Annotated in this window: 44 protein-coding genes, 1 tRNA gene, 2 other RNA genes and 2 pseudogenes (2 of these 49 cut by a window edge); 20 read left to right on the plus strand and 29 right to left on the minus strand. The window is 67.6% G+C overall.

The features are described 5' to 3' along the window. The 4 genes from FHT08_RS11645 to FHT08_RS11660 all read left to right on the plus strand — a co-directional run. Nucleotides 1–808: the 3' portion of an alpha-ketoacid dehydrogenase subunit beta gene (locus FHT08_RS11645; protein WP_047126216.1), read on the plus strand. The gene continues 263 nt to the left of window position 1, outside the view; 808 of the gene's 1,071 nt are visible here — the last part of the coding sequence; the start codon falls outside the window, past its left edge; the stop codon is at nt 806–808. A 1-nt stretch (nt 809) separates the two neighbouring features. After that, the gene (locus FHT08_RS11650) at nt 810–1,193 is read left to right on the plus strand and encodes an SH3 domain-containing protein (protein ID WP_047124579.1); all 384 of its coding nucleotides are present in this window, start codon (nt 810–812) and stop codon (nt 1,191–1,193) included. Continuing rightward, complete coding sequence (locus FHT08_RS11655) at nt 1,190–2,638, plus strand: dihydrolipoamide acetyltransferase family protein (protein ID WP_104538735.1); 1,449 nt, start codon at nt 1,190–1,192, stop codon at nt 2,636–2,638. The genes FHT08_RS11650 and FHT08_RS11655 overlap by 4 nt, the downstream gene beginning before the upstream one ends. Before the next feature lie 1,098 nt (nt 2,639–3,736). Beyond that, nucleotides 3,737–5,026: a DEAD/DEAH box helicase gene (locus tag FHT08_RS11660; protein ID WP_166775152.1), complete on the plus strand. Its 1,290-nt coding sequence runs from the start codon at nt 3,737–3,739 to the stop codon at nt 5,024–5,026. 97 nt (nt 5,027–5,123) lie between these two features. Here FHT08_RS11660 and FHT08_RS11665 read toward each other — a convergent pair whose 3' ends face one another. The 3 genes from FHT08_RS11665 to FHT08_RS11675 form a co-directional block, all read right to left on the minus strand. Then, nucleotides 5,124–5,456, minus strand: a complete 333-nt coding sequence (locus tag FHT08_RS11665; protein ID WP_166775153.1) for a DUF6172 family protein — start codon at nt 5,454–5,456, stop codon at nt 5,124–5,126. Nucleotides 5,457–5,821: 365 nt separating this feature from the next. Continuing rightward, entirely contained in the window at nt 5,822–7,231 is a 1,410-nt protein-coding gene (locus FHT08_RS11670) for an FAD/NAD(P)-binding protein (RefSeq protein ID WP_104538738.1), read from the minus strand. Nucleotides 7,232–7,474: 243 nt separating this feature from the next. Further along, nucleotides 7,475–7,551: non-coding RNA, sX9 sRNA (locus tag FHT08_RS11675), on the minus strand. 213 nt (nt 7,552–7,764) lie between these two features. On the opposite strand from FHT08_RS11675, the gene FHT08_RS11680 reads away from it, so the two are divergent. Then, on the plus strand, nt 7,765–8,541 hold the full coding sequence (locus FHT08_RS11680) for an SDR family NAD(P)-dependent oxidoreductase (RefSeq protein ID WP_166775154.1): 777 nt from the start codon (nt 7,765–7,767) through the stop codon (nt 8,539–8,541). 375 nt (nt 8,542–8,916) lie between these two features. Here FHT08_RS11680 and FHT08_RS11685 read toward each other — a convergent pair whose 3' ends face one another. From FHT08_RS11685 to glgA, 8 genes are all read right to left on the minus strand, one after another. Further along, nucleotides 8,917–9,549: an NAD(P)H-binding protein gene (locus FHT08_RS11685; RefSeq protein WP_166775155.1), complete on the minus strand. Its 633-nt coding sequence runs from the start codon at nt 9,547–9,549 to the stop codon at nt 8,917–8,919. Nucleotides 9,550–9,565: 16 nt separating this feature from the next. After that, entirely contained in the window at nt 9,566–11,728 is a 2,163-nt protein-coding gene (gene glgX / locus FHT08_RS11690; protein WP_166775156.1) for a glycogen debranching protein GlgX, read from the minus strand. A 124-nt stretch (nt 11,729–11,852) separates the two neighbouring features. Next, on the minus strand, nt 11,853–12,026 hold the full coding sequence (locus tag FHT08_RS11695; RefSeq protein WP_104538742.1) for a DUF2934 domain-containing protein: 174 nt from the start codon (nt 12,024–12,026) through the stop codon (nt 11,853–11,855). Between the two features lie 13 nt (nt 12,027–12,039). Then, nucleotides 12,040–14,643, minus strand: a complete 2,604-nt coding sequence (treY, locus tag FHT08_RS11700) for a malto-oligosyltrehalose synthase (RefSeq protein ID WP_166775157.1) — start codon at nt 14,641–14,643, stop codon at nt 12,040–12,042. Further along, complete coding sequence (malQ, locus tag FHT08_RS11705) at nt 14,640–16,589, minus strand: 4-alpha-glucanotransferase (RefSeq protein ID WP_166775158.1); 1,950 nt, start codon at nt 16,587–16,589, stop codon at nt 14,640–14,642. Before malQ ends, treY begins: the two co-directional genes overlap by 4 nt. Further along, the gene (treZ, locus tag FHT08_RS11710) at nt 16,586–18,355 is read right to left on the minus strand and encodes a malto-oligosyltrehalose trehalohydrolase (protein WP_166775159.1); all 1,770 of its coding nucleotides are present in this window, start codon (nt 18,353–18,355) and stop codon (nt 16,586–16,588) included. Before treZ ends, malQ begins: the two co-directional genes overlap by 4 nt. A 2-nt stretch (nt 18,356–18,357) precedes the next feature. Next, complete coding sequence (locus tag FHT08_RS11715; protein WP_166775160.1) at nt 18,358–20,589, minus strand: 1,4-alpha-glucan branching enzyme; 2,232 nt, start codon at nt 20,587–20,589, stop codon at nt 18,358–18,360. Continuing rightward, nucleotides 20,586–22,169: a glycogen synthase GlgA gene (glgA, locus tag FHT08_RS11720; protein WP_104606944.1), complete on the minus strand. Its 1,584-nt coding sequence runs from the start codon at nt 22,167–22,169 to the stop codon at nt 20,586–20,588. Before glgA ends, FHT08_RS11715 begins: the two co-directional genes overlap by 4 nt. A gap of 485 nt (nt 22,170–22,654) precedes the next feature. Between glgA and FHT08_RS11725 the strand changes: the two genes are divergently transcribed. After that, on the plus strand, nt 22,655–24,283 hold the full coding sequence (locus tag FHT08_RS11725; protein WP_104538747.1) for a GGDEF domain-containing protein: 1,629 nt from the start codon (nt 22,655–22,657) through the stop codon (nt 24,281–24,283). A gap of 160 nt (nt 24,284–24,443) precedes the next feature. On the opposite strand, the gene FHT08_RS11730 is transcribed toward FHT08_RS11725, so the two are convergent. Next, nucleotides 24,444–25,385: a DUF808 domain-containing protein gene (locus tag FHT08_RS11730; protein WP_104538748.1), complete on the minus strand. Its 942-nt coding sequence runs from the start codon at nt 25,383–25,385 to the stop codon at nt 24,444–24,446. A gap of 240 nt (nt 25,386–25,625) precedes the next feature. On the opposite strand from FHT08_RS11730, the gene FHT08_RS11735 reads away from it, so the two are divergent. Then, complete coding sequence (locus tag FHT08_RS11735) at nt 25,626–27,350, plus strand: AarF/UbiB family protein (protein ID WP_104538749.1); 1,725 nt, start codon at nt 25,626–25,628, stop codon at nt 27,348–27,350. Nucleotides 27,351–27,724: 374 nt separating this feature from the next. Further along, nucleotides 27,725–29,833: a phosphoglycerol transferase I gene (locus tag FHT08_RS11740; RefSeq protein WP_102596527.1), complete on the plus strand. Its 2,109-nt coding sequence runs from the start codon at nt 27,725–27,727 to the stop codon at nt 29,831–29,833. A gap of 683 nt (nt 29,834–30,516) precedes the next feature. Here the strand turns inward: FHT08_RS11740 and FHT08_RS11745 are convergent. Next, nucleotides 30,517–33,024 (minus strand): DUF3772 domain-containing protein, encoded by a 2,508-nt coding sequence (locus FHT08_RS11745; RefSeq protein ID WP_208408971.1) that lies wholly within the window; start codon nt 33,022–33,024, stop codon nt 30,517–30,519. Between the two features lie 268 nt (nt 33,025–33,292). Here FHT08_RS11745 and FHT08_RS11750 point away from each other — a divergent pair, with 268 nt between their 5' ends. Then, complete coding sequence (locus FHT08_RS11750) at nt 33,293–33,634, plus strand: HPF/RaiA family ribosome-associated protein (RefSeq protein ID WP_104538753.1); 342 nt, start codon at nt 33,293–33,295, stop codon at nt 33,632–33,634. Between the two features lie 164 nt (nt 33,635–33,798). Here the strand turns inward: FHT08_RS11750 and FHT08_RS11755 are convergent. After that, a tRNA-Arg gene (locus tag FHT08_RS11755) sits at nt 33,799–33,875 on the minus strand. Nucleotides 33,876–34,108: 233 nt separating this feature from the next. On the opposite strand from FHT08_RS11755, the gene ubiA reads away from it, so the two are divergent. Continuing rightward, nucleotides 34,109–35,014, plus strand: a complete 906-nt coding sequence (ubiA, locus tag FHT08_RS11760) for a 4-hydroxybenzoate octaprenyltransferase (protein WP_166775161.1) — start codon at nt 34,109–34,111, stop codon at nt 35,012–35,014. Between the two features lie 115 nt (nt 35,015–35,129). Here ubiA and FHT08_RS11765 read toward each other — a convergent pair whose 3' ends face one another. Continuing rightward, complete coding sequence (locus tag FHT08_RS11765; protein WP_208408972.1) at nt 35,130–35,855, minus strand: ComF family protein; 726 nt, start codon at nt 35,853–35,855, stop codon at nt 35,130–35,132. A 49-nt stretch (nt 35,856–35,904) separates the two neighbouring features. Here FHT08_RS11765 and bioB point away from each other — a divergent pair, with 49 nt between their 5' ends. The 5 genes from bioB to bioC all read left to right on the plus strand — a co-directional run bounded on the left by bioB (nt 35,905) and on the right by bioC (nt 41,156). Further along, the gene (bioB, locus tag FHT08_RS11770) at nt 35,905–36,939 is read left to right on the plus strand and encodes a biotin synthase BioB (RefSeq protein ID WP_104538756.1); all 1,035 of its coding nucleotides are present in this window, start codon (nt 35,905–35,907) and stop codon (nt 36,937–36,939) included. A gap of 97 nt (nt 36,940–37,036) precedes the next feature. Then, entirely contained in the window at nt 37,037–38,242 is a 1,206-nt protein-coding gene (gene bioF / locus FHT08_RS11775) for an 8-amino-7-oxononanoate synthase (RefSeq protein ID WP_166775163.1), read from the plus strand. Between the two features lie 237 nt (nt 38,243–38,479). After that, nucleotides 38,480–39,241, plus strand: a complete 762-nt coding sequence (bioH, locus tag FHT08_RS11780; RefSeq protein WP_166775164.1) for a pimeloyl-ACP methyl ester esterase BioH — start codon at nt 38,480–38,482, stop codon at nt 39,239–39,241. A gap of 43 nt (nt 39,242–39,284) precedes the next feature. Then, nucleotides 39,285–40,067, plus strand: coding sequence for an SDR family oxidoreductase (locus tag FHT08_RS11785; protein ID WP_104606940.1), 783 nt, complete (start codon nt 39,285–39,287; stop codon nt 40,065–40,067). Nucleotides 40,068–40,271: 204 nt separating this feature from the next. Then, nucleotides 40,272–41,156 carry a malonyl-ACP O-methyltransferase BioC gene (gene bioC, locus FHT08_RS11790; RefSeq protein ID WP_104606934.1) on the plus strand — a complete coding sequence of 295 codons (885 nt, stop codon included), beginning with the start codon at nt 40,272–40,274 and terminating at the stop codon, nt 41,154–41,156. A gap of 169 nt (nt 41,157–41,325) precedes the next feature. Here the strand turns inward: bioC and FHT08_RS11795 are convergent. Next, nucleotides 41,326–41,401, minus strand: a non-coding RNA gene (locus FHT08_RS11795) — sX9 sRNA. 101 nt (nt 41,402–41,502) lie between these two features. On the opposite strand from FHT08_RS11795, the gene lpxO reads away from it, so the two are divergent. Then, a complete protein-coding gene (gene lpxO / locus FHT08_RS11800) occupies nt 41,503–42,408 on the plus strand; it encodes a lipid A hydroxylase LpxO (RefSeq protein ID WP_104598001.1) in 906 nt (301 codons plus the stop codon). 102 nt (nt 42,409–42,510) lie between these two features. Here the strand turns inward: lpxO and FHT08_RS11805 are convergent, their stop codons facing one another. The 3 genes from FHT08_RS11805 to FHT08_RS11815 form a co-directional block, all read right to left on the minus strand. Then, entirely contained in the window at nt 42,511–42,930 is a 420-nt protein-coding gene (locus tag FHT08_RS11805; protein WP_166775165.1) for a nuclear transport factor 2 family protein, read from the minus strand. Nucleotides 42,931–43,010: 80 nt separating this feature from the next. Then, a complete protein-coding gene (locus tag FHT08_RS11810) occupies nt 43,011–43,628 on the minus strand; it encodes a YdcF family protein (protein WP_047126243.1) in 618 nt (205 codons plus the stop codon). After that, nucleotides 43,613–44,572 (minus strand): pyridoxal-phosphate dependent enzyme, encoded by a 960-nt coding sequence (locus FHT08_RS11815; protein ID WP_166775166.1) that lies wholly within the window; start codon nt 44,570–44,572, stop codon nt 43,613–43,615. Before FHT08_RS11815 ends, FHT08_RS11810 begins: the two co-directional genes overlap by 16 nt. Before the next feature lie 157 nt (nt 44,573–44,729). Between FHT08_RS11815 and FHT08_RS11820 the strand changes: the two genes are divergently transcribed. The 3 genes and pseudogenes from FHT08_RS11820 to FHT08_RS20020 all read left to right on the plus strand — a co-directional run. After that, on the plus strand, nt 44,730–45,212 hold the full coding sequence (locus tag FHT08_RS11820; RefSeq protein WP_166775167.1) for a hypothetical protein: 483 nt from the start codon (nt 44,730–44,732) through the stop codon (nt 45,210–45,212). A 581-nt stretch (nt 45,213–45,793) separates the two neighbouring features. After that, nucleotides 45,794–47,698 carry a tRNA uridine-5-carboxymethylaminomethyl(34) synthesis enzyme MnmG gene (gene mnmG / locus FHT08_RS11825; protein ID WP_047126246.1) on the plus strand — a complete coding sequence of 635 codons (1,905 nt, stop codon included), beginning with the start codon at nt 45,794–45,796 and terminating at the stop codon, nt 47,696–47,698. 183 nt (nt 47,699–47,881) lie between these two features. Further along, nucleotides 47,882–47,992: pseudogene (locus FHT08_RS20020) on the plus strand (DUF2490 domain-containing protein); the annotation flags it as partial. Here the strand turns inward: FHT08_RS20020 and FHT08_RS20025 are convergent. After that, a pseudogene (locus FHT08_RS20025) lies at nt 47,991–48,089 on the minus strand (alpha/beta hydrolase); the annotation flags it as partial. The pseudogenes FHT08_RS20020 and FHT08_RS20025 sit on opposite strands and share 2 nt — an antisense overlap. A gap of 4 nt (nt 48,090–48,093) precedes the next feature. Beyond that, the gene (locus FHT08_RS11830; RefSeq protein WP_047126247.1) at nt 48,094–48,954 is read right to left on the minus strand and encodes a PA4780 family RIO1-like protein kinase; all 861 of its coding nucleotides are present in this window, start codon (nt 48,952–48,954) and stop codon (nt 48,094–48,096) included. A 147-nt stretch (nt 48,955–49,101) separates the two neighbouring features. Between FHT08_RS11830 and FHT08_RS11835 the strand changes: the two genes are divergently transcribed. Further along, complete coding sequence (locus tag FHT08_RS11835; protein WP_047126248.1) at nt 49,102–49,962, plus strand: IclR family transcriptional regulator C-terminal domain-containing protein; 861 nt, start codon at nt 49,102–49,104, stop codon at nt 49,960–49,962. 16 nt (nt 49,963–49,978) lie between these two features. Here the strand turns inward: FHT08_RS11835 and FHT08_RS11840 are convergent, their stop codons facing one another. From FHT08_RS11840 to FHT08_RS11875, 8 genes are all read right to left on the minus strand, one after another. After that, on the minus strand, nt 49,979–50,905 hold the full coding sequence (locus FHT08_RS11840; RefSeq protein WP_047126249.1) for an alpha/beta fold hydrolase: 927 nt from the start codon (nt 50,903–50,905) through the stop codon (nt 49,979–49,981). A gap of 266 nt (nt 50,906–51,171) precedes the next feature. Then, complete coding sequence (pcaC, locus tag FHT08_RS11845; RefSeq protein ID WP_047126250.1) at nt 51,172–51,576, minus strand: 4-carboxymuconolactone decarboxylase; 405 nt, start codon at nt 51,574–51,576, stop codon at nt 51,172–51,174. 261 nt (nt 51,577–51,837) lie between these two features. Beyond that, on the minus strand, nt 51,838–52,626 hold the full coding sequence (pcaD, locus tag FHT08_RS11850) for a 3-oxoadipate enol-lactonase (protein ID WP_166775168.1): 789 nt from the start codon (nt 52,624–52,626) through the stop codon (nt 51,838–51,840). Nucleotides 52,627–52,636: 10 nt separating this feature from the next. Further along, complete coding sequence (locus tag FHT08_RS11855; RefSeq protein ID WP_343204151.1) at nt 52,637–54,019, minus strand: 3-carboxy-cis,cis-muconate cycloisomerase; 1,383 nt, start codon at nt 54,017–54,019, stop codon at nt 52,637–52,639. A 293-nt stretch (nt 54,020–54,312) separates the two neighbouring features. Further along, the gene (gene pcaG, locus FHT08_RS11860; protein WP_104538764.1) at nt 54,313–54,876 is read right to left on the minus strand and encodes a protocatechuate 3,4-dioxygenase subunit alpha; all 564 of its coding nucleotides are present in this window, start codon (nt 54,874–54,876) and stop codon (nt 54,313–54,315) included. 4 nt (nt 54,877–54,880) lie between these two features. Next, nucleotides 54,881–55,609 carry a protocatechuate 3,4-dioxygenase subunit beta gene (gene pcaH / locus FHT08_RS11865; protein WP_104538765.1) on the minus strand — a complete coding sequence of 243 codons (729 nt, stop codon included), beginning with the start codon at nt 55,607–55,609 and terminating at the stop codon, nt 54,881–54,883. Between the two features lie 80 nt (nt 55,610–55,689). Next, a complete protein-coding gene (gene pcaF / locus FHT08_RS11870; RefSeq protein WP_166775169.1) occupies nt 55,690–56,898 on the minus strand; it encodes a 3-oxoadipyl-CoA thiolase in 1,209 nt (402 codons plus the stop codon). Then, nucleotides 56,895–57,671, minus strand: the 3' portion of a protein-coding gene (locus FHT08_RS11875) for a CoA-transferase subunit beta (protein ID WP_166775170.1). It continues 12 nt past the right edge of the window; 777 of the gene's 789 nt are visible here — the last part of the coding sequence; its start codon lies off the right edge, out of view; its stop codon occupies nt 56,895–56,897. The genes pcaF and FHT08_RS11875 overlap by 4 nt, the downstream gene beginning before the upstream one ends.

The following is a 57,671-nucleotide window of genomic DNA, read 5'->3' on the forward strand; positions in this document are numbered from 1 at the left end:
GGACGAAACCACCATCGCCGGCCTGAGCGTCGGCCTGGCCGCGCAGGGCATGAAGCCGGTGGCCGAAGCGCAGTTCGACGGCTTCGTCTACCCGATGGTCGATCACCTGATCTGCCACGCCGCCCGCCTGCGCAACCGCACGCGCGGGCGCCTGCACTGCCCGATGGTGCTGCGCGTGCCGTGGGGCGGCGGCATCCGCGCGCCGGAACATCACAGCGAAGCCAACGAGGCCATCTTCACCAACGTGCCCGGCCTGCGCGTGGTGTTGCCGTCCTCGCCGCAGCGCGCCTATGGCCTGTTGCTGGCCGCGATCCGCGACCCGGACCCGGTGATCTACATGGAGCCCAAGCGCATCTACCGCCAGTACAAGGAAGTGGTCGCCAACGACGGCGAGGCGCTGCCGCTGGACGTGTGCTTCGTGCTGCGCGACGGCACCGACGTCACCCTGGTGACCTGGGGCGCGCAGGTCAAGGAAGCGCTGGAAGCGGCCGACAAGCTCGCCGGCGAAGGCATCAGCGCCGAGGTCATCGACGTGGCCACGCTGCGCCCGCTGGACTTCGACACCATTGCCGAATCGGTGGCCAAGACCGGCCGCTGCGTGATCGTGCAGGAAGCCCCGCGTACTGCCGGCTTCGGCGCGGAGATCGCCGCGCAGCTGGCGGAAAAATCGATGTACGACCTGCTTGCGCCGGTCGAACGCGTCACCGGTTACGACACGCATATCCCGCTGTTCCGGCTGGAAATGAAGTACCTGCCGAGCGTGGAGCGCATCGTCACCGCCGCCCGTCGCGCGGTGGCCGCCGGCTGACATGCGCGCCCGTCTGCTCTGCGATTATCGCGCCGCGTACGCCAACCCGATCCGCTTCCACGCCGGCCAGCAAGTGACCGTCGGCGTGCGCGATGAGGAATGGCCGGCCTTTGCCTGGGTCAACACCGGCGACGGCCATGCCGGCTGGGCCCCGGTGGCCTGGCTGCGCCCCCTGGGCGACGGCCAGGCCGAAGCCCTGCGCGACTACGACGCACGCGAACTCGATGCCCACCAGGGCGAGGACGTGTTGCTGCATTACGAACATGGCGGTTGGTGGTGGTCCGAGCGTGCCGATGGCATGCAGGGCTGGCTGCCGGCCGCCGACCTCGAACTCCTCGACGACACCACGCCGCCGCTGCCTGCGGCGCAAGAGAACCTGCCATGAGCGAAGCCAAGAATTTCCACCTGCCCGACCTGGGCGAAGGCCTGCCCGACGCCACCATCGTCGAATGGTTCGTCAAGGAGGGCGACACTGTACGCCTGGACGATCCGCTGGTCTCGATGGAGACCGCCAAGGCGGTGGTCGAGGTGCCCTCGCCGTTTTCCGGCACCGTGGTCAAGCTCGCCGGCGCCGCTGGCGATGTGATCGTGACCGGCGCGATGCTGGCGCAGTTCGCGCTGGACGCGTCGCAGCCGCAGCGCGCCGATGGTCAGGACACCGGGCACTCGCACGGCCCTGCATCCACGCACACGCCCAGCACCGGTGACAGCGCCGCCGGCCCGACCACGCGCGTGGTCGCGTCCGACAACGGTGGCGAGATTGCCGACGCCGATGCCAGTGGCGAGAGCGAGCGTGACGACGCCGGCACGGTGGTCGGCGCGATGCAGAGTTCCAATGCCGTACAGAGCGAACAGGCGATTGCCGTGGGCGGCGTGCGCGCGATGCCGGCAGTGCGCTCGCTGGCCCGCAAGCTGCGCGTGGACCTGGGCCAGATCCGGGCGAGCGGCCCGGATGGCACGGTGACGATGGCCGATGTGAAGCAGGCCGCCGCGGCCGGCAGCGCGCCGTTGTCTGCAACGCGCGCTGGCGCGCCGGTCACGCCGACCAACGGCAGCAACGCGCCGGCAGCCGCGCCGCATGCCGCTGCCGGCACGCACTCGGCAACCAGCGGAGCCGGCAACGCGCAACCACGTGCAGCGCTGTCTGCCAGCGGCAAACCGATGCGTACCCAGTCGCCAGGCGTGGTCGCAAAAGGGCAGCCGGAGCAGCTCAAGGGCGTACGCCGCAACATGGCGCGCGTCATGGCCGATGCGCACAGCAAGGTGGTGCCGACCACGCTCAACGACGATGCCGACATCCACGCCTGGCAGCCCGGCAACGATGTCACCGTGCGGCTGGTACGCGGCATCGTGCGTGCGTGCCAGGCGGTGCCCGCACTCAACGCCTGGTTCGATGGCGAGGCACTCAGCCGCACCCTGCACACCCAGGTGGATATCGGTATCGCGGTCGATACCGAAGAAGGCCTGTTCGTGCCCGCGCTGCGTAATGCCGACATGCTCGACGCGCACGGCATTCGCGAAAGCGTCAACCGGCTGCGCCAGCAGGTGGAAAACCGCAGCATCGCCGCGTCGGAGCTCAGCGGCTACACCATCTCGCTGTCCAACTTCGGCATGTTCGCCGGCCGCTACGCCACCCCGGTGGTGGTGCCGCCGTGCGTGGCCATTGTCGCCGCCGGCCGCGCGCGCTACCAGCTCACCCCGGTGATGGGCGGGGTGGAAACCCACAAGGTGATGCCGCTGTCGCTGACCTTCGACCACCGCGCCGCCACTGGTGGCGAGGCCGCGCGTTTCCTGCGCGCACTGCTGGACGATCTGGCGCTGGCCAACTGACGCACGGGCAGCAAACAGCCGCGTCTACCACCAGGTGGGCGCGGCCGGCCGTGTGGCGGCCATTCGCACGCGCCTGGGCCCGCGGTTGCGTCCCGCGATGGTGAGCGGGCAAGGACCCGTCGAGATGGTCAGTGTGCGTGGTTACAAGCAGCGCGTGAAAGGCGGCATTTGGACTAGGCGCACCCGATCGGTTGCCAACGCCAGGTGATCGACAAGCAGGTTTTCGCCAAGCCACCGACCAACATCCTGGTGCGGTGCCCTCGCCGGTTGCGGGACCCTTGGCGGCATGGATGCCGCCAAGGAGCCTCCACGGACGGATTTACGGCGTGTCCCGCAAGCGGTGAGGGCACTGCACACTCGACGGACAAGGCTTTTGACTTAAGCATCTGATCGCGCCTAAACGACGCCACCGTTTTCAGTCTCGCTTGCTTTAAGTGTCGTGCTCCAAAGACCTGGACAGCGCGGATAGATTAGGTTGCAAAGCGGATGATCTGCGGCCTGGCTGCAGGGCCCTTTGCCCGCCCACCATCGCAGGACACGCCGCGAGTACGTCCTTGTAGGCTCTTACGCGGCATCCATGCCGCGTAAGGTCCCGCGACGGTGGGCGGGCAAGGACCTGTCGAGATGATCGGTGTGCGTGGTTACAAGCAGCGCATGACATGCGTTGTTTGTATAGCAAGCCCAATCAGTTGCCCAAGACGAGCCGAGCAAGAAGCAGGCTTTCATTGAGCAACCTAGAAACTTCCTGGTGCGGTGTCCTCGACGGTTGCGGGACCCTTGGCGGCATGGATGCCGCCAAGCAGTCTCCACGGACGGATTCACGGCGTGTCCCGCAAGCGGTGAGGGCACCGCGCACTCCACGGACCAGTCTTCTTGATTCAAACATCTGATCGCGCCTAAGAATCCACGGGTCGAAGTCTTGGTTGCGGTATGCGTTGTGCCGGGATGGACTTGGACGATATGGAAGGATGAGCTGCCACGCGGCAGCGCTGCGCTCTGGTTGCAGCGCCCTTGCCCGCCCACCGACGCATTGTTCAACGGCAACCTCGCATGACGTACTACCGACCATTGCAGCGCAAATGCCTGGATAATCGGCCCATGTCATTTGCCCATCTCTCGCTGTCGCCTCAGCTGCAGCCATTCTTCGACACTGCGCTGGCACGCGCCGGTTACCGTACGCCCACACCGATCCAGCAGCAGGCGATTGCGCCGATGCTGCAGGGGCGCGATCTGATCGCGATGGCGCAGACCGGCTCGGGCAAGACGCTGGCCTATGCGCTGCCGCTGCTGCAGCAACGTTGCCTGGCCCCGGATACCGCACCGCGTGTGCTCGGTGCGCTGGTGCTGGTGCCCACGCGCGAACTCGCCGCGCAGGTCGAAGACACCCTGCGCCAGCTGGCCGCGCATCTGCCGCGACGGCTCAAGATCGTTGCGGCCACCGGCGGCAGTTCGATCAATCCGCAGCTGCTTGCCCTGCGCGGCGGTGCCGATATCGTGGTCGCCACGCCCGGCCGGTTGCTGGATCTGGTCGATCACAACGCGCTGCGCCTGAGCGAGGTCGCCACACTCGTGCTCGACGAAGCCGACCGCCTGCTCGAGCTGGGCTTCGGCGCCGAGCTCGATCGCATCCTGGCCTTGTTGCCGACGCAGCGCCAGAGCGTGCTGTTTTCGGCCACGTTTCCGCCCGCGATCGCCTCGCTGGCCAAGCGTCGCCTGCGCGACCCGCTGCGCATCACCATCGCCGCCATGCCGGAGGCCGCGCCTGCGATCGAACAACGCGCAATCGCCGTCGATGCCGGCCAGCGCACGCAACTGCTGCGCCACCTGCTGGAGGAGCACGGCTGGTCGCATCTGCTGGTGTTCGTCGCCAGCCGGCATACCGCCGAAAAAGTCGCCGAAAAACTCGGCAAGAGCGGCATCAGCGCGCAGCCGCTGCATGGCGAACTGAGCCAGGGCCGCCGCGAACGCAGCTTGTCCGCCTTCAAACAGCGCGAACTGCAGGTGCTGGTGGCCACCGATCTGGCCGGGCGCGGCATCGATATCGACGCGCTGCCGGCAGTGATCAATTACGACCTGCCGCGTTCGACGGTGGATTACACCCACCGCATCGGACGCACCGCACGGGCCGGCGCCAGCGGCCTTGCGATCAGCTTCGTCACTGCGGAGAGCCAACCGCAATGGCGCTTGATCGAAAAACGTCAGGGCCTGCGCGTGCCGACCAGCGTGATTGCCGGATTCGAACCGACCCTGGCAACAGCTGCCCCTGCGTCGCAGACGCCGATGACCGGCACGCGCGCGCCGGACGACAACGGCGGCATCAAGGGCAGGCGGCCAAGCAAGAAGGACAAGCTGCGCGCAGCGGTAGCACAGGCTGGCAAGCCGGACTGAGCGTTCGATGCGGTGACGGGCACGCGCATTGCTGACGACGGCCACGCAACGCGTGCCAACGCAGCGCAATCCACCGTCACGCCGGTGCGGCGAAGACTCAGTCCTGCTCGAAGTCCAGTTCGCCGCCCGGGGCGCTGTCACCGTCCGCACGCGCGGTGCGTTTGCCGGGCTTGCGCAGGATTTCCACGAAGAACTGCTCGCCACCTTCGCTGGTGAGCGCATTGATCGACCGGATCAGCTCGGCCGGCGGCAGCGGCGCAGCGCTGGCTTCGTCCACCCCGAAGCGCGTGTCGAAGTCCCAATAATCCGCACCTTCCGGCAAGTCCTTGCGACGCTCGCGGCGGATGTACTTGCGGATATCGTGCTTGCTGGACTCCAGCAGACGATCGCGGTTCTTGCCTTCGAGGTTGAGCTGATAGGTCTTGCGCATGGCGACATCGGTTGGGAACTGGCCGCCTATTGTGAGGCCACACGAGCATTCTGCGTGAATGCCGGCGCTGCGGGTGGACGTCGGGCCTGCACCGCGACGAGGTCGGGAATCGACCGCCAGCGCATGCCGGCCCTGCCTCTCGCAGCAAGCCCGGTCATTGCCGCACAGACGCGGCCACGCGGATTCGGGGAGGGAATCGAGCAGGTGGCACTTCTTTGAGCTCTGCGACGGGACCACGCCATCGTCGCAGACATCGCTCATGGGCTCGTAGAAACCGTGCTGGTCGGACGGGAGCGACGAGCCGGCGAGCGCTCGCGGCGCGAGTCAAGACATCCATCGAGATGTTGGAGTGACGTTAGACCTGGCTATAGACGCGCATTGGCCTCGCGCGGCACCTGTTCCGGTTCTGGCTGTAACGCCGGCATCGCACCCAGCAACAGACGCTCTGCCAGGGCACGTGTGGCCACGCGCAACTCCGGCACGGCGGTGATTTCCCAATAGCGCCCGCGCAGCAGCGGGCCCACGCAATACAACCCTGGCACGATCTGCCCGGCGCCATCGCGCACGCGCAGTTGCGCATCGGTATCCACGCCCAGACCCAGCGGATCGGCACGCAACAGCCCCGCCTCGCGCATGCCGGCGATCAGCGGGTCGCTGGTGCGGTCGATATCGGTATCCAGACCCGTGGCGCGGATCACCGCATCGTAATGACCGGTCTGCGCGTCGGCCGATCCACGCGGGCGGATCACCGCTTCCACGCCGTCGGGTACCCAACGCGCACGCAGCAGGCGCGCTGCGACGATCTGCAGTTGCCCCGATTGCTGCAAGTGCGCCAGCTGTTCCGCCGCGCCCGGCGCAACGCGGTGCCGCGCCACCTCCCAGTACGGGCGCAGATGGCGCAGGAAACGTGCACGCTGCGGCAACTCCAGCCGCTGCCACAGCGGTTGCAGATGCGGGCGCAAGGCATCCACCACGCGTCGCCAGTCGTCGACCACCGCACTGAGCTGACGCACACCGCGCAGCAGGCCACGCAGGTCGGCATCCTTGAGTGCGCGCTGCAGATGCGGCGGCAATTCCAGCGCCGCGCCCGGCTGGCGCAGGTGCGCTTGCGGCGCCAGGCCGCGTCGCGAGATCGCCAGCAGGCGGCCGCGATGCCCGCGCGTGTGCAGGGTCAATGCCACGTCCACCATGGTCAGCCCGGTGCCGACGATCAGCACATCGTCGTCCGGCGACAAGCGCGCCAGGGCATCGCCCTGCCACGGCCAGCCGATATAGCGCGGATGCACGCTCAGGCGCGGGCCGATCCCGGCCAGCGCCTGCGGCTGCAGTGCGCCCACCGCCAGCACCACCCGATCGCTGTGGAAGGCATCGCCATTGGCCAGGAACACGCGAAAGCCCTTGCGCGCACGCTCCACCGCCACCGCTTCCTGCGACAGCCGCACGATCGACGCTTGCGCGCCACTGACAGCGGTGTCCAGCTCGCTGCGCAGATAATCGCCATAGGCAAGGCGCGGCAGGAATTCCAGTCGCCCGTTGTCGCCCAGGTGCAGGGTGTCGGCGAAGGCGCCTGGTGCCTGCGCGTCGATGCCCAGGTCCTTGGCGCGCACGTTGAGCAGGTGCTCCGGACGGGCGGCGCCGTAGGCGATGCCGCTGCCGAAGGTCTCGGCCACGCCGACCAGGGTGATGCGCACCTGCGCATCGGCCGTCTGCGCCAGCGCACGGACCAGCGCGGTGCCGCAGAAGCCGGCACCGATGACGGTGATATGGGTTTCCATGTGCAACTCCCACTGAATGACCCGCACGTTGTGCCCGCAGCGCGGCGCAAACGTGTAAACAAATGGTTAGCGGCGAGCAACCGAAAACGCATGAGCTGATCATGCTTGGTGATGAGGCTTGCGTCGCAAGCGGCGTACGGACGGCATTGCACAAAGATGACAGCGCACGCGACCGCAGCCAGGTGCCGGTGCATGGCTCCCAACCTGGCTCGCAGCGCAGCGCTGCGCACCGCGATTTAGGGTGGCTGACAAAACGTAGCGAGCAATCGCTCGGGGCGTGTGGACGGCGCGCTCAAAACCCGAGTGTACGAGTGGCACATGGCAATTCCGAGCACCGGCCGCGCGCGCCTGGGGATGAGCGCAGTAGATCGCCAGCCCGCTACGCGCGGTGGCGGCGCGTCGTTGGCAGAAGCGGTGGAAGTGGTGAAACGGACAGCAGACATTGCGATGCTGCGTTCAACACTGCAACGGCACCGAGCACCGCGTCACGACCGGGCTGCTCGATAATGTCGGTTTCCGATCGAGTGTCCGCCATGTCCATTTCCGCAGCATCCAAGCAAATCTCGCCACGCAATCAACGCGTGCTGATCGCAGGCGGCAGCCGTGGCATCGGCCTGGCCATTGCCGAAGCGTTCGTGCGCAACGGCGCGCAGGTCTCGCTGTGCGCACGCAATGCCGATGGCCTCGCACAGGCCGCCCACGCGTTGGCGCCTCATGGAGCCCCGGTACACACCTTCGCCTGCGACCTGTCGGACGCTGCGCAAATCGAGGCCTATGTGCAGGCCGCAGCGCAGGCACTGAATGGTCTGGACGTGGTGATCAGCAATGCCTCCGGTTATGGACACGGCAACGACGATGCGAGCTGGCAAGCCGGCCTGGACGTGGATCTGATGGCAGCAGTGCGCTGCAATCGCGCCGCGCTGCCGTACCTGCGCAACAGCGATGCGGCAGTGATCCTCAATATCAGCTCGATCAATGCGCAACGTCCCACGCCACGTGCGATCGCCTACTCCACCGCCAAGGCTGCCCTGAATTACTACACCACCACGCTGGCCGCCGAACTCGCCCGCGAGCGCATCCGCGTCAACGCGATCGCACCGGGCTCGATCGAATTCCCCGACGGGCTATGGGCCCGCCGCCGCGATGAAGAACCGGAGCTGTATGCCCGCATCCGCGACAGCATCCCGTTCGGGGGATTCGGTCACGTGCAGCACATCGCCGATGCGGCGTTGTTCCTGGCATCGCCACAAGCACGCTGGATCACCGGGCAAGTGCTGGCAGTGGATGGCGGGCAGTCGTTGGGTGTGTGAGCACGGTATTTCTGCTGGCGGAGATGCCAATCGGCCGCACGCCGATCCATAGCAGCGTGCCTGCGCGCGACGAGGCGTTATCGATAAAACTCCGTCGCGCGCAGGCACGCTCCTACGAATAGCGGACAACCAGTTCCTGCATACGCGACACGCTAGCGACGACGGGCAGGTGCTGGTTGATGGCGGGCAGCCGTTGGGGTGTTAGCGGGGTTTGGGCTGGCGAACATGGCGATCCGCTGCGCGTAAACCTGTAGGAGCGTGCCTGCGCGCGATGAGGCGTTACCGATAAAGCTCCGTCGCGCGCGGGCACGCTCCTACGACACGGCGGCTCCTCATATCTATCCGACTGCCTCGCGACAAGGCGACAAGGCGACGTTAGTCAGTCAGCTCCGCAGCCTCGACGCTGTGCTCCCCACGCGCCGGTGCCAGCGCGGCGCTGACCATGGCGGCGGCGATGCGTTCGGCCGGGTTGATGCGGAAGCGGCGTGGCAGCAGCGGGCCGAGCGCGCCCAGCACGAGGCTGCCGATATGTTCGCCGGTGCGGCGCTGCGTGCGCTCGCCGCCGATCAGGCCGGGGCGCACGAAAGTGAGCGAGGGGAAGCCGACCGCGCGCAGGTCGCGTTCCAGTTCGCCCTTGACGCGGTTATAGAAGATGCGCGACCGCGCATCGGCACCGGCGGCCGAATTCAGTACGAATACCGAGGTGCCTTGCGCGCAGACAGCACGTGCCAGCGCCATCGGGTAGTCGTGATCGATGCGATAAAACGCTTCGCGCGAGCCGGCCTGCTTCATCGTGCTGCCCAGGGCGCAGATGGCCACTTCCATGCGCGGTGCGGTCCAGTGGTCCAGGCGCTCGAAATCGATCACCTGGTTGCGCAGCTTGGGATGAATCTGCGAAAGCGGCCGGCGCGTGATCGCCACCACGCCGGTACAGCGCGCATCGGCCAGCAGTTGTTGCAGGACATGTCCACCGACCAGGCCGGTGGCTCCTGCCAGCAGCACATCCATCAGGCCACCCCGGCCATCAGCGCGCACCCTCGGAAACGATGCGCGCACTGCTGGCGATGCGATCGCGCTCCACTGCCAGCAAGGTCAGCGAGTGCGCCGGCGCCTTCCATTCGCTGCCGCCGGCCACCACGCGCCCGCCATGGCGCGCGGTATCGATCAGCACGCGCCAGTGTTCGTCGTGCATCGCCGGCAGTGTGAACGACACGCCGGTGGAGGCGGCATTGATCAGCATCAGCAAGGTCACGTTGGCGGCGATCTCGCGCAAGCCGGTGGTCGGCGAACGACCATCCAGCCGCAACATCAGCGCGCGCGCTTCCGGGTCGTGCCAACCGGCTTCGTCCATCTCGTGGCCGTCCGGTGCCAGCCAGGTGAGATCCTTCAGGCCCAGCGCTTCGTCGAACTTGCCATCGAAGAAGCGGGCGCGATGCAGCAGCGGATAACGCTGGCGGATACGGATCAGCCGCCGCACGAACGCAGCCTGATCGGCGGCGGCGGCCTTGGTGGCGGCGGTCCAGTCGATCCAGGTCAGTTCGTTGTCCTGGCAATACGCGTTGTTGTTGCCATTCTGGCTATGGCCAAACTCATCGCCGGCCAGCAGCATCGGCGTGCCCTGCGACAGCAACAACGTGGCCAGCAGGTTGCGCATCTGCTGACGGCGCAGTTGCTTGATGGCCGGATCGTTGGTGTCGCCTTCGACCCCGTAATTGGCCGAGATATTGTGGTCGCTGCCGTCCCTGCCCTCTTCGCCGTTGGCCAAGTTGTGCTTGCCTTCGTAGCTGACCAGATCGCGCAGGGTGAAACCATCATGCGCGGTGACGAAATTGACCGACGCAGTGGGGCGGCGGCCGCTGTGGTTGAACAGGTCGGCCGAGCCGGTCAGCCGCGTGGCCAGTTCGGCCAGCTGACCGCCCTCGCCACGCCAGAACGCGCGCACGTTGTCGCGGAACTTGTCGTTCCACTCCACCCAGCCCGGGGGGAAATTGCCGACCTGGTAACCGCCCGGGCCGATGTCCCACGGCTCGGCGATCAGCTTGGTCTGGCTCAGCACCGGATCCTGGCGCACCGCATCGAGAAAGCTGCCCGACGGGTCGAAGCCGTAACGCTCGCGTCCAAGGATGCTGGCCAGATCGAAACGGAAGCCGTCGACATGCATTTCCTGCACCCAGTAACGCAGCGAATCCATCACCATGCGCAGCGCGCCGACATTGGTCAGATCGAAGGTATTTCCGGTACCGGTATCGTTGATGTAGAAGCGGCGATCGTCGGCCAGGCGGTAGTAGCTGGCGTTGTCGATGCCCTTGAACGACAGCGTCGGCCCCAGCTCGTTGCCTTCGGCGGTGTGGTTGTAGACCACGTCCAGCAGCACTTCCAGCCCGGCGTGATGCAGCCGCGCCACCATCTGCTTGAACTCGGCCACGGTGCGCGTGGCCATGTAACGCGCCTGCGGTGCGAAAAACCCCAGCGTGTTGTAGCCCCAGTAGTTGCGCAGGCCTTTTTCAAGCAAATATTGATCGTCGACGAAGGCGTGAACCGGGAGCAGCTCTACCGAAGTGACGCCGAGTAAGCTGATATGGTCGATCAGCTCGTCGGTCTTCAGGGCCGAGAAGGTGCCGCGGTTTTCCGGCGGCACTGCCGGATGCAGCATGCTCAGACCGCGCACGTGCGCTTCGTAGATCACCGTGCGGTTCCACGGCGTCTGCGGCGGGCGGTCCTGGCCCCAGGTGAAAGCCGGGTCGATCACCGCGGATTTGGGCATGAATGCGGCGCTGTCGCGGCGATCGAAGCTCAGATCCTTGTCGCGGTGGCCGATGGTGTAGCCGAACAGATGCGGTGCCCATTTGAGCTCGCCGACGATCTGCTTGGCATACGGGTCCAGCAGCAGCTTGTTGTGGTTGAAGCGATGCCCGGCCTCGGGCGCATACGGTCCGTGCACGCGATAGCCGTACAGCTGGCCGGGGCGTGCGTCGGGCAGATAGCCGTGCCAGACCTCGTCGGTGTACTCGGGCAGCGCCAGGCGCTCCTGCTCGCGTCCACGCTCGTCGAACAGGCACAGTTCCACGCGGGTGGCATTGCGCGAGTACAGCGCGAAATTGACCCCCAGGCCATCCCAGGTGGCGCCGAGCGGGTTGGGACGGCCTTCGCGGATGCGCGAGCGCTGAGTGAACTTGCGGGTGGCCATCGGTAACTCCTGAGAACGGTGAACTCAAAACGCTGAGCGAATGCGGGTGCCTGCGTGCCTGTGTACGCTCACCCCGACACGGCGCCGCCTGCAGCGTGCACCATGCAAGGTGACAGAGGGACCGTTACTGGCGTGCAGTCGCCGGCAGGCCGGCCTGCTCGGCGGCGCGTTCTTCGGCATCCACCAGGCGCTCGGCCATGGCCCAGTGCCGATCTGCGTGGCCGTCCGGGCGGCCTTCGGCCTCCCAGATCTCCTGTGCCAACTGGCGAAGCCGCGCTTGCCGTTCCATGTCGTTCATTGCGTACGTTCTCTTAGGGGGTCAACAACACTGCCACTGGCGCACGTGCAAACAGCGTGGATATCGCCACGCGGCCGCCTTGTGGCTGCAGCGTGCTGCCATCGAGCACATTACGATACGTGGCGTGCGGCAATGCCAACGACGCCTGACCCCAACTGGCCGGCGGCACCAGCAGCGGCAGGTCGCCATCGCCTGCGTTGCCGGCACCCAGCCGCGTCACTGCCACCACCAGCGACTGGCCGCGGTACTGGCGGCGGAACGCAAGTACCTGTGCATCGCCGCTGACGGCCACGGCCAACGGTTGATAATCGCCCTTCGCAAACAGCGCCGGATGTTCGGCCCGCAACTGCAACAGCAGTGCAGTCAAACGTGCCTTGACCGCGCCATCGCGCCAGCTGCGCAGCAGCGTGTTCCAGTCGCGCGCCTGTTGCAGCCATCGCTGGCGCTGCGCATAGTCGACCGGGCGGCGGTTGTCCGGATCCACCAGCGACAGATCCCAGCCTTCGGTGCCCTGGTACAGGTCGGGCACGCCCGGCACGGTCAGGCGCAACGTGGTCTGTACCAGCGCGTTGCGCGCACCGGCGGCGGCGATATGGTTGCTGGCGCGCAGCAGCGCACGCCGCAGCGGCAACCCGGCGCGGCTGCACAGCACCTGCTCCACGGTGGCCTGCACGGCCTGCTCGTAGGCCGGCGAGCCGTCGGTCCAGCTGGTGTGCAGCTTGGCTTCGCGCACTGCCTTGAGCAGCCACTGCGCAACGCGCTCGGCGTACTCGGCCAGCGGCTCGGTCTGGTCGGCACCCAGGCCGATCGGCCAGGCGGCCACCAGGGTCTGCCAGAGCATTTGCTGGTCGCCCCCGGCCAGTGCCGGCGAGTCCAGCGTCTCGGTCAAGGCATCGAACTGGCTGCTCTGCTCGATCCACCAACGCGGCTGCTCGGACAGCACCGCCAGCCGCATGCGCAGGTCTTCGCCGCGCTTGTGGTCGTGCGTGGCGGTGGCCAGCAACGCGCGCGGGAAGTGCTTGGCGCGTTCGAGATTCTGCGCGTGGAACTCGGCAGGCTCGTTGGCGAAGTGGGTCGGATGGCTACCGACCTCGTTGCGCGACAGCAGCACGCCATGCCGGTAGAACGCGGTGTCTTCCACCGACTTGGCATTGAGCGGTGCGGACAACTGCTCCACGCGACGACGCAGGATGCGGCGCAAGGCGACCTGCGCGCGGTCGGCGCCGGCATCGTCGAGCAGCCAGCGCTCGATCGCGTCGACGGCCGCAACGATGGACTCCGGCATGCCCTCGCGGGCACGCGCGGCGGTGGCGCGCAGGCGCTCGGCTTCGCTGCCGGTCACGCCCTTGGCACCGGCGTAGGTGCGGTACACCGGGAACCAGCGCAGCAACACGCACAGGCCGCGCGCCAGCATCTGCGGGCTGAACTCGCGCGTAGGCGGGTCCAGCCGCGCCAGTGCCGACAACGCACCCACGGCGCGATTGAATTCGGTCTGCAGCGGGCCGCGCAGGATCTCGTCGCGTGCGCTGCGCTCTTCCTGAGCAAAGTCGCCACTGCGCCCGCTCACCTTCTGCCAGGCACGCGCCAGTGGCTTGAAGCCGGCCGCGTCATGCAGCACGCCGCCCACCTGGTCCATGAAGTCGTAGCCGGTGGTGCCATCGCAGGGCCAGTCGGCCGGCAAGGCTTCGCCGGGCGCCAGGATCTTTTCCAGATACAGCCCCAGCGTGCCGGGCTTGAGGCCACGCGTGCGGCCGGCCGCATCCAGCCGGCTGCGCAGCTTGCGCACGTAGCCGGTGGGGTCGGTGAGCCCGTCCACGTGGTCGATGCGCAAGCCGTCCAGATGGCCTTCGGCCACCAGCCGCAGCGGCAGCGCATGCACCGCATCAAACACCGCCGGCAGCTCCACGCGCAATGCCACCAACGAGGTGATATCGAAAAAGCGACGGTAGTTGAGCATGTCGTTGCCCACGCGCCACCAGTTCAAGCGGTACGGCTGGCGTTCGATCAGCTTGTGCAGACGGCCATCGCCGCGCTTGGCGCCGTCGTTGTAGTCGCGCAGCCATTGCGCACGTGCGGCCTTTTCCGGCACCTCCAGCGTCTGCGGACGGATCGGGTAGCGCTGGTCGTAGTGCGCCAGTGCCGCGCTGCCGTCGTCTTCGACCACCAGGGTGATCAGGCCTTCGGCCAGTGCGGTGGCATACGGGCGGTCCAGCACCGCCAGCCACAACTTGCCGTCGCGGCCCGGGGCGCGCCAGTCGATGTCGAACCAGTCGGCATGCTTGGCGCTGCGGCCGTTGCGCAGCACATCCCACCACCACGCGTTGTCCGCGTGCGTGGCCATGTGGTTGGGCACGATGTCGGCGATCAGGCCCATGCCGTGTTCGCGCGCGGCCTGCGACAAGGCGATCAGCGCCTCTTCGCCGCCGAGTTCGGGATTGACCACGGCCGGGTCGATATTGTCGTAGCCGTGCGTCGAACCCGGCACCGCAGTGCCGATCGGCGACAGGTACAGATGGCTGATGCCAAGCCCGGCGTAATACGGCACCTGCGCGAGCGCATCGTACAGGGTGAAGCCGACATGCAGTTGCAGGCGGGCGGTGGCGCGAAGCTCGATCATGGATGCGGTTCCGAAACGGCCGCGACGCGACGCGCCTCGGCAAAGCCCTGCAGCGCCGTACTCAGGCGCGCATGCGGCAAGGGATCGGGCAGGCGTCGACGCCAGTTGGGATGGACCTCGACGGTGCCCGGCAGATTGGGTTGTTCTTGCAGCGCCAGCGCGTCTTCCACCGGCAGCAAGGCCAGGGGCGACACGCTGGTGGCGGTGAAGCGCAGCGCGCCCAGCAGCGGGTCGTCCGCCGCGCTGAGGCCGGCGTGTTCGACTGCCGCATCCAGGCGTGCCAGGTCCTTGCTGCGCGCGGTGGCGTCATCGCTCGCCTGCGCGGGCTGGATCAGTTCCAGCTTGCGTCGCCAGTCGATATCGCGGCCTTCGCGCCAGCCGGTCAGGGTGGGCAAATCGTGCGTGGTGGTGGTGGCCACCGCGTCCGGCCGCCACAGCGCCGGCGAGACGAAGGCGCCATCGTCGTCGCGGGTGAACATCAACACATCGATGCCCATCACCCCGCGCCGCGACAGTTCCTCGCGGATGCCCGGCGGCACCACGCCGAGGTCTTCGCCAATGACGATCGCCCGATGCCGCCACGATTCCAGCGCGAGCAGATTGAGCAGATCGTGCAGCGGATAGGCCAGATACGCGCCCTCGTTGGAGCTGGCACCTTCCGGCACCACCCACAGCCGCAACAACCCCAGGATATGGTCGATGCGAATGCCGCCGCGATCGCGCAGCACTGCGCGCAGCAGCGCGATGTATGGCGCATAGCCACTACGCCGCAACGCCGTGGGCGAATACGCACCGATGCCCCAGTGCTGGCCGTCCGCATTGAAGGCATCCGGCGGCGCGCCCAGCACCAGGCCGCGCAGCACGGTGTCGGCGGCCGCGGCGGCTTCGGCGCCATTGGGATCGAAGCCGACGGCCAGATCGGCGATCAAACCGATCTTCATGCCGCGCTCGTGCGCCTGCCGTTGCGCATCGGACCAGCTGCGCGCGGCCAGCCATTGCGTGAACACGTGCAGCTGCGGATCGCCATCGCCGAAATCCTGCGCGGCAAACCGTGCAAAACCCGCCAGCGCATCGCCGCCCTCGCTGCGGAAGGCTAGCAGATCGGGGTGATCGGCGCGCACGCGGGTATAGAGATGACGCAGCAGCTGCAACTTAGCCTGCGCCGAGGCCGGCCAGTCGATCAGGGCGCTGTGGTGCAGCGTATCGAAGCGCTCGCGCAGGCCGGGCACCTCGTTGATCGCCTCCAGCGCGAGCTCGCCCAATACGCGCACTGGCGCTGCATGCAGGGGATCGAGAAAACGCCGGTCGCTGGGCGAATACGGGCTGTAGCCGCCGGTGACCGGGCGCGCGGCATGCACCGGGCTCAGGGCCAGGGCATCGGCGCCGGCCAGTGCGGCATGCCGCACCCATTCCACCGTGCCCGATGCGTCGCCGATGCCGGCGTCGTCGATGCTGCGCGCCGAATACACCTGCAGCGCCATGCCCCAGGCACGCGGTGCCGGCAGGCCACAGGCATCGGCCACGCTGAAGCAGCGTTGCGGGGCGACCGCGACCTGCTGGGTCAGGCTGTCGATCTGCAGCGTCCAGTAGCCGAAGCGCTGCGGCGCACGCACCTGCCCCTGCGCATCGGCATGCGCCGGCTCGCTGGCGCCGCTGTCGTCCAGCCAACGGCCGCTGGCATTGGCGGCAACCGATACCGGCAGCAACCCGGCCACCTGCACGGTCAGCAGCGGCGCCGGCTCGGTGGCCTGCGCCTTGCAGCGACGCAGGCTGTCTTGGCGCTGCGCAGCGGTGCCGGCGGGCAGCTCCAGCGCGGTGAGCACCGCATGCAGCGAGTGATCGGACACCTGCCGTGGCCGGTCGCTGGCATCCACCCAGTCCACCATCACCCCGGCCGCGCCGGCCAGCGCATGCAGATCGCTTCTGCTCAGATCGCGGGTGCTCATGCGCGCGCCTCGTGCCAGGCGATGAAGCCATCGACCGGCAACTGTTGCGCGTCGGCAGCGACGTTTTCGACATGCGCCACGCGGCCGCGCAGCGGCGGCATCGGCACCGCCGAGGCACCGACGTTGAAGGCGATATGCCACAGCCCGTCGGGCAATTCCCAGCTGGCGGTCACTGCACCGTCGGCCAGCACGCTGGCACCCACCGCGCGCGCCTGTGCAAGCCCCGGTACCAGCCACTGCCGACGCACGCCCAGCAGCGCCTTGAACCAGGCTGTCCACTGCACGCCTTCGCCCTGCGCGGCGTCTTCGATCGGCGAGCGCGAGGCGGCAAAGGTGTCGTGACTGTTCGGATCGGGGATGGTGGCGCGCTGCGCTTCGTCGGCGAATGCGGCGAAATGCGCGAATTCGCGGCGCCGCCCTTCGCGTACCGCATCATCCAGCGGCGGGCCGAAATCGGTGAAGAACAGGAACGGCTGCGTGGCGCCCCACGGCTCGCCCATGAAGAACAGCGGAATCATCGGCGTCAGCGTGGTCAGTGCCAGCGCAGCACGCAGGCGCTGCGGCGATACCAGCACGCTCAGCCGCTCGCCGCGCGCACGGTTGCCGATCTGGTCGTGGTTCTGCGCAAAGACCACGAACTTGTGCGGCGGCAGCGCCCCACTGGGCTCGCCACGCACATGCCCGCGCGGGTCCGGCTCGCCCTGGTAGGCGAAGCCTTCGCCCAGCACGCGCGCCAGGTGCTGGGTGGGTTTGTCGGCGAAGGCGGCGTAATAGCCTTCTTCTTCGCCGGTCAGCAGCACATGCAGGGCGTTGTGGAAATCGTCGTCCCATTGCGCCGTGTAGCCGCGTTGCAGCTGCGAGGCCTGGTTGGCCTCGTTTTCCAGCACCAGATGCACATGGCGGCCGGCCGGCAGGCTGGCCGGCAGGCTGGCCTGCACGGTCTGCCGCAAGGTATCCAGGAAGGCATTCGGGGTGATCGCGTGCACCGCATCCAGGCGCAGGCCGTCAAAGCCGTATTCGTGCAGCCACATCAGCGCATTGTCGAGAAAGTAACGCTGCACCTGCGGCTTGCGGAAATCGATCGCCGCGCCCCACGGAGTGGGCTTGTCCTCGTTGAAGAACGCGGCGGCATAGCTGTGCAGGTAATTGCCGTCCGGGCCGAAGTGGTTATAAACCACGTCCAGCAACACCATCAGACCGTGTCCGTGCGCGGCGTCGATCAGGGCCTTCAATTGGTCGGGCGTGCCATAGGCTTCCACCGGCGCGTACGGCAGCACGCCGTCGTAGCCCCAGTTGTGCGCGCCCGGAAATGCGCTCAGCGGCATCAGCTCGATCGCGGTGATGCCCATCGCCGCCAGCTGCGACAGTTGCGCCTGCACGCCGGCGTAGCCGCCGCAGCTGCCGACGTGCAATTCGTAGATCACCGCCTCGACCCACGGCCGTCCCTGCCAGTGGGTGTTCTGCCAGGCGTAGCCATCGCTGCGCTGCACGGCGCTGGGGCCGTGCACGCCCTCGGGCTGCCAGCGCGAGGCCGGATCCGGCACCGGTTCGCCGCCATCGACGCTGTAGCGATAGCGCGCATACGCCGCGCATTCGATCACCGCGCTGAAGAAGCCATCCTGCGCGGCCTGCAACGCGACGCGCGCGCCGTCGTCGAAGACCACGTCCACGCTCCCGGCGTCCGGTGCCCAGAGCGCGAAGCGCACCTGTCCCTCACCCGCTGGCCATGCACCCCATGCCGGCGTGGTGTCGTTGCGCTCGTTCATTCTTACTTCTCCGCTTGCAGATAGATCGTGGCCAGCGGCGGCAGGGTCAGGCGCAGGCGTTGTGCGTGCCCGTGCATGCCCATCGGCTCGGTCGCCAGGCGACCGCTGTTGCCGAGGTTGCTGCCACCGTAATGGGCACTGTCGGTATTGAGGATTTCGCGCCAGCCGCCGGCACGCGGCACCCCAACGCGATAGTCGTGGTGCGGTTGCGGGGTGAGGTTGCTCACCGCCAGCAAGGGGGCGCCGCCATCGGGATCGTGGCGGATGAACGCCAGTACGCTGTTGCGCGCGTCGTCGGCCACGCTCCAGTCGAAACCGTCGGCGCGATGCGTGCCGCGATACAACGCCGGCACCCGGCGCAATGCAGCGTTGAGATCGCCGACCAGTTGCTGCACACCGCGATGCGCGGCACCGTCGAGCAGATGCCAGTCCAGCGATTGGTCGTGATTCCAGTCGTTCCACTGGCCGAATTCGGCGCCCATGAACAGCAGCTTGTCGCCCGGGTGCGCCCACATCAGCGCCAGATACGCGCGCAGGTTGGCAAAGCGCCGCCAGTCGTCGCCTGGCATCTGCCCGAGCAGGCCACCGGTGCCATGCACCACTTCGTCGTGCGAGATCGGCAACACGAAACGCTCGGAGAACGCGTACACCAGGCCGAAGGTGAGCTGGCTGTGGTGCTGCGCGCGCTCGGCCGGGTCGCGCTGCATGTAGCTCAGCGTGTCGTGCATCCAGCCCATGTTCCATTTGTGGGTGAAGCCCAGGCCGCCCGCGCTGATCGGCGCGGTCACGCCCGGCCAGGCGGTGGACTCTTCGGCGATGGTCAGCACACCGGGAAAGCGCGTGGCGATCTCGTTGTTGAGCTGGCGCAGGAAGGCGACCGCTTCCAGATTCTCGCGGCCGCCATGCGCGTTGGGCACCCACTCGCCTTCGGCACGGCCATAGTCGCGATACAGCATCGAGGCCACCGCATCCACGCGCAGACCGTCGAGGTGGTAGTGGTCGATCCACTCCAGCGCGCTGCCCAGCAGGTAGGCGGTCACTTCGGGCCGACCGTAGTTGTAGATCAGCGTGTTCCAGTCGCGATGCATGCCTTCGCGCGGGTCGGCATGCTCGTACACCGCGGCGCCGTCGAACTGCGCCAGGCCATGTGCGTCATCGGGGAAGTGCGCGCTGACCCAGTCCAGGATCACGCCGATGCCGGCGCGATGACAGGCGTCGACGAACTGCGCAAAGCCATCCGGGCTGCCGTGGCGCGCAGTCGGCGCATACAGCCCTAGCGGCTGATAGCCCCAGGAGCCGCCGAACGGATGCTCGGTGATTGGCAGCAACTCGATATGGGTAAAGCCGAGCTGCTGCACATAAGGAATCAGTTGTGCGGCCAGCCCCGGCCAGTCCAGCGGCTGATTGTGCCCATCGCGCCGCCAGGACGCGGCGTGCACTTCATAGATCGACAGCGGCGCCGGCGCGGCACTGGCATCGCGTGCGGCCATCCAGGCGGCGTCGGTCCAGGCAAACGCTGCCGCGCCCGGCACCACCGAGGCGGTGGCCGGCGGCAACTCGCTCTGGCGTGCCACCGGGTCGGCCTTGAGCAACACGCGGCCATCGGCAGCGGTAATGGCGTACTTGTAACGCGTTCCGGCTTCCACGCGCGGCAGGAACAGCTCCCAGAAGCCGCCGATGCGCGGGCGCATCGGATGCCGGCGCACGTCCCAGCCATTGAAATCGCCCACCACCGCCACACGCTGCGCGTGCGGCGCCCACACCGCAAAGCGCACCCCGGGCACATCGCCGTCGCGCAGGTGCTGGGCACCCAGGGCGCGACGCACTGCCTGGCCGTCCCCGGCAGCGATCTGCAGCAGGGCGGATTCGTCCAGCGTGGCGGCAAAGGCGTAAGGGTCTTCGATCTCCTGCACCACGTCCGGCCACACGATGCGCAGCCGATACGGGCCTTCGACCGCCAGCGTGCCCTCGAACACGCCATCGACCGGGCCGGCCTGCATGCGCGCCAGCAACTTGCCGCGCGGATCGATCAGGCCCAGGGCGTCGGCGCCGGGCGCCAGCACGCGCACCAGCCGGCGGCCGTCTGCCTGGAGATGCGAACCCAATACCGCGAATGCATCGGCAGGCAGGCCATCGGCCAGCGCCTGCACGCTCTGCACCAGATCCGACATCCCGTCCATGGTCACCGCCGTCGCTTCCGTCTCCTGCCCCTGCACGCCCAGCCGTTCGCTCATGACACCGTCGCGAACGCGGGAGCGGTCGCGGCGGTGCGTTCGTACAGCGAGAGGTATTTCTTGCCCGCCACGTCCCAGCCACTGGGACGCAGCATCGCCGCGCGGCGCATCGCCGACAGCAGGCTGGGCAGGCGGAAGGTGCGAAACGCGCGTTCCAGGCAGCGGCGCAAGGCCTCGACGCTGGCGTGCTGGAACAAAAAGCCGGTGACGCCGTCATCCACCGTGTCGATCAGACCACCGGTGGCGTGCGCGATCGGCAGGCAGCCAAAGCGCTGCGCATACATCTGGCTCAAGCCGCACGGCTCGAAGCGCGAGGGCATTAGCAGGAAGTCGGCGCCGGCAAACATGCGCCGCGCCAGGCCTTCCTCGAAACCGATGAAGGCACCGACCTGGCCCGGATAGCGCCGGGTCAGCTCGGCGACCTGTTGCTCGATCTCCGGCTCGCCGCCGCCGATCACCGCGATCTGGCCGCCGGCCGCCACGATCTGCGGAGCGACCTCGCAAATCAGGTCCAGGCCCTTCTGGTGCACCAGCCGCGATACCACCGCAAACAGCGGGCCGGTGCTCTCGCGCAACCCGAAGGCCTTGCGCACCTGCGCAGCGTTGGCCTGACGGCCCTGCCACTGATTGACGCTGAAGTGCGTGTCCAGATATTCGTCGGTACGCGGGTCCCAGCTGGCGTCGATGCCGTTGACGATGCCGGTCAGCGCGCCCTTGGCGGCGCGGCCGGCCAGCAGGCGGTCCAGGCCGCAGCCCTGCGCCGGGCCGGTGATCTGCTGGGCATAGCTGACGCTGACCGTGTTGACGTGGTCGGCATGCACGATGCCGCCGCGCAGGAACGACATCTGCCCATAGAACTCCAGCTCGGCCACATGCTCGGCCGGAATGCCCAGCGCAGCGGCCATCGAATACGGCACCAGGCCCTGGTAGGCCAGGTTATGGATGGTCAACAGGCACGGCGTGGTGCCGCCGGACCAGCGCACATAGGCAGCAGCCAGCGCGCACGGCCAGTCGTTGAGGTGCAGCAGGCGCGGCTTCCAGCCCAGCCCGGCATGGCCGGCGGCGATCTGCGCGGCAGCATGCGACAAGGTGGCAAAGCGGATCGCGTTGTCTTCGAACTCCGAGCCGCTGGTGCTCACGTACGGCGAGCCATCGCGTTCGAACAGCTCCTTGGACAGCAGGATGTAGATCGGCAGGCCGTCCGATTGCACGATGCGACCGATGTCGCAGGCCGGCAATGCGGCGTGCGCCAGTACCCGTCCGACGATCTCCACCTTGCCCGCACGCGCCAGCACCGCACGGTAGCCAGGGATCAGCACCCGGACGTCGTAGCGATGGCGCAGCGCGCGTGGCAGCGCCGCAGCCACATCGCCCAGACCGCCCGCCTTGATGAAGTCCGCCATCTCCGACACCACAAACAAGGCACCGCGGGTATCGGCCGGCGACACCGGCAGGCGCTCGTGATGGCGAATGAAGCGACCGCGTGCATCACGCGGTCGCCCGCTCTTCTTGAGAGTGGGGAGCATCGTGCTGCGCTCGAAGCGTGCAGTAGTGGCGTGAAGCGGCATCATGGCAACCATCTAAACGTCCGTCGTAAAGTGGGTGGAGACGGAAAACAGCGAAGCGACAACCATCATCTGCCGATTCAGCCAGACGACCTGCTACGAATGAGGAGCGGGGCCAACGCGCGTACTCCACGTTGTCCTTGGGACGAATCTACACCCCGGGCAAATAAAATATGCGTGAATACGTGCTGACTTTTCCGCGACACCAACATGCCCATGCGCATGGTTACGCATGCCCACTGGCATAAGCGGCGCATTGCAGTGCGATGACATCCCTGCCGTGGTGCGCGATTATTGAAACGCACCGAAAGCGGGCGACGGCGGTGGCGCCCGCCATCACCCGCCTGACTTGTTCAGGCATGCATGCAGGTCGCGCATCGCCCACTCCCTGGCATTGGGCGGGCATGCCGGACCAGCCCAGACCTGTCCAGACCGCTTAAGCGCAACGCCTGCGCGCCGATAACCAGCGGGAGCACCAAGACTTTCCGAGATCCCGGCGCATGGCAGACCAGCCTGAACTTCCAAGCCGCCCACGTGGCGGGCTGCGCCGCCTGTTGCCCTGGGGCGGCGCGGACAGCGCACGCCCGGCCGCCGCCCTGCCCAGCGTGATCGGCAGCGAGCGCAGCGGGCACGGCTTGGCCGCGCATCAGCTGGTGCCGGCCAAGAACAAATCCGGCGCGCACGACCCGGCCGCCGCCACCGCCTTGCTGATGCGCCTGTTCTCGCATGCCGCGCATCCGGAGGCCTTGCTGCTGGCCTTTGCAGAGGGCATCACCAGCCTGCACGGCGAACTCGGCGACATGGGTGTGCGCCTGAGCGCGGCCTATGCGGCCGGCGACTGGCCAGGCTACGGTCGCGCCTTGCGGCAATTGATCGACAAGTACATCCGCACCATCGATACCGGCGATTCGCTGGCCGAAGGACGCACCGAAGCCGAACAACTGCGCGACCTGCTGCGTCACGCGCTGGGCAATGCATTGGCCACGCTGCTGCAACGCAGCCCGGAATTGGCCGAAGAAGCACAGACCCTGGCCTCGGCACTGCGCCATTGGCGTCCCGGCCATGAGCTGATCACCCTGGAACAGCGCCTGCGCGAACTGAGTCATCAGATCGGCCTACGTGCCGAAGATGCCAGCGAGCAGCAGAATCTCCTGCTCGGCTTGTTCGACCTGTTGCTGGAGAACGTTGGCGAACTGCTCGACGATCGTAGCTGGCTGCAGGGGCAGATCTCGGTGGTCCGCCAGCTGATCTCCGGGCCGTTGGACGTCGGCTCGATCGAGCAGGCGCGCGGCACCTTGCGCGAGGTCATCTATAAACAGGGTCTGCTCAAGCAGGGCATTGCCGACTCCAAGACCGCGATGCGCGAGATGATGGTGTCCTTCGTCGAGCGGCTCGACGGCATGGCCACCAGTACCGGCGAATACCACGACCGCGTTGCCGGCTATTCGCAGGCGATCGGCGATGCCCGCAGCATTCCCGACCTCAACCGGCTCCTGCAGGACGTGTTGCAGGACACTGCCGGCGTGCAGGCGCAGGCGCTGGCCGCGCGCGACGAGCTGCTGGCCGCACGTCGCCAGGTCGAAGACTCCGAGCAGCGCATCGCCTTGCTCGAACAGGAGCTCAAGGACGTGGCCGGCCTGGTACGCGAAGACCAGCTGACCGGCGCGCTGAACCGGCGCGGCTTCGAAGAGCTGTTCCAGCGCGAGGCCGCACGCACCCAGCGCGGCGGGCAACCGCTGTGCGTGGCGATGCTGGATCTGGACGACTTCCGCCGTCTCAACGAGACCCACGGCCACGCCGGCGGCGACGCCGCGCTGCGCCACACCGTGGACGTGGCCAGGTCGGTGCTGCGCACCACCGATGCCATCGCCCGCTTCGGCGGCGAGGAGTTCGTGCTGCTGTTGCCGGACTCCACCATCTTCGAAGCCAGCGCGGCGGTGATCCGCCTGCAGCGCGCCCTGGCCCAACGCTCGTTGCTGCACGACGACGTGCGCGTGTTCGTCAGCTTCAGCGGCGGCGTGGCGCTGCGCCATCTCGACGAAGCCCAGGACGATGTGATCCGCCGTGCCGACCGCGCCATGTACGAGGCCAAGGCTGCCGGCAAGAATCGGGTGATCAGCGCGGATTAGCCCCGCACACCCCGGTCTGCAGCGTCGATCGGTCGGACCAGGCACCCGGCGCACAACCCAGATGCGCCGGAGGTTCTTCGATTGCCTTGCCGGGCCCCGATCACGACCAGCCGCTGCAGTGCGGCAGCCAGGTGCTCTCCCGGCCCGCCGCATTACGGCGTCAGTGCGCCGCCGGCTTCCCGCGCAGCTTCTGGAACAGCATCACCGCGCCCAGCACGATCGCACCGGCAATCACGCCGACCAGCATGTTGCCCAGTGCATCGACCAACCAGCCCAGGCTGCCGGCCGACTTGGCAAGGTCCTGCACGATGTGATGCAGCGCCGGGATGTTGTGCACCAGGATGCCGCCGCCGACCAGGAACATCGCCAGCGTGCCGGCCACCGACAGGAACTTCATCAGCCACGGGGCGGCCACCAGGATGCCGCGACCCAGCGCAGCCAACGCTGCGCCCTTCTTGGTCAGGTACAGGCCCAGGTCGTCCAGCTTGACGATGGCCGCGACCAGGCCATACACGCCGATGGTCATCGCCAGCGCGATCGCCACCAGCACCGCGACCTGCTGCCCGAACGAGACCCCGGCCACCACGCCCAGCGACAGCACGATGATCTCCGCCGACAGGATGAAATCGGTGCGGATGGCGCCCTTGACCTTGTCCTTTTCCAGCGCCACCACGTCCACATTCTGGTCGGCCAACGCGCGGGTGCGCTCGGCATGCCGCTGCGCTTCGTCTTCCTCGTCGTGCAGGAACTTGTGCGCCAGCTTCTCCACGCCCTCGAAGCACAGATAGGCACCGCCGATCATCATCAGCGGCATCACCAGCGGGATGTTGTAGCCGCGCCCGCGCAGCCAGGCCTCCAGGGCGCTGATCGCCAGCGCCGCCGGCACCAGGATCACCTTGTTCATCAGCGAGCCCTTGGCCACTGCCCACACCACCGGCAGCTCGCGGTCGGCGGTGACACCGGTGACCTGCTGCGCGTTGAGCGCCAGGTCGTCGCCAAGGACGCCGGCGGTCTTCTTGGCCGCGACCTTGGTCAGGATGGAAACGTCGTCCAGCAGCGTGGCGATGTCGTCGAGCAGGGTGAACAGGCTGGCACCGGCCATGCGGAGATCCTTCGTGGGTGGCAGTGGATTCTCGCCGATCCTGCACCCGTATGGAGTAATGGCAGACCGTTGCAGGCCATTGCCGACCGGCGAGGCGTGATGCCGACCCCCGCCGGCCGCACGCACCGGCCATGCCCGCTGACCTCGCGCCGCACACCCCTGCGCCATGGCCACATGCCTGGATTCACCGCCTGACGACCCGCCGCTGGCCACACTCGCGCTCTTGCACGACCGCCGGAGATGGCCTTGAGTCCGAACGACCCGTACCGCACACCGGCCCCGGCCGCGATCCCGGCCGACACCGGCGTGGTGGGCGGCATGAGCCGTCGCACGCAGATCCTGCGCCTGTTGCTGCGGTATCGCGGGTCGGGCGTGTTTGCCGGCATGAACCTGGATCCGGCCGCGATCAACGAATACGAAGTGCCCGCCGAAGGCACGCCCGACCAGTTCGTCTCCGACCTGGAAGCGCTCGGCCCCACCTTCGTCAAGCTCGGCCAGATGCTGTCCACGCGCCCGGACATCGTGCCGCCGGAGTTCGCCACGGCACTGGAGCGCATGCAGGAGAACACCAGTTCGGTGCCGGTGGAGCGCATCCGCCAGATCATCGAAGAAGAACTCGGGGTGTCGGTCAACAAGGCGTTTTCGTTCTTCGATCCGGTGCCGCTGGGCTGCGCCTCGCTGGCGCAGGTGCACCGCGCCGCCTTGCGCGACGGCACCCCGGTGGCGATCAAGGTGCAAAAGCCCGAAGTTGCCGCCCAGGTACGCTCGGACCTGGACGTGCTCAAGAGCTTTGCCACCGCCGCCGACCGCCTCACCGGCATCGGCCGGCGCGTGCGCTTTGCCGACTGGCTGGGCGAATTCGGCAAGACCCTGCGCGCTGAACTCAATTACGAAGACGAGGCCGAGACGCTGGTGCGCTTCGGCAAGCATCTCAAGCCGTTTGCGCTGTTGTGGATTCCGCAACCGGTGTGGGACCTGAGCAGCCGCAAGGTACTGACCATGCAGCTGGCCGAGGGCGTGCGCGTGGACAAGATCTCCGGCCTGCGCCGCACCGAACAGCCGATGGACAAGCTGGCCGCAGAACTGGTCAAGGGCTACCTGGACCAGATGTTCGTGCATGGCGAGATCCATGCCGACCCGCATCCGGGCAACCTGCGGGTGCTGCAGGACGGGCGCCTGGCGATCTTCGACCTGGGCATGGTGGCGCACGTGCCGCCGCGCCTGCGCGAGCGTCTGCTCAAGCTGCTGTTCGCCGCCGTCGATGGCCGTGGCGAGGAAGTCGCCGAAGAGACCATCGCGCTCAGCACACGCCTGGAGGATTACGACGAAGACCGCTATCAGCGCGAAACCGGGCAGATGATCGCCCGGTACGCCGCGCACGACACCACCTCCGAGGGTCGCGTGGTGCTGGATCTGGTGCGCATCGCCACCGCCAACGGCCTGCGCACGCCGCCGGAGCTGAGCCTGCTCGGCAAGACCCTGTTGAACCTGGAAGGCGTGTGCCGCACGCTGTCGCCACACCTGGACACGCGCCGCATCGTCGAGCGCCACCTGCAGCATGTGATGCGCGCGCGCCTGAAAAAGTCGCTGTCGGCCGCCAATCTGGCCAGCGAGGCGATGGAACTGCAGCATCTGGTGCGCGAAGGACCGCGCCGCATGTCCGAGATCCTGTCGCTGGCGGCGGAGAACCGCCTGCAGATGCGCGTCACCGGGCTGGAAGAATCGCATCTGATGGAAAGCCTGCAGAAGATCGCCAACCGCGTGGCGGCCGGCATCGTGACTGCGGCGCTGATCATGGCCTCGGCGCAGATGATGCGTATCGAAACCGGCTTGAAGCTGTGGGGCTATCCGGCGATCGCGATGCTGCTGTTCCTGCTCGGTGTCGTGTTGGGCCTGGGCATCGTGCTCAGCGCCCTGCTGTTCGACCGCCGTGTACGTGCGCGCGAAGAACGCGGGCATCGATAGCGCTACACACAAACCACACCTCCGCGTAGGAGCGCACCCGGGCGCGACATGGCTTCATGCGGCGTCGCCCGCCGAAACCGCCGCGTCAGGCTGTCAAAGTGGATCGGGCGATGTGGCGTTATCGCGACGTCGCCCATGTGCGAGAAGCGCGCCAGGTGCGGAATGCAGATGCCGCCCGCCTCCGTCGATCGCCACCGCGACCAGGCGATCGTGAGCGCACGCGTTGCGGCAAACGCTCGACGCCAACAAACATTTCAGTCAGCTTCAACGCGGCATAGTCTGTCATCCGGGCGTCACATTGAGTGTGGCGCACAGGACATGGCGGGCAAGGCGTCCGGTACGCGCTCGCATCATTCCCCCACGGACGCTGCCGCATGCATTGGATGTTGCTGTTTTCGCTGTTGCTCCTGCTTTGGCTATTGGTCGCCTCGCCGCGTCTGGCGTGGCTGAAGGCCGGTCTGTTGTCGTTGCTGCTGCTGTTGCTCAGTGCCTGGGGCCTGGTGGATCGGCTCAGCGGCGACGGCATCAATGCTGCCACGCTGTATCACCTGCGCGCGGACATGGACGGTGCCGGCGTCAGCGATTTCTCCGGCTATATCGCCGTGTTTATCGGCATGGTGCTGCTGTCGCTCAGCCCGCTGGTATTGCTCAGGGTGCAACGTTTTCGTCGCCCACGTGGAGGCAACGCGGTGTTCGGCGGCTTCGTGGCGATGTTGCTGGTGAGCATTGCAGTCAGCCCCTTGTACCGCGATGGCAAACGCCTGTACTACCAGTTGCGCCCGGTGGATTACGCCACCGTGGTACCGGAATATCTGGTGCCGCAGCAGCCCCTGCAGAAGCGCAAGAACATCGTGTGGATCTACGGCGAGAGTCTGGAACGCACCTATTTCGACGAAGACGTGTTTCCCGGCCTGATGCCGAACCTGCGCGCGCTGGCCGGCGAGGCGGTGGACGTGCGCAACCTCACCTCCACCGAGGGCAGCGGCTGGACCATCGCCGGCATGGTCGCCTCGATGTGCGGCGTGCCGCTGACCACCGCGCCCGGCGATGAGAACAGCATGGGCCGCATGGGCCTGTTCCTGCCGGAAGCGCGCTGCCTGGGCGACTATCTCAAGGACCAGGGCTACCGCAATCACTATGTCGGTGGCGCCGATGCCAGCTTTGCCGGCAAGGGCAGTTTCCTGTCCAGCCATGGTTTTGATGTGGTGCACGACGTCGGCTACTTCCGCGACAAGGGCGTGGCGCCAAAACACTTTTCCGCCTGGGGCGTGCACGACGATGTGCTGCTGGACGATGCCTGGGACAGCTTCCAGACGCTGTCGCGCGCCGGCCAGCCGTTCATGCTCACCACGCTGACCATGGACACCCACCATCCTGCCGGACACCTGCCGCTGGCGTGCAAGGGCCAGCACTACGACAGCGCGTTGGGCGATATCGGTTTGCTGCATGCGATCAAGTGCAGCGACCGGCTGATCGGCGAGCTGGTCGCGCGCATTCGCAACAGCCGTTATGGCAAGAACACCATCATCGTGATCGCCTCCGATCACCTGGCCATGCCCAATGATCTCAGCGATGTGCTGGCCAAGCAGAAACGCGAGAACCTGCTGCTGTTCCTGGGCAAGGACATCGCCCCGCAGCAAGTGGTCACGCGCGCCGGCAGCACGCTGGATTCGGGGGCGACGCTGTTGCAGTTGCTGGAGCCGGGCATGCGCACGCTGGGCTTCGGCCGCTCGCTGCTGGCCCGCGATGCGTCCCCCAGCGCCAGCATTGCGGCCAGCCGCGACAGCGGCAAGGACTACCCGCGCTATCTCGCTTACGCACGCACGCTATGGACCGGGCGCAGCACCCGCATGCTGCGCATCAACGGCAATGGCGATGTGGTGGTGGGCGTGCAGCAGGTGCGCCCGCCGGTGTTGCTGGAATACGACGACGACACCAATCTCAAAACCGTCTATCTTGAAAACACCTCGCGCCAGTTCGACCGCACCCGCACCGAGGGCACGCTGGCGTATGTGGATCGCTGCACGGCGTTCGAGGACGGCTCGGCCGATGGCGACTGGTGCGCGCTGGTGGTCGACCGCCACCAGAGCATGAAGCTGTACCGCGACCCGGACCTGACCCGCGGCATCGCTGTGGACGCGCCGCTGGAGGCCAGCCAGCAAGGCCCGCGTCCACGCGTGCGCCAGCCGATCATGCTCACCCAGGCCGCGCGCAAGACCGAGGCCGGGCGTTACATGCTGGAGCTGTACGCCAAGCGTCGGCCCACCCGTGCCTTCTGGGTGGAGGCAGTCTCGTCGGAGCGCAAGGTGGTGCTGGCCCAGCAATGGGTGGTGCCGGATGCGGCCGGTCGCATCCGCATGCCGGTGGGCCTGGAACATGCGGTGGACGATCTGGAAATCCGCGCCTGGCTGGACTACACCGAAGACGTCAGCGTGGACGACCTGGCCCTGGTGAAGCAGACCCAGGTCGCCGATCGCTCCTGAGTCTGGCCGCCATTCGGGTCCTAGGCCGGGCGATTTGGATGAGGCAAAGGCAAAGGCAAAGCCCAAGAGCAACGTCGAAGCGTGCGATCTGTGGCCTGGCTGCCGGGTCCCCGCCCGCCCACCATCGCGGGACACGCCGCAAGTACGTCCGTGTAGGCTCTTACGCGGCATCCATGCCGCGTAAGGTCCCGCGACGGCGGGCGGGCAAGGACCTGTCGGGATGGTCGGTGTGCATGGCGCAAGCAAAGCAGGACGTGCGTTGTTCGGATCACTGTGCGTCCGACCGGCGTCTCGTCGAAAACCAAGCAGAAACAGGTTTCAACACGCGGCTACAAATCTCTCATCTGCCTAGTGCCATGCAAACCGGGCAACACGCTTTCAAAAAGGCAGCCGAGCGACTTTCTGGTGCGGTGTCCTTACCGCTTGCGGGACCCTTGGCGGCATGGATGCCGCCACGGAGCCTCCACGGACGGATTCACGGCGTGTCCCGCAAACGGTGAGGGCACCGCACGCTCGACCAACCACGCTTTTGACCTAAGCGTTTGACCGTATCTAAACAACGCCAACACTCGAAATCCCGGTTGTTTGGAACGGTTGGACGGTTCGGATAACTCAGTTGTAGCGCGGCAGATCCGAAGCCCCACTGCAGCGCCCTTTCCAGCGCACGGCATCCACGCGCCGACTCAATCTTCCGATGCAGGTGTGCCATCGGCTGGATCGCGCGCCACCGCAGCACCTGCACGGCTGAAGCGGATTTCCTGCGGCGATTGCAACGCAATGCCCACCGTTTCCATCCGCTGCAACAGCGCAAAGAACAGCTCGCTGCGCACCCCGTACGAATCGCGCGGGCTGCGCACATAGGCGAACGAATTGAAATTGACGTGCCCGCCGGCCAGCGAATCGATGAACACCGAGGGGGCAGGATCGGCCAGCACCTTGGTGTGCTCAGCGAACAGCTCCAGCAGCATGTCGCGTACCTTTGCCACATCGGTTTCCAGCGGCACCGAGAACTGCAGCTGCACCCGCCCCATCGGGTTGGACAGGGTCATGTTGCGCACGCTCTTGGTGATCAGTTCCGAGTTGGGCACAATCAGCGTGGAGCGGTCGCCGACCTGGATCTCGGTCGCACGCACGCTGATCTTGCGCACGTCGCCTTCCTGGTCGCCGATGCGTACCCAGTCGCCGATCTTCACCGGCCGCTCGGCCAGCAGGATCAGGCCCGACACGAAGTTTTGCGTGATCGCCTGCAGACCGAAACCGATACCCACCGACAGCGCGCTCAGCACCAGCGCAAGCCGCTTCAGATCCAGGCCCAATGCGGTCAGGCCCCACACCACCACGATCAGCCAGCCCAGATAGCGCGCCACCGTACTGATGGAATTGCGCGCACCGTCATCGAGCTCGGTCTTGGGCAGATAGGTGTTGAGCAACCACTGCTGCACCACGTGCACCAGCCCCATGCCGAGCAGGAACACGCACAACGCCCTGAACACATCGCCCGGGGTGATCACCAGCTCCTTGCCGATGGTGATGCCATGGGCGATGTTCTCCGCCCAGTCGGTGACCACGCTGATGTTGGCGCCATACGGCGTCAGCAGCACCGCGATGCCCAGCAGCACCAGCAGCACCCGGGTCGCCGCCGATATCAGCAGCCCGAGCTGCACCAGGCGTCCGCTGCCGATGCTGAGCGCATGCGACAACGCCCGGCTGAAGCGTCCGTCCGGCTTGAACAGCCAGGTCATCAGATCGTCGGCAAAGACGACCAACACGCCGAGCAGACTGCACACCAGGGTGATCCAGATGATCTGCCGCTCCACGAACAACGCCAGATTGAGATAGCCGAACAAGGCCGCGATCAGCGCGAAGATCACGGCCAGATGGCCCAACAGGCGGATCAGCACGATGAAGCCGCCACCGCGCGAGACCACCGGCGGCGGCGCGTCGCCGTCCGGATCGGCCACCCCGGCATTTGCTGCATGCGCGCGCAAGGACAGACTCAGCCCGGCCAGCGCCGACAGGATCAACCCTGCGTACAGCAACGCGGCCAGTGCATCGGTGGCGGTGATCAACGCGGGACTGCTGCCGGCCACCTCGTTGACCTTCATCGCCATGCCGCTGAACCAGATCACTGCCGCGGTGGCCAGGCAATGCACGCGCAGGCGGTCGACGGTGGCATCGTCCAGCGGGAACAGGCGCCAGCTGGGCTGGTGTTTCATCAACAGGCTGGCACTGAGCGAACCGACGAAGGCAGCCACCACACTGACGGCGATAAATCCGGTCAGCAGTTGGTCCAGATCGTCGGGCAGCTCGCCGAGCGCGCGGATACCTTCGACCAGCACGAATGCCGCAACCCCCAGGCTCAGCGTGCCGACCAGCAGAAACCACAGTGCCAGCCCCGAGCGTCGCAGGCGTCCACCCGGCGCACGCGAGGCCGCATAGCGACGCCCCAGGTGGCGCAGGAAGATGCGCAGCGGGAGTGCCAGCAGCAATGCCACCACGGCACTGGTGATCAGCCCGCCCACGCCGTTGGTTGCGACGCCTGCCTGCAGCATCTGCACCGTCTTGTCGGACAACGCCCGCAGGCGCGCACGATCGTCTGGCCATTGCTGCCCGATCTGATTCCACAAGGTCGGCGACAACGGCGAGGCCACCCGCGTGGAAAGCTTCACGCTGAAGCGTTGCACGCGCTCGCGTTCGAGCCGGTCGGCCAGGTCCTTGGCATTGGAGACCAGCAGCGTGGCCCGGATGAACTCGGCATTGAGCTGATCGCGCTCCTTGATCAGCGCCCTGCGCTGTTTTGCCAGGTCGGCCGGTTCGTTCTGCGCCGCGACACCGAGCCCCTCCAGTCGCCCGTTGAGATCTTTGAGCGGTTGCTCCAGCGTGCGGACCAGATCCTGCGCCTGTCGCTGCGCGCCGGCGACATCGTCGGTCAGCTTGCCGAGCTGCTCGGTATCGGCCTGCTCCATGCCCGCGTCGGCCTGGGACAACACCTTCTGCATGCTGTCGAGCTGAGTCTGTGCGTTCTCCAGCAGCGTGTCGTCGTCCTGCGCCACGGCGGCGCCCACGCACACCATCCACAACGCGACCAGCAACAGCACACGCTGCAGTACGCCGCGATGGGCACCCGGGGCAACTCGGTATTTAGACACAGGCAGACATCGGACAGGCGCAAACCAGCGCGGTGCGGGCATCTTAAGCCACTGCTTCCAGCCAGGCAGATCGAAGCTGCCGCGAGGGTTCAGCCTGGCAAAGCTCGCCAGGAACGATTGCCACCGTGCGATTGGAGGTTTTTCCGCGATCCAACCTGCAGTGCCGGCCGTTGCAGTGGGCATGCCTGCCGGACATCCCGACCTGCGCATGAACGCGGTGCAGCTTGTCACCTTGCGGCAACGGTGCGCTGTCGCAGAATCGAGTCACCGCTACGACAGACGCAGCGGATGACCGCGAAGGAGACACTCTATGCAGATTCAGATCCAGACCGACAAGCACGTGCCGCATGACCCCTCCGTCGTGCAGCATGTCGAGAAGACCTGCTCCGCCCAGCTGGCGCATTTCGCCAACGACATCACCCGCGTCGAGGTGCATTTGCGCGATGAAAACGGCCAACGCGGCGGCGCGGCGGATCGAACCTGCAGCATCGAGGCGCACGTCGCCGGCCTGCCGCCGATCGCGGCCACCAATAGCGCCGACACCACCGCCTCGGCGGTCACCGGCGCCGCGCGCAAGTTGCGCACCGCCATCGAACACGCGCGCGGCAAGCAGCACGCCAAGGCCACCACACCGCCGCCGGAAATGCTCTGATCCGCGCCTTGGCAGGGTGGCGCCAGGCGCTCCCCGCCAACCGATGCACCGGGTGGCATCGCAGTGCAACGACGTGTCGATGCGCGAGCCGGCGTCCAGACCCTGATCCAGAAATGCCATCGGCCCGCTGCAGTGTCACTGCAGCGGGCCGATGTGTCTTGATCTGGTGCGCCCGGAGGGATTCGAACCCCCGACCAATGGCTTCGGAAGCCACTACTCTATCCGGCTGAGCTACGAGCGCCTGGTCGGGCATTATGCCAGAACCGCCGCCGCGCGCGTGACAGCCGCATTGCGGGCCTGCCGAGCGGCTGTTGGGCACCACCGGGCCGCCGAGCCGGGCTCAACCCGGATCCAGCGTTCGTACAGGCCAGCATGGCACGACGTCGTAGAGCCGCCTGACAGGCCGGGCGATGCCTGGCTCGATCATCGACCAGCGCATGACCGCAGCCGAGCCGCGCTGCTACCCTTTGCAGCATGAGCAAGCATGGTGTTGAACAGCTGCCGACAGCGCCCGCGCTGACCTGGCCGCAGCGACTGGGGCAGTACTGGACGTTGGTCCGCGGCGATCGTCCGATCGGCAGCCTGTTACTGCTATGGCCTACCTGGTGGGCATTGTGGCTGGCCGCCGGTGGCCTGCCGCCGCTGTGGACGCTGTTCGTGTTCACCGCCGGGGTCTGGCTGACCCGCTCGGCCGGCTGCGTGATCAACGACTATGCCGACCGCTGGCTGGACCCGCATGTGGAGCGCACCAAGTCGCGTCCGCTGGCCACCGGCGCGGTGTCCGGACGCGAGGCGCTGTGGGTGTTCGTGGCGCTGATGCTGGTGGCATTTGCGCTGGTGCTCACGCTCAACTGGCTGACCGTGGCCTTGAGCGTGCCGGGTGTGTTCCTGGCCGCCAGCTATCCCTATCTCAAACGCCACACCCACCTGCCCCAGGTCTATCTGGGCATGGCCTTCGGCTGGGGCATTCCCATGGCCTTCGCCGCGGTGCAGGGCAGCGTGCCATTGCTGGGCTGGCTGCTGTACGCGGCCAACATCCTCTGGGCGACGGCCTACGACACCTGGTACGCCATGGTCGACCGCGAGGACGACATCCGCATGGGAAGCAAGTCCACCGCCATCCTGTTCGGCAGGTTCGACCTGATCGCGCAGGGCCTGCTGTATGCAGCGATGGTTGCGGTGCTGGCACTGGTCGGCCTGCGCGCCGGTCTCGGCACCGCGTACTGGGCGGGACTGGGCATTGCCGTGCTGCTGGTGGCCTACGAGTTCCGCCTCGCCCGCCATCGCGAACGCGGCCCCTGCTTCCGCGCCTTCCTGCACAACAACTGGGTCGGCCTGGCGATCTTCGTCGGCATTGCCGCGGCCCTGGCGGTGCGCTAACGCGCAGGCAGGTAAATCGCCCCGGTTTAAGCCCCTCTCCCGGCGGGAGAGGGGTTGGGGTGAGGGTACGGGCGAAGCCCCATGGTGCAGCTCACACTCCGTAGCCCACCCAACCTCACGGCACCCGCGCGCACACCCACGCATCCACCCGGTGCACCCCCGCGCGCCGCAATGCCTGCGCGGCCGCATGCAGCGTGGCGCCAGTCGTCATCACGTCGTCCACCAACGCCACATGCGCCGGCAATGCGCCCCGCGCGATGAAGGCGTCGCGCAGATTGCGCTGGCGCTCGGCCGCATCCAGCTCCGATTGCGGCGCAGTCGCACGCACGCGGCGCAACAACGGCAGGCAGGGCAAGCGCAGCGCATGGCCCAGCGGTTTGGCCAGCTCAAGCGCCTGGTCGTAGCCGCGCTGGCGCAAGCGCTGCCGGTGCAGACTCACCGGCACCAGCGCCTGCGGACGCGGCAGGCCTGCACAACGTCTGGTCATCAACTCGCTGAGCAAACGCCCGGCAGCCAGATCCTGCTGAAACTTGAAACGCCGCAGCAAGCCATCCACCGGCCAGCGATAGGTGAAACACGCATGCACGCACTGCAGCGGTGGCGGATGTTGCAGGCACTGCCCGCACAGCAGCGCGTCATCGAAGGAATCCAACTGCATTGCGCAACACCGGCAGGCGTGCCGGTGATCCGGCAACGCGGCGCGACACGACGGGCACAGATCGCAATCGGCGCTGCCTGCTTCCGCGCACACCAGGCACCTGCTCGGCAGCAGCAGCCGCAACACCCGGTGCGGCCACCTGTAAACCGAACGCACCCCATCGAAGTTGACAGCTTCTCCCATGCTCACCAGACTGCCTGGCTTCCAAGCCGCTGACTGTCAGGAAACCCCGATGTCTGTTGTCGTACGCCATGACTGGGATCGCAAAGAGCTGCAGGCGCTGTTCGATCTGCCGTTTCCGGAGCTGCTGCACCGCGCCGCCAGCGTGCACCGCGCCCATTTCGATCCGGCGCAGGTGCAAGTCTCCACGCTGCTGTCGGTCAAGACCGGTGGCTGCCCGGAAGACTGCGCGTACTGCCCGCAGGCGCAGCGCTACGACACCGGGGTGACGGCGCAGAAGCTGATGGAGACCGAAGAAGTCGTCGCCAAGGCACGCCAGGCCAAGGCCGCCGGCGCCTCGCGCTTCTGCATGGGCGCGGCCTGGCGCTCGCCCAAGGAGCGCGACATTCCCAAGGTTGCCGCGATGATCCGCGAGGTCAAGGCGATGGGCCTGGAAACCTGCGCCACGCTCGGCATGCTCGACGCCGGCCAGGCGCGCGCGCTCAAGGACGCCGGGCTGGACTACTACAACCACAATCTGGACACCGCGCCGGATTACTACGACTCGATCATCCACACCCGCCAGTATCAGGACCGCCTGAACACGCTGGAGCACGTGCGCGATGTCGGGCTGAAGACCTGCTGCGGCGGCATCGTCGGCATGGGCGAAACGCGCGAGCACCGCATCGGCCTGCTGCTGGCGCTGGCTACGCTGCCGGCGCATCCGGATTCGGTCCCGATCAACCAGCTGGTCCAGGTTGCCGGCACCCCGCTGCACGGCACCCAGCAACTGGATCCGTTCGAATTCGTGCGCATGATCGCGGTCGCCCGCATCACGATGCCGCATTCGATGGTGCGCCTGTCCGCCGGCCGCGAAGCGATGAGCGACGAACTGCAGGCGCTGTGCTTCCTGGCCGGTGCCAACTCGATCTTCTACGGCGAAAAACTGCTCACCACCGGCAACCCGGACACCGAACGCGATCAGGCCCTGTTCCAGCGCCTGGGCCTGCGCCCGATGCAGATCACCGTCGACGCTGCCGACCACGACCACCCCGGCACCGTGCATGCGGAGATCACCCGCAACACGGCCTGCGAGCACGCTGCCTAACCGCGAATCGAGCGCCCGGCACCGATCGTCGGTGCCGGCTGGGCGCGCCAAGCGCGGCAGGCTACGCTAACGGCCCTTTCTGTCGTTGAACGCTCCCATGGCTCGCCCCGATCTTCACGAACGGATTTCGTCGCTGCGCACATTGCGTGTGGCCCAGGAACGGGTGCGGGTGCGGCGGCTGGTGGGGCGTCGCGATGGCGTGCGGCTGGAAGTCGACGGCCGCTGGCTGACCGGTTTCTGCTCCAACGATTATCTGGGCCTGTCGCAACAGTTCGAAGTGGTCGCCGCGTTGCAGGATGCCGCCGCGCGCGATGGCGCCGGCGCCACCGCCTCGCATCTGATCTGCGGCCACCACACCGCGCACGAGACGCTGGAGCGCGAGATCGCCGACTGGCTCGGCTATCCGTCGGCGCTGCTGTTCGGCAGCGGCTTCATCGCCAACCTGGCGGTGCAGCAGGCCTTGCTCAGCGAGGACGACGATGTCTGCGTGCAGGACCGGCTCAACCACGCCAGCCTGCTCGATGCCACGCGCCTGGCCGGCTGCCGGCTGCGCCGTTATCCGCACTTGGACGTGGAAGGCGCGATGCGTCAACTCAAGGGCTCACCCGAGGGTGCGGCGATGCTGGCCAGCGACGGCGTCTTCAGCATGGATGGCGATGTCGCGCCGCTGCGTGCGCTGAGCCTGGTGGCGCGCATGCAGCAGGCGCTGTTCTATGTCGACGACGCCCATGGCGTGGGCACGCTCGGCCCGCAGGGGCGCGGCTGCGTTGCCGATGCCGGACTGGGCGTAGCCGAAGTGCCGCTGCAGTTGGTGACCCTGGGCAAGGCGCTCGGCGGCTATGGCGCGGTGGTGGTCGGCGATGCAGCGCTGGTGCGCCACCTGGCCGAAACCGCGCGTCCCTACATCTACACCACCGCGTTGCCGCCGGCGCAGGTCGCTGCGACCCTGGCGGCCGTGCGCCTGGCGCGTCGCGACGATTGGCGGCGCGCCAAACTGGTCGAGTCGATCGGCAGTTTCCGCGATGGCGCACGCCGGCATGGCTTCGAACTGATGGCCTCCGATACACCGATCCAGCCCCTGCTGTGTGGCGAAGAAGCCACGGTGATGGCGATGTCCGCCGCGCTGGAACAGGCCGGTTTTCTGGTCGGCGCGATCCGCCCGCCCACCGTGCCCGAAGGCAAAGCACGCCTGCGTGTGACCTTGTCGGCATTGCATACGCCGCAGCAGGTGCAGGCCTTGATCGAGGCCATCGTGCAGGCGCGCGATGTGGTCAGCCGGCAGCCGCTGCGTGCGTCTGCTTGAGGGCCACGATCAAGACGGTTGCGCAGTAAACACGCCGCCGCAGTCGATGTTCGAGGTGGCAGCGTACGCGTCGTTGATGTCGCCGGATCGCTGGGTTGGCACGGCCATGCAGGCCCGTAACGGGCCTGGTGCGCAGCGCAGATCAACGCCACGCGCAGGCGCATGCTGACGCAGCACACCTCGCGCCGCACGCGCCGACCCCTGCGCCAGACAGCGACAATCAGCGACAATCCCCGCATGCATATCGATGTCATCGGCCACGGGCCTGCGCTGGTTCTTCTGCACGGTTGGGCGTTGCACGGCGGCGTGTTTGCGCCGTTGGTGGAACGCCTGGCCGCGCGGTATCAACTGCATCTGGTGGATCTGCCCGGGCACGGTTTCAGCCGTGGCGACAGTACGCCGCTGGCGCTGCCGGACGTGGTCGCCGGCATCGCCGCCGCCACGCCGCCGGCGGTGTGGGTCGGCTGGTCATTGGGCGGGCTGTTCGCGCTGCATGCCGCGGCCACCCAGCCCAAGGTACGCGGGCTGGCGATGATCGCGGCCACGCCGCGTTTCGTGCGTGGCCACGCTTGGCCGGACGCGGTCGAGCGCGAGGTGTTCGTGCAATTCGGCCAGGACCTGGCACGCGACTATCGCGGCACGCTGGAGCGGTTTCTGGCGCTGGATACGCTGGGCTCGGCGCATGCCCGCAGCGAGTTGCGCAGCCTGCGCGAGACGCTGGTGGCGCGTGGCGAACCGGCTGCCGAGGCGTTGCAGAAAGGCCTGCGCCTGCTGGAACGCAGCGACCTGCGCCGCGCACTGCCGCAACTCGCCCGTCCCAGCCTATGGATTGCCGGCCAGCGCGACCGGCTGGTACCGGCGGCCGGCATGCACGCCGCCGCCGCGCTGGCGCCGCACGCGCAGGCACTGTCCATTACCGGTGGCGGGCACGCACCGTTTCTTGGCCATGCCGATCAGGTCGCCGAGGCGCTGCAACGCTTCGTTGCGTCCGTGCCGTGAGCGGATCGTCGATCATGCGGCATCGCTGATCGAGGACACACGCATGGATCTGGGAATCGCCGGGCGCTGGGCACTGGTGTGCGCCGCCAGCAAAGGCTTGGGGCTGGGCTGCGCACGCGCACTGGCCAGCGAAGGCGTCAACGTGGTGATCGTCGCGCGCGGCCGCGATGCCCTGGAGCAATCCGCCGATGCATTGCGCGCACTGCCGGGCGCCGGCGAAGTGCGCAGCGTGGTGGCCGATATCGCCACCCCTCAGGGACGCAGCGATGCGCTCGCCGCCTGCCCGCAGGTGGATATCCTCATCAACAATGCCGGTGGCCCGCCGCCCGGCGATTTTCGCCAGTGGGAACGCGACGACTGGCTGCGTGCACTGGACGCCAACATGCTGGCGCCGATCGAACTGATACGCGCCAGCGTCGATGCGATGCGCGCACGGCGCTTCGGCCGCATCGTCAACATCACCTCCAGTGCGGTGAAGGCGCCGATCGACATCCTGGGCCTGTCCAATGGCGCGCGCGCCGGCCTCACCGGCTTCGTCGCCGGGCTGGCGCGCAGCACGGTGGCCGACAACGTCACCATCAACAATCTGCTGCCCGGCCAGTTCGCTACCGACCGCCTGCGCGGCAACTTCGCGGCGATTGCGCAACAGCTAGGCAGCAATGCCGAAGACGTCGCCGAGCGCAAGCGTGCGGGCATTCCGGCCGCACGCTTCGGCGAGCCGGACGAATTCGGCGCGGCCTGCGCGTTCCTGTGCAGCGCGCAGGCCGGCTACATCACCGGGCAGAACCTGCTGATCGACGGCGGCAGCTATCCCGGCACGTTCTAGCGCGCATCAGCCACGCCGCGGGCGGTGGCGACTGCGGCGGCCGCGCGTTCGTTTTCGGCCACCATCCGGTGCGTCGAAACCCATTGCCGGTTGCCGCGCAGTCGCCGGCAGACCGACCGCTTGCAGGACTCTCCAGACCGATTGCCAGGCCGCACCCCATAGCGATTCCCTCCGCCCCGGCCACAGGCGACAATAGCGCCGCTCATGACCAGTACCTTCGACCCCCGCCACGTCCGGCGCGCCTTTGCGCGTGCCGCCAGCAGCTATGCCGCCGCCGCCGCGCTGCAGCGCGAAGCGCAAGCGCGCCTGCTCGAATCGCTCGACTACCTGGGCGAGCAGGTGCCCAAGGTGGTGCTGGATGTCGGCGCCGGCCCCGGCCATGCCAGCGGCACAATCAAGAAGCGCTGGCCCAAGGCGCAGGTGATCGCGCTGGACCAGGCCATGCCGATGCTGCGCCAGGCGCGCAAAGCGGCGGGCTGGTGGAAGCCGTTCGCACAGGTCTGCGCCGATGCACGCGCCTTGCCGGTGGCCGACGGCAGCGTGGATGTGATCTTCAGCAACCTGTGCCTGCAGTGGGTGGAAGACCTGCCGGCGGTGTTCGCCGGTTTCCGCCGCGCGCTGCGGCCGGGCGGCTTGTTGCTGTGCTCCACCTTCGGCCCGGAGACGCTGATCGAGTTGCGCGAGGCCTTCGCCCAGGCCGACCCGGCCCCGCATGTCAGCCGCTTTCCGCCGATTGCCCAGTTCGGCGATGCCTTGCTGATGTCCGGCTTCCGCGACCCGGTGCTGGACCGCGACCTGTTCACGCTGACCTATAGCGACCTGCCTGCGTTGATGCGCGAGCTGCGCGCGATGGGCGCCACCAACGCACTCAGCAATCGCCGCGCCACCCTGACCGGACGCGGCCGCTTTGCCGCCGCCAGCGCCGCCTACGAGCCCTTGCGGCGGCCGGACGGCACCTTGCCCAGCTCCTGGGAAGTGATCTATGCCCACGCCTGGGCACCGGCGCCGGGCGCGCCCATCCGCGAGCAGGGACACGATGTCGCCAGCGTCCCGGTGGCCTCGATCCCGATCCGCCGCCGCATCGACTAGCCGCGGTGCAGATCGGGGCCAGCAACGCAGCGGTTGCTGGCGAGACACACAGTTTTGCGACGACACCAATGCTGACCTGTCAGGCTCGGTCCTGACACCCGGTAGAATTCAGCAGTCAACGGCCGCATGTTCCTGTTGCGGCTTGTCTTTTCGACGCCTGAACCGGCGTGGCTAGCAAAACGCAGCGCGCAGCCGTCAGGTGGCTGCAGACGGCGCGCAAGAACCTGCATGTACGCGTGGTACATGCAGGTTCAGAGCACCGGCAGCGCCCCGCCCGGCTGCTGCATTGTCGTTTTGATAGCCGCTCTTAAGGTTTTCGGCCCCCGTCCCCCAATCGGCTTTCCCAATGTTGAAGTGGCTCATCATCGCGCTGTTCATCGCATCGGCGTTGTACATCCATTACCGCGGTCGCGTGCGGCACCGGCTCAGCCGGCAGCTGCTGGACCATTCCACCTTCATGGCACCGATCAACACGCTGATGTATCTGTGTTCGCGGGTGCCGACCACACCGTTCATCGATCCCGGCAAGGAATTCCCGGAGCTGGCACCGTTGCGCGCCAACTGGTCGCTGATCCGTGATGAAGCGGTGGCCCTGCAGCAGATGCAGAAGATCCGCGCCGCCGATGGCTATACCGACATCGGCTTCAACTCGTTCTTCCGCCGCGGCTGGAAGCGCTTCTATCTGAAGTGGTACGGCACCGCGCACCCGTCGGCGTCCGAACTGTGCCCGCAGACCACCGCGTTGCTGAAGTCCATCCCCACGGTCAAGGCCGCGATGTTCGCCGAGTTGCCGCCGGGCAGCGAACTGCGCCCGCACCGCGACCCGTTCGCCGGGTCCATGCGCCTGCACCTGGGGCTGGCCACGCCCAACGACGACCGCTGCTTCATCGACGTCGACGGGCAGCGCCACAGCTGGCGCGATGGCGAGTGGACGATGTTCGACGAGACCTACATCCACTACGCACGCAACGACACCGACCAGGACCGCATCATCCTGTTCTGCGACATCGAGCGCCCGATGCGCTGGCGCTGGGCCGCGGCGGTGAACCGCTTCGTCGGCCGCAGCCTGCTCTCGGCCGGTGCCTCGCCCAATCAGGAAGGCGACAAGACCGGCGGCATCAACCGCGTGTTCCGCTATTTCTATGCCGCCCGCCTGAAGGCCAAGGCGCTGAAGGAACGCAACAACCCGCTGTACCAGACGCTCAAGTGGGGCATCTTCATCCTGGTGGTGGTCGGGATCGTGTTGCTGTAATCCCCAACCAACCACGTAGGAGCGCACCCGGGCGCGACCAGGCATTGCCGGTAACGCCTCATCGCGCCCGGGTGCGCTCCTACGCCGTGCCGGTCGATGCGCTCAGCGCGACACCTGCGCGATCCATTCCTGCAGGTTGTAGTAGTTGGTGACGCGGGTGAGCTTGCCGTCGCGCACATCGAAGAACGCACCGCCCGGCAGCACATAGGTCTGCCCGTTGGCCTCCGGCAGGCCTTCGTCGGTGGTGTGGTAGACCCCATGCACCACGTACTCGGCACCGACCCGCGTGCCGTCATCGTTGGCGGTAACCACGATGTCGCGCAGCTGCTCGCGGTAGCTGTCGTTCATGCGCTGCAGGAAGGCGGCAAATTCCGCCCGGCCGATCTCGCGCGGCCCCTGGTTGAGGTCGTGCGCGACGTCGTCGGCCAGGAACGCCAGCATGGCGTCCCAATCGCCGCGGTTGAATGCCGCGTAATAGGCCTGGACCAGGCCGGTGGCGTGTTGCCGATTGCGCTCGCTCATGCTCGAACCTGCCGCTGGGAAAGCCGCATCATAGAACGCGTCTTGCGCTTCAACACGCCTGCCATGCGGCATACCCGGCGTCAGGCGCCCTGCACCACCAGGTCGCGATGGAAGTAATAGACCTCCTGCAGCAGGAAGCGCCAGCTGGTGTGGAAACTGCGAAAGCGCGTGCTGGGCGTGGAGGAGGCCAGCGCGTCCACCCCCAGCTCTTCGCTCAGCCGCAGCGCGCGCGCCATGTGCAACGGGTCGCTGACGATGATCGCCCGGTGCATGCCGTGCCGGTCCATCAGCGCACGTGCCTGTTGCAGATTCTGCCGGGTGGTGCGCGAGACCGTCTCGATCACGATCGCCTCCGGCGGTATGCCGTGGCGTAGCGCATAGCGCCGCGCCACCTGCGACTCGGCAAAGCGCGCACCGTTGCCGAAGCCGCCGGTGAACAGCAGCCGCGGCGCGTAGCCCTGCGTGTACAGGTCCAGCGCATGCCGGATGCGCTCTTCGAACACCGGCGAAGGGCGCGCATCGTAGGCCGCCGCGCCCAGCACGATGATCACGTCGGCCGGCGCGGCCTGGTCGCGATCGCCGACCCAGACGATCCAGCCGGCCACGCCCACCAGCCAGATCAGGGTCAGCATGCACAGCCGCCAGCACCAGCCCCACAGACCGATCCCGCGCGACCGCCTGCTCACGCAGCAGCCCAAGGCAGCGCATCCAGATCGACATTGCCGCCGGACAGGATCAGCCCGACCCGCCGCCCGGCAAAGCGCGCCGGGTCGGCCAGCACCGCTGCCAGCGCAATCGCCGAGGACGGTTCCACCACCTGTTTGAGCACCTGCCAGATCAGCCGCATCGCCTGCACCACCGCCGCATCGTCCACGGTGATCACCTGCGCGCCGGCGGCTTGCAACAGCGCGAAATTCGGTGCACCCAGAGTGCCGCGCAGGCCGTCGCAGAGCGTGTCTGGCACGAAGTCGACCAGGCGCTCGCCGGCCGCCAACGAGCGCGCCGTATCGGCCGCCCCGCTCGGCTCGGCCAGCACCAGCGCGCAGCCCGGCGCCGATTGCAGCGCCAGCGCAGTACCGGCGGCCAGCCCGCCGCCGCCGACCGGTACCACCAGCACATCCAGCCCGCCGCTCTGCTGCAGCAGCTCCAGCGCGGCGGTGCCCTGCCCGGCGATCACCGCCGGGTCGGTATACGGATGCACCAGCGTCGCACCGCTGCTGGCCTGGACTGCGGCACACATCTGCTCGCGCGCCGCGATGGTGGGCGCGCAGCGCCACAGCGTGGCACCGTGACGGGAAATATTGGCCAGCTTGGCGGCCACCGCGCCTTCGGGCACCACCACGTGGCAGCCGATCCCGCGCGTGTGCGCGGCAAGCGCCAGTGCGGCGCCGTGATTGCCGGACGAATGGGTGACCACGCCGCGCGCGGCCAGCTCTGCCGGCAACGCCCACACCGCGTTGCAGGCACCACGGAACTTGAATGCGCCGCTGCGCTGCAGGTGTTCGGCCTTGAAGAACAGCTGCGCACCGCAGAGGGCGTCCAGGCTGTGCGAGGTGAGCACCGGTGTCTGCGCGCACTGCGGCGCGATGCGCGCAGCGGCTTGCAGCACGTCGGAATGGGCAAGAGGGGCCGTCTCGATCATGCCTGCAAGATTAACGTATCGCCTCCACCTTCACGGCTGTCCGCGCATGGCCCGCGCATGCTGGATCGATGCAGAAGCACCACATTGCGGCACAGTTAAGGACCGATTCAATGCATCGGCTCGAAAGTGGCACCATGGTTGCAGGAGGGCACCATCCATGAAATTCCGTCTGATCTTCGCCGCCGGGCTGTTGGCCCTGGGCGGCTGCGCAACGTACGACTACACCGGCGCTGGGTCGGGCGGCTATTACCGCGGCGCGCCTGCGGTGCAGTATCGCTACCCGCCGGGATACTCCCCGTATTTCTACGGCAACCCGTACGGCAATCCTTATGGCGCCGGTTCGATCGGGCTCTACGACTACCCGGTGTATCCGGTCTACCGCGGCGGTGGCGGCTATTACTATCGCCAGAACGATCGACGCCCGCAGTACCGGCCGCCACGTCCAAACGGATCGTTCAACAACGGCGCGCGTCCAAACGGGCCTCGTCCCAACGGGCCACGCCCGCAGCAGCCCAATCGTCCACCGGCGACCGGTGCGCCGCCTTCGCGGCCGCCTCCCCGCATCGGTGCGCCGCCGCGGGTGATCCGGGAGATTCAGCGGCAGACTGCGCCCCGCAGCACGCGTGAGCAGACCCCCTGAGTTGCTGACTGCGACGTGGCCCACAAATGGCGATGTTGAGGGCTTGCGTTCAGCCGGCACTTGGTCGCAAGCTAGGTGCTCTGTGTGACCCGCCACGTCATGTTTTGACCTGGCCCGCCTCACTGACCGACTTATGTCGATGTCCGACAGGGAAATCTGGATCCCCCCTGTTCCGGCCCTGTCGGATATCGGCGCCTCCAACGCATAAAGCCCCGGCATGCCGGGGCTTTATGTTTTTGTCGTCCGGTCCGCTCTGGCTCGCCCAGGCATACCCGTTCGAGAAGGCAGGGTTGCGGCTGGCGTTGGATCGCGGAAAAAATAAGGGTCGGCAGTCCCCCGACTACCGACCCTTACGCTACCCCGTCGCACGCGTGGCTGGCCCCTGTTCCAATTCCAGCCTTGCGCCCATGTCGCAATGCCACGACGGGTGCAGTAGGGATATCCGCACGGAACATGCCAACTTGAGGGTCAGTGTTCGATAATGTGATTTACATCACAATTTTATCCGTCGAGTGACCTCGCTCCCCCTTCAGCCGATACTTTCGCGGCCGCCAACCTCCTTCTGCTCCCGGTCCACGCCCATGTCCGACACTTTCTATCGCTACGACGTCATCGTGATCGGCGGCGGCCATGCCGGCACCGAGGCGGCGCTGGCCTCCGCGCGCGCAGGTGCACGCACCTTGCTGCTGACCCACAACATCGAGACGGTGGGCGCGATGAGCTGCAACCCGGCCATCGGCGGGATCGGCAAGGGCCATCTGGTCAAGGAGATCGACGCGCTGGGCGGGGCGATGGCACGCGCGGCGGATCAGGCCGGCATCCAGTGGCGCACGCTCAATGCCTCCAAGGGGCCGGCGGTGCGCGCCACCCGTTGCCAGGCCGACCGCAACCTCTACCGCAACGCGATCCGCCGCATCGTCGAGGCGCAGCCCAACCTGACCGTGTTCCAGGCGGCGGTGGACGATCTGATCATCCACAACGGCGCTGCCGAACCCGACAGCGTGCGCGGCGTGGTCACCCAGACCGGGCTGCGCTTCGAAGCGCCCTCGGTGGTGCTGACCGCCGGCACCTTCCTGGCCGGCAAGATCCACGTCGGCGAGACCCAGTACGCGGCAGGACGCATGGGCGACCCGCCGGCCACCACGCTGGCCGCGCGTCTGCGCGAGCGGCCGTTCGCGATCGACCGGCTCAAGACCGGCACCCCGCCGCGCATCGACGGGCGCACGCTCGACTACAGCGCGATGGCCGAACAACCCGGCGACGATCCGCTACCGGTGATGTCGTTCATGGGCCAGATCGGCGATCACCCGCGCCAGGTCAGCTGCTGGATCACCCAGACCACCGAGCAGACCCACGACATCATCCGCAGCGCGCTGCATCGTTCGCCGCTGTATTCCGGGCAGATCGAAGGCATCGGCCCACGCTACTGCCCGTCGATCGAGGACAAGGTGGTGCGCTTTGCCGACAAGACCAGCCACCAGATCTTCGTCGAGCCCGAAGGCCTGGAAGTGGCCGAGATCTATCCCAACGGCATCTCCACCTCGCTGCCGTTCGACGTGCAGCTGGCGCTGGTGCGCTCGATCCACGGGTTTGCGCAGGCGCATATCACCCGCCCCGGCTATGCGATCGAATACGACTTCTTCGACCCGCGCGGGCTCAAGGCCTCGCTGGAAACCAAGGCGGTGGGCGGGCTGTTCTTCGCCGGGCAGATCAATGGCACCACCGGTTACGAGGAGGCCGCCGCACAGGGGCTGCTGGCCGGGCTCAATGCCGCGCGCCATGTGCAGGGATTGCCGGCGTGGTCGCCGCGTCGCGACGAAGCCTACCTGGGCGTGCTGGTGGACGACCTGATCACCCACGGCACCACCGAGCCGTATCGCATGTTCACCAGCCGCGCCGAATACCGCCTGCAGCTGCGTGAGGACAACGCCGATGCGCGTCTGACCGGCGTCGGCCGCGCGATGGGCCTGGTCGACGATGCGCGCTGGGCGCGGTTTTCGGCCAAGCAGGAAGCGGTGCAGCGCGAAAGCGCGCGCTTGTCGGTGCTGTGGGCGACCCCGGGCAATGCGCTGGGCCGCGAAGTGGCCCAGACCCTGGGCGTGGCGGTGAGCCGCGAAACCAACGTGCTGGACCTGATCAAGCGCCCCGAACTCAACTACGCCACGCTGATGCGCGTGCCGACGCTGGGTCCGGGCGTGGACGATGCGCAGGTGGCCGAGCAGGTGGAGATCAGCGTCAAGTACGCAGGTTATCTGGATCGCCAGCGCGACGACATCGCACGCCAGCAACGCCACGAAACCACGCCGATTCCGCAAGGATTCGATTATGCCGGCGTGCGCGGGTTGTCGATCGAAGTGCAGCAGAAACTCGAGCGTGTGCGCCCGCAAAGCATCGGCCAGGCGCAACGGATTGCCGGCATGACGCCGGCGGCGATTTCGCTGTTGCTGGTGCATCTGGAGCGCGCGCGCCGCAGTCAGGTGGCGTAAGTGGTCGCCGATGCGCCGGCAGGTGAATGTCGGCCGTGCGTTCGGACTCCTGCGTTTACATGCTGAAAACGCGTGGATGATGGTCAGCAGACGTCACGGCGCGACTCCATGCCGCCGCGTGCGAAGCAAGCATGCCGCTAGCGCGTCGGCGTCGACGATGCCGGAACGTTTGATGGAGGTCACGAGGTTTTCAGCGGCGGAGGGTATCGGATGCGCCAGATGATCGGAGCCGTCCGGCCCGGCGCAGGGTCTCCGCAACTGTCGTGGGTGGCGCTCGACGAACTGTTCGTCAGTCCTGTGCAACGGCGTGGTCGGGCAATCGACACCGATTGAAGACGCGCACCACCTGTGCGGTCGACGGCGGCAGGCCGGCCTGTTGCGATCGCGACGGCGGTCTAGTCGTCGTCCTCGGCAGCGGCCTCGCGACCCTGCTGACGGATGAGGTTTTCCTGGCGTGCGTCTTCGATCGAAGCGCGGATGGCACGCACGTCGGCGCGGCGGGTGTCGAACTTGAAGCGGCCGGTCAACACGCTGTCCGGGCGCAGCTCGCCCTTTTCGAACAACGCCCACATCTCTTCGCCGTAATGGGTGTCCAGCAGCTCGGGGGCGAAGCGGCCGAGGCAGTCGCGCAGGTTGTGCACGTCGCGCAGCAGCATGTCGCGGGCGGCGTTGTTGCCCGCAGCACTGACCACCTGCGGGAAATCGATCAACACCGGGCCCTCGGGCGAGACCAGCACGTTGTATTCGGACAGGTCGCCGTGCACCAGGCCCAGCGACAGCATCTTGACCACATCGCCGATCAGGCTGGTGTGGAAGCTGCGCGCCTGCTCCGGCTCCAGCTCCACTTCGCCCAGCCGCGGCGCACTGTGGCCGGCCTCGTCGGTGACCAGGTCCATCAGCAGCACACCGTGGAAATAGCCGCGCGGCTTGGGCACGTGCACGCTGGCATCCATCAGTTGATAGAGCACCTCGGCTTCGGTGTTCTTCCACGCGGTCTCGGCTTCGCGCCGGCCGAACTTGGTGGCCTTGCCCATCGCGCGCGCCTGGCGGCTGCCACGCACCTTGCGGCCTTCCTGATATTGCACGCGCGCCTGGAAACTGCGTTGCGCCATGTCCTTGTAGACCTTGGCGCACAGGATGTCGGCGCCTGTGCCGACCACATAGACGGATGCTTCCTTGCCGCTCTTCAGTGGTCGCAACACTTCGTCGATGATGCCGTCGTCGATCAGCGGTTGCAGGCCCTTGGGGGTTTTCATGGACTAAGGGGACCGATCCGAAACAAACCAGCAGCGATTATGCGGCAACCAGGGTGAAGCGCTTACATGTCCAGGCACAAGCTGCGACCGGGCGCATGCATCGGCGCGAGCGCTTACCATGCGCGGACCCGTCCAACCCGCGATCCGATGCCCGAGCACGCCCCCAGCCGCCGCAAACGCTCCGCCACCGTGGTCACCGCCGGGAGCGAACGCGGCCTGCCGCATGAGTTGATGCAGCAGATCGCCGCCGCCCAGGGCGACCCGGACTTCATGACCTCGCTGGGCCGCGGGCTGGTGGTGCTGAGCGTGTTCGCCCAGCACGCGCGCGAGGTGACGATGTCGCAGATCAGCCTGGAGACCGGCATCTCGCGTGCGGCGGTGCGGCGGGTGCTGCATACCCTGGCCAGGCTGGGCTACGTGGGCGAGCAGGGCCGCGGCTACGTGCTGCTGCCGCGCGTGCTGGGGATTGGCGGCGCGTATGCGGCGTCTTCGTCGATGACTGCGGCGGCGCAGCCGGTGCTGGACGGGCTGCGCGACCAGTTGCACGAATCCTGCTCGCTGGGCGTGCTGGACGGCGACGACCTGCTGTACGTGGCGCGCGCCGAGACGGTGCGCATCATGTCGATCGGGCTGCGCCCGGGCACACGCCTGCCGGCCTACTGCACCTCGATGGGCCGCGTGCTGTTGGCCGCCCTGCCCGGCGACACCTTGCAGGCGTACCTGGAGCGCACCACGCTGCGCCCGCGCACCGACCGCACCGTGACCCAGGCATCGACGTTGCGGGAGGTGCTGGCACGCACGCGCCGCGAAGGCATGTGCCTGACCGACCAGGAGCTGGAAATCGGCCTGCGCTCGATCGCGGTACCGGTGCGCAACCTGCGCGGCGAGGTGATCGCCGCGCTCAACATCGGCGCCCAGGCCGGGCGCGTGAGCCTGCAGACCATGCAGACGCAGTTGCTGCAGCCGTTGAAGCAGGCCGCGCAGCGGCTGGGTGCGTTGTTGAGCTAGTGGCCGCCGGGCGCGCTCAGCGCGGCCGGCGCAGGAAGCTCACCACCGTATCCACCCAGGCGGCATGGGTGTCCTCGACATGCGCCACGTGATCGGCGTGCGGCAGCGTGACCCAGCTGCGGTCTTCGCTGCGCAGACGTGCGTACAGGTGCGCGTTGTCCGACTGGGTCGCGATGGGATCGTCGACGCCACGCAGCAGCAACACCGGCAGCGTGGTCACTTGCTCCGGCTGGAAGGCGAACTGCTCCATCGCGCGCCAGTCGGTGCGCACCGGGTCGGCCGATACCGCCTGCGCCACATAGGCCGCACGCACGCTAGGCGGTGCGGCGTTGGCGGTGATGAAATCCTCGCCGGCCGCCGCGGCCGTGGTGCGCGCACGCAATGGCTGCGCCGGCGCCGGGGTGGTATCGGGCGCTGCGTCGACATCGTCCGGGAAGCCGTACAGCACCAGCGCCGACACCGCTTGCGGATGTTGCTGGGCGACCAGCAGCGCCACCCGCGCGCCATTGGAATAACCGAGCAAGGCCGGCGGCGGCAGCTGCGGATGCTGGCGGGCGACCCAGCTCAGTACCGCATCGACATCGGCCACCGCGCGCTCGGGCGTGTTCCAGCCGCTGCGATCGCGCGCACTGCCGCCATAGCCGCGCAGATCGACCGCGTAGGCGGCATAGCCGGCCTGCGCCAATGCCGCCAGCACCGAGCGCGCATCGCGCGGTTCGTCGGGAACCTGCAGATCGAAATTGGGCAACGCACTCCAGGTGCGCCCGTGCACCAGCAGGATCGTGCCGCGCGGCTGCGCCGGGACGCGCGACCATACCGCCAGCGTCTGGCCATCGTCGGTGCGCACCTGCGCCAGCTCGGTTCCGGGGCCGGGATGCGGTCGTGCCTGCAGCCCGGATACGGTGAGCAGCAGCAAAAGCAAACAAACGGTACGCAGCAGCATCGGCAACCTCGTGGGCAATGTCCTGTGCGAACGGAAGCGGTGGTCCGTTGCGGCACGTCCATCATCCCGTCGTGGACGGGTGATGTCATCAGCGGCGATGTGCATACGGAACGGCCAGGTTGCAACGCAGTGCGCGCGTTGGATCGCCATCCTGCCCAGCGCGCCATGAGTGCAGGCCACGGCCGCAGCCAACCGAACCGGTCGCATTGCCCGCCGCATGCGGTGCAAGCGCAGCGTGCCTGCTGCATTTGCGCCTGGCCGTGCCGTCAGCCTTCGCTCGCCGGCTGTTCTTCGCCTGCCTGCTCTTCGAGGATGGGTTTGGCCAACGCGAAGGCATGGTTGGCCGCAGGCACGCCGCAATAGACCGCGGCCTGCAGCAACACTTCCTTGATCTGCTCGGGCGTGACGCCGTTGTTGCGCGCGGCGCGCACGTGCAGCTTGAACTCCTCGTCGTGGCCCAGCGCCACCATCATCGCCAGGGTCAGCAGCGAGCGGGTGTGCGCGGGCAGGCCATCGCGGGTCCAGACGGTGCCCCAGGCATAGCGGGTGATCAGCGCCTGGAACTCGTCGGTGAACTCGGTGCGTGCGGCCAGCGAGCGCTCGACATGCGCATCGCCCAGGACGCGTCGGCGCTCGCGCAAGCCCGTCTGGTAACGCTCGTCTTCGTGCATCGGAATCTCTCCTGCGCGGGGGAATGGGGGAATGGGGGAATGGGGAATCGGGTGCTGGCGGCCGCTGCAGGTCAGCTGCGGCCGCGCGGTGCGCGCTGACATATCAGGCGCATGGGTCGCCATCGACATGGCCGGCAACAGACAGCCGGCTGTGGCCAGCTGGGCGCAGATGCAACGCATGAGCGGGAATGCCGAGCGCCGTACCTGCCGGATCGGGGTACCGGCTCCACGCGTCCGGCAGTTGCCTGGCCGGGTGGAGGGTCACCCGTGGTCGGCCTTCAGAAAGCCCAGCACGCTGTGGTTGAACGCGGCCGGCGACTCCAGGTTGCAGATATGCCGGCCGGGCACCTGTGCGAAGTGGCCGTGCGGGGCGGCGTAGGCGATCTCGCGCAGATCTGCCGGCGGACAGACCGGGTCGTCGTCACCGGCCAGTGCGAGCAGCGGCAGTTCCAGCGTGTCCAGCGCACCGCGGAAGTCGGCGTGGGCCACCGCCTGGCAGCAGGCGATATAGCCCTGCGGCGATGTCGACACGAAGGCGGCCACGATCATGTCCAGGCGCTGCGCATGGCTGAGCGCAAACGACGGCGTGAACCAGCGCTGCAGGGTGGCATCGACCAGCCCCGGCAGGCCTTCGCTGCGCACCTGCTCGATGCGCGCATTCCAGCTCTCGCTGCTGCCGATCCTCTGCGCGGTGGCGCACACCACCAGCCGGCGCAGGCGCTGCGGCGCATGCAGGCCCAGCCATTGCCCGGTGAGTCCCCCGATCGACAGGCCGCAGAAGTCGCTGCGTGCGATCTGCAACGCATCCCACAGCGCCAGCACGTCCTGACCCAGGTCGGCAACCCGATACGGACCGGGTGGCGTGTCAGAGTCGCCATGGCCGCGGCGGTCGTAGCGCAGGATGCGGTAATGCGGCGCAAACGCGGCGATCTGCACGTCCCACATGTGCAGGTCGGTGCCCAGCGAATTGCAGAAGGTCAGCCAGGGGCGGCCTTCGGTGCCGTCGAGGCGGTAATGCAGGCGATGCGTGGGCAACTGGAGATAAGCCATCGGAGCACCGTCAGCGGGATGAAGAAGCAGCCAGCACGCGATCGATCCAGACCGAGGACATGCCGCGCCAGCTGTCCACATCGAACACCGCCTGCAGTTGCGCCTGCGTGAGTACCGCGCTCACCTGCGCGTCGTCGCCGAGCACCTCGCGCAGATGGCGCTGCTGCGCCTGTGCGCGCGCCACCGCCTGTTCGACCAATGCATGCGCCTGCGGCTTGCCCAGCCGTGGTGCCAGCGCGAACACCGCCGCCTCGGCATACAGCGCGCCGCCATGGCTGTGCAGGTGCGCGCGCATGGCCTCGCGGTCCAGTTGCAGGTCGGCCAGGCAGCCTTGCATCTGCGCCAGGCTGCCGGCGGTCAGGCGCACGATCTGCGGCAAGGTCTCCCATTCGGCATGCCATTGCCCGGCGGCGCGTTCATGCGGCTGCGCCATTGCGCTGAACAAGGTCGCCACCAGGCCGGGCACGCGGGTGGCAGCAGCGACCGCGGCGACGCTGGAGACCGGATTGCGCTTGTGCGGCATCGCCGAGGAACCGCCCTTGCCGGCTGCGGCCGGCTCGAACACTTCGCCGACTTCCGACTGCATCAGCAGCACCACGTCGCCGCCGATCTTGCCCAACGTGCCGGCCAGCAGGCCGAACGCACAGCCGACCTCGACGAGGCGATCGCGCGCGGTATGCCACGGCATCGCGGGCAACGGCAGCGCCAGCGTGGTTGCCAGCGCCTGGGCGACATCGAGTCCGCGCGCCTGCAACGACGCCAGCGTGCCGGCCGCACCCCCGAACTGCAGCACCAGGCCATCGTGCTGCAAGGCTTGCAGGCGGCGGTACGCGCGCTGTAGCGCATCCAGCCAACCGGCGACCTTGAGCCCGAACGTGATCGGCACCGCCTGCTGCAGCAAGGTACGTCCGGGCAGGCCGGTGTTGCGTTCGCGCGCGGCCAGCGCAGCCAGCTCGGCGCACAGGCCTTGCAGGCGCGGCAGCAGCAGGTCGAGCGCGGCGCGCAGCTGCAGCACCGTGCCGGTGTCGATGACGTCCTGGCTGGTGGCGCCCCAGTGCACCCAGCGCGCGGCCTGCGCATCGTGGGCGGCCACGCGTGCGGTCAGCGCCTTGACCAGGGGAATGGCGGGATTGCCGGCAAGTGCGGTGGCCTGGGCCAGCGCGGCCAGATCGTAATGCTGCACGTCGCATGCGGCCGCAATGGCCTGCGCGGCCTCGGCGGGAATCACGCCGCACTGCGCCTGTGCGCGGGCGAGTGCGGATTCGAATTGCAGCATTGCCTGCACCCGCGCCGTGTCGTCGAACAACGCGTCGCAGGCAGGCTCGCCAAACAAGGATCCCAACAGGGAAGACGTTACAGTCATGCATGGCCTCGGGTGGCATGCCGGCAGCATGGCACCGATGCGCGGGAGTGCCAACCGGCGGGCGCGGCGCTTGGTGGTGTGCACGCGCGGTTGTCCAGGCCGGTCATGTGCGCGTGCTGCATGTTTGGCCAAGGCGCGTGTCGCGGCGGATCACCGCATTGCACGCAGGTGCCACGCGATCGCGATGGATCACTGAGGGCAGCGCGCGCTGGCACCTGCCTGCCCGGCGCGCGGCGACCGGTGTGCCGCATCTGCACGCAGGTGCAGGTGTGCTGCTCGCACGGAGACAACCCTGCATGGCAACCCGCGCACCGACGGCGCGATCAATAGTTGAAGAACACCGTTTCCGCATCGCCCTGCATGTGGATGTCCCACACGTAATCGCTGCCACCGCGCGATTGCGCCAGCAGCGTGTTGCGGCGCTCGCCCGGCACCAGGGCCAGGATGGGGTCGCTGCCCAGCTGCGGATCGTCGGCGAAGTACAGCCGCGTCGACACGCCGCGCAACAGCCCGCGCATGAAGACCAGCACGGTCAGGTGCGCGGCCTGCAGCTTGCCGTCCGGACCGGCGACCTGGCCCGGCTTGACGGTGCTGAAGGAAAAACACCCCTGCGCGTCGGTCGGCACGCGGCCCCAGCCATCGAAGCCGGGATCGTGCGCCTGGCAGCGCGCATCGGCGGCATGCGCATAGATGCCGGCCGCATCGGCCTGCCACAGTTCCAGCACTGCGTCGGCCACCGGGGCGCTAGCGCCATCGAAGACGCAACCACTGATCCGCACGTGCGTGCCCGCGGCCTGCGCAGGCGCGAGTTGCGCGCGATACAGCGGCTCCAGCCCGAGCCGGTAGTACGGGCCAACGGTTTGCGAGGGGGTGGTGTGCAGGCTCATCGATTCACTCCCAGACCGTTTGCTTGCGGCCGCGCAACACGATGTCGAAGCGGTAGGCCAGCGCGTATTCGCTCACCGCGTTTTCCCAGTCGAAGCGGGACACCATGCGTTCGCGTGCCTGCGCATCGTCCACGCAGTTGTAGATCGGGTCGTGCGCCAGCAGCGGGTCGCCCGGGAAGTACATCTGGGTGATCAGCCGCTGCCCGATGCCATCGCCGTGCAGCGAAAAATGGATATGCGCCGGCCGCCAGGCGTTGTAGTGATTGCGCCACGGATACGCGCCCGGCTTGATGGTCTTGAACGCGTAGCGGCCGTGGTCGTCGGTGAGCGCCTGGCCGGTGCCGCGGAAGTTGGGGTCCAGCGGTGCGTCGTGCCGGTCGCCGGCATGTTGATAGCGGCCGGCGGCATTGCATTGCCACACCTCGACCACGCTGTTGCGCACCGGCTTGCCGTTTTCGTCGAGCACGCGGCCGGACACGATGATGCGCTCGCCCAACGGCTCGCCCGCAAAGCCGGCGGTGAGGTCGGCGGCATGCTCGCCCAGGGTGAGCCGATTCAATCGTGGGCCGGTGACTTCCGACAGCGTGGCCGGGAGTTCGATCGGCGCGCGCGTGGGGCCGCGCAATGCGGTGGATGCGTAGGGCAGATGCAGGTAGGCCGGCTGCGTGCCGATCCGCGGCCGGCGATAGCCGAGCAGCGGATCGATCGACGTGTCAGAGCTGGGGTCGCGCATGCGGGATCTCCATCGGTTGCGCTACGGCAGGATCAAAACGTGGGTGTGCGGTCTTGGCAGCGGCGGTTGCAATCGGCGCACTACACGCGCTCGATCGCCAGCGCCACGCCCTGCCCGACCCCGATGCACATGCTGGCCAGCCCAAGCCGCCCGTTGCCCGCCTCCAGTTGCCGCAACAAGGTCAACGCCAGCCGCGCGCCGCTCATGCCCAGGGGATGGCCGAGCGCGATGGCGCCGCCATTGGCGTTGACATGCGCGGCATCGTCGGCCAGGCCGAACGCGCGCGTGCAGGCCAGCACCTGCGCGGCGAAGGCTTCGTTGAGTTCGATCGCGTCGAACTGCGCGATGCGCAGGCCCAGGCGTGCCAGCAGGCGCTGCGTGGCCGGCACCGGGCCGATGCCCATGTAGGCCGGCTCCACACCGGCCGAGGCGAAGCCGAGCACGCGTGCACGCGGGGTCAGTCCATGCGCGTGCACGGCCTGCGCAGAGGCCAGCAGCAAGGCGGCAGCGCCATCGTTGAGACCGGCCGCATTGCCAGCCGTCACCGTGCCGGGCTGGCGGAACACCGGCTTGAGCTTGGCCAGCATCTCGGCGGTGGTGTTCGGGCGTGGATGCTCGTCGCGATCGACAGTGGTCGCCTCGCCCCCTTTGCGTGCGGCCACCGCCACCGGGGTGATTTCCGCATCGAAGAAACCGGCCGCCTGTGCGGCGGCGGCGCGTTGCTGGCTGCGCAGCGCGAACGCGTCCTGGTCTTCGCGTGCGATGGCATGGTGCTGTGCCACGTTCTCCGCGGTCTCGCCCATCAGCTCCACGCCATAGGCGTCCTGCAGGCGCGGATTGATAAACCGCCAGCCCATCGTGGTGTCTTCCAGCTGTTGCGTGCGCGCGAACGCGCTCTCGGCCTTGCCCATGACCCAGGGCGCGCGGGTCATCGATTCGACCCCGCCGGCGATCGCCAGCCCCAGCTCGCCGGCACGGATGCCGCGCGCCACCGTGCCAACCGCATCCAGCCCCGAGCCGCACAGGCGATTGAGCGTGCTGCCGGGCACCGAACTGGGCAGCCCCGCCAGCAACAGACTCATGCGCGCGACATTGCGATTGTCCTCGCCGGCCTGATTTGCGCAGCCCAGGTACACGTCGTCGATCAGCGCCGGCTCCAGTTGCCGATTGCGTGCCATCAACGCGGCGATCGGTAGCGCGCCCAGGTCGTCGGCGCGCACGCTGGCCAGGGCGCCACCATAGCGGCCGATCGGCGTGCGGATGCCATCGATCAGATAGACCTCGCTCATGCCTCGGCTCCGGCTGCCTGCTTGCCATGCGCTGCATCGGTGCGTGCCTGCAGCGCGCGCAGCGCCTGCAATTCCGCAACGCTGGGTGGCATGGTCTGCGCCAGATCGGCGGCGAAGCGGATCGGCCAGCCGGTGGCCGCGCGCACCTGCTCGCGGGTGCTGCCGGGGTGCAGGGCGGTGACGGTGAGTTCGCGGGTCACGGGGTCGGGCTCCATCACGCACAGGTCGGTGACGACCACGGTGGGGCCAGCGCCGGGCAGGCCGGCACGCTGCCGCGCATCGCCACCGTCCAGATGCCCGACGGTGGTGACGAAGTCCAGCGCGGGCACGAAGCTGCGTCTGGATTGGCGAATGATGATGAACACCTGTTTGGCGCTTGCCGCGATCTCCGGCGCACCGCCCGCGCCGGGCAGCCGCGTCCTGGGCGCGTCGTACGGGCCGATCACCGTGGTGTTGAGGTTGGCATGGCGATCGATCTGCGCCGCGCCCAGGAAACCCACGTCCACGCGGCCGCCCTGCAGCCAGTAGCGGAAGATTTCCGGCGTGGAGACCACGGTGTCGGCGGTGTCGGCCAGTTCGCCGTCGCCGATCGACAACGGCAGCACCTCCGGGCGCGCGCCGATCGGGCCGGATTCGTAGATCAGGGTGACATCCGGCGCATGCGTCAGCCGCGCCAGGTTGGCGGCGGTGGACGGCAGGCCGATGCCGACGAAGCACACCGCGCCATCGGGCAGGCGCCGCGCCGCCGCCACGGTCATCATCTCGTTGGTGCT

This window comes from Xanthomonas sp. CFBP 8151 (genome assembly GCF_011761885.1).
In the GTDB taxonomy this organism is placed as follows: Bacteria; Pseudomonadota; Gammaproteobacteria; order Xanthomonadales; family Xanthomonadaceae; genus Xanthomonas; species Xanthomonas arboricola_B.

What these genes read in the sequence shown, in the direction of transcription:
- FHT08_RS11805 (WP_166775165.1), bottom strand. Translation starts at nt 42,930, where the DNA reads ATGAGCGAGCGCAATCGGCAACACGCCACCGGCCTGGTCCAGGCCTAT.
- FHT08_RS11685 (WP_166775155.1), bottom strand. Translation starts at nt 9,549, where the DNA reads ATGGATGTGCTGCTGGCAGGAGCCACCGGCCTGGTCGGTGGACATGTC.
- bioF (WP_166775163.1), top strand. Translation starts at nt 37,037, where the DNA reads ATGGCTCGCCCCGATCTTCACGAACGGATTTCGTCGCTGCGCACATTG.
- malQ (WP_166775158.1), bottom strand. Translation starts at nt 16,589, where the DNA reads ATGAGCACCCGCGATCTGAGCAGAAGCGATCTGCATGCGCTGGCCGGC.
- FHT08_RS11655 (WP_104538735.1), top strand. Translation starts at nt 1,190, where the DNA reads ATGAGCGAAGCCAAGAATTTCCACCTGCCCGACCTGGGCGAAGGCCTG.
- FHT08_RS11735 (WP_104538749.1), top strand. Translation starts at nt 25,626, where the DNA reads ATGGCCTTGAGTCCGAACGACCCGTACCGCACACCGGCCCCGGCCGCG.
- FHT08_RS11835 (WP_047126248.1), top strand. Translation starts at nt 49,102, where the DNA reads ATGCCCGAGCACGCCCCCAGCCGCCGCAAACGCTCCGCCACCGTGGTC.
- FHT08_RS11820 (WP_166775167.1), top strand. Translation starts at nt 44,730, where the DNA reads ATGAAATTCCGTCTGATCTTCGCCGCCGGGCTGTTGGCCCTGGGCGGC.
- FHT08_RS11745 (WP_208408971.1), bottom strand. Translation starts at nt 33,024, where the DNA reads ATGCCCGCACCGCGCTGGTTTGCGCCTGTCCGATGTCTGCCTGTGTCT.
- FHT08_RS11815 (WP_166775166.1), bottom strand. Translation starts at nt 44,572, where the DNA reads ATGATCGAGACGGCCCCTCTTGCCCATTCCGACGTGCTGCAAGCCGCT.
- FHT08_RS11670 (WP_104538738.1), bottom strand. Translation starts at nt 7,231, where the DNA reads ATGGAAACCCATATCACCGTCATCGGTGCCGGCTTCTGCGGCACCGCG.
- FHT08_RS11665 (WP_166775153.1), bottom strand. Translation starts at nt 5,456, where the DNA reads ATGCGCAAGACCTATCAGCTCAACCTCGAAGGCAAGAACCGCGATCGT.
- FHT08_RS11695 (WP_104538742.1), bottom strand. Translation starts at nt 12,026, where the DNA reads ATGAACGACATGGAACGGCAAGCGCGGCTTCGCCAGTTGGCACAGGAG.
- FHT08_RS11730 (WP_104538748.1), bottom strand. Translation starts at nt 25,385, where the DNA reads ATGGCCGGTGCCAGCCTGTTCACCCTGCTCGACGACATCGCCACGCTG.
- bioH (WP_166775164.1), top strand. Translation starts at nt 38,480, where the DNA reads ATGCATATCGATGTCATCGGCCACGGGCCTGCGCTGGTTCTTCTGCAC.
- mnmG (WP_047126246.1), top strand. Translation starts at nt 45,794, where the DNA reads ATGTCCGACACTTTCTATCGCTACGACGTCATCGTGATCGGCGGCGGC.
- pcaH (WP_104538765.1), bottom strand. Translation starts at nt 55,609, where the DNA reads ATGCGCGACCCCAGCTCTGACACGTCGATCGATCCGCTGCTCGGCTAT.
- bioB (WP_104538756.1), top strand. Translation starts at nt 35,905, where the DNA reads ATGTCTGTTGTCGTACGCCATGACTGGGATCGCAAAGAGCTGCAGGCG.
- ubiA (WP_166775161.1), top strand. Translation starts at nt 34,109, where the DNA reads ATGAGCAAGCATGGTGTTGAACAGCTGCCGACAGCGCCCGCGCTGACC.
- glgA (WP_104606944.1), bottom strand. Translation starts at nt 22,169, where the DNA reads ATGGTTGCCATGATGCCGCTTCACGCCACTACTGCACGCTTCGAGCGC.
- FHT08_RS11765 (WP_208408972.1), bottom strand. Translation starts at nt 35,855, where the DNA reads ATGGGAGAAGCTGTCAACTTCGATGGGGTGCGTTCGGTTTACAGGTGG.
- FHT08_RS11680 (WP_166775154.1), top strand. Translation starts at nt 7,765, where the DNA reads ATGTCCATTTCCGCAGCATCCAAGCAAATCTCGCCACGCAATCAACGC.
- pcaD (WP_166775168.1), bottom strand. Translation starts at nt 52,626, where the DNA reads ATGGCTTATCTCCAGTTGCCCACGCATCGCCTGCATTACCGCCTCGAC.
- FHT08_RS11740 (WP_102596527.1), top strand. Translation starts at nt 27,725, where the DNA reads ATGCATTGGATGTTGCTGTTTTCGCTGTTGCTCCTGCTTTGGCTATTG.
- lpxO (WP_104598001.1), top strand. Translation starts at nt 41,503, where the DNA reads ATGTTGAAGTGGCTCATCATCGCGCTGTTCATCGCATCGGCGTTGTAC.
- FHT08_RS11840 (WP_047126249.1), bottom strand. Translation starts at nt 50,905, where the DNA reads ATGCTGCTGCGTACCGTTTGTTTGCTTTTGCTGCTGCTCACCGTATCC.
- FHT08_RS11660 (WP_166775152.1), top strand. Translation starts at nt 3,737, where the DNA reads ATGTCATTTGCCCATCTCTCGCTGTCGCCTCAGCTGCAGCCATTCTTC.
- treZ (WP_166775159.1), bottom strand. Translation starts at nt 18,355, where the DNA reads ATGAACGAGCGCAACGACACCACGCCGGCATGGGGTGCATGGCCAGCG.
- glgX (WP_166775156.1), bottom strand. Translation starts at nt 11,728, where the DNA reads ATGGCCACCCGCAAGTTCACTCAGCGCTCGCGCATCCGCGAAGGCCGT.
- treY (WP_166775157.1), bottom strand. Translation starts at nt 14,643, where the DNA reads ATGATCGAGCTTCGCGCCACCGCCCGCCTGCAACTGCATGTCGGCTTC.
- pcaC (WP_047126250.1), bottom strand. Translation starts at nt 51,576, where the DNA reads ATGCACGAAGACGAGCGTTACCAGACGGGCTTGCGCGAGCGCCGACGC.
- FHT08_RS11855 (WP_343204151.1), bottom strand. Translation starts at nt 54,019, where the DNA reads ATGCTGCCGGCATGCCACCCGAGGCCATGCATGACTGTAACGTCTTCC.
- FHT08_RS11725 (WP_104538747.1), top strand. Translation starts at nt 22,655, where the DNA reads ATGGCAGACCAGCCTGAACTTCCAAGCCGCCCACGTGGCGGGCTGCGC.
- pcaG (WP_104538764.1), bottom strand. Translation starts at nt 54,876, where the DNA reads ATGAGCCTGCACACCACCCCCTCGCAAACCGTTGGCCCGTACTACCGG.
- pcaF (WP_166775169.1), bottom strand. Translation starts at nt 56,898, where the DNA reads ATGAGCGAGGTCTATCTGATCGATGGCATCCGCACGCCGATCGGCCGC.
- FHT08_RS11785 (WP_104606940.1), top strand. Translation starts at nt 39,285, where the DNA reads ATGGATCTGGGAATCGCCGGGCGCTGGGCACTGGTGTGCGCCGCCAGC.
- FHT08_RS11715 (WP_166775160.1), bottom strand. Translation starts at nt 20,589, where the DNA reads ATGAGCGAACGGCTGGGCGTGCAGGGGCAGGAGACGGAAGCGACGGCG.
- FHT08_RS11750 (WP_104538753.1), top strand. Translation starts at nt 33,293, where the DNA reads ATGCAGATTCAGATCCAGACCGACAAGCACGTGCCGCATGACCCCTCC.
- FHT08_RS11650 (WP_047124579.1), top strand. Translation starts at nt 810, where the DNA reads ATGCGCGCCCGTCTGCTCTGCGATTATCGCGCCGCGTACGCCAACCCG.
- bioC (WP_104606934.1), top strand. Translation starts at nt 40,272, where the DNA reads ATGACCAGTACCTTCGACCCCCGCCACGTCCGGCGCGCCTTTGCGCGT.
- FHT08_RS11830 (WP_047126247.1), bottom strand. Translation starts at nt 48,954, where the DNA reads ATGAAAACCCCCAAGGGCCTGCAACCGCTGATCGACGACGGCATCATC.